The sequence below is a fragment of the Elusimicrobiota bacterium genome (assembly GCA_028718185.1).
Classification (GTDB): Bacteria; Elusimicrobiota; UBA8919; order UBA8919; family UBA8919; genus JAQUMH01.
Genome location: JAQUMH010000001.1, coordinates 922,744 through 970,161 on the forward strand (window position 1 = coordinate 922,744; position 47,418 = coordinate 970,161).

Below are 47,418 nucleotides of genomic sequence, written 5' to 3' on the forward strand. Positions count from 1 at the left end.
ATACCGGCACCCGTAAGAACCGACCAGAGATAGAACCGGCGGGATGATGAGAATTTTGTAATTAATGATAATTCAAGAGATTTGAGAAGTTTAATAAAAAACCAATACATCAAAAGAGTAGAAAATGTTTCGGCAACATGGTGATCGACTCTTCCTAACTTGCTATAAAAAATATGAACCGGTTGTAATGCCATAAATAAAGCAGCTAATATCCCGCAGGTATTATTGAAAAGTATTTTTCCTATCATCCAGACAAGGATAATACTTGCCGCACCAACAAGCGGAGGAAAATAACAGGCTATTCTTTCAGCAAGTTCTTTTGCAGGTTTACCTAAACTCAAAATCCAAACAAAAGCGGCAGTCATCTTATCAAAACCATCTGGCCAGATACTGACATTACCTTCAGGATAATTAAGATAATAATCAAATTTAACCATATTAAAATTGTTTTGAAGCATATTCATTATTCTACGCATGTGATAATAGGAATCGGGATCATAAAATATTACTTTTCCTTTATAAAAAGTAGCACTAATAAATGGAATTACCCGCACAGCAAAAGCAAGTAAAAATATTCCTAATATTATCAAAACCAATTTTTTATTTTTCATTTTTATCAGGTATTTTATTAAAAGTTATAATAATCCGAGCTATACCAAAAACACTCTTATTCTTACAATAACCGATATTATTATATTAAGTTTTTTTCAAAACAAATCTCAGTAGTTAGGATATTTTATAGAAATTAGCAGCTATTTTCTCACTAAAAAATAATATAAAAGGGGTAACATAATTTCATGGTGTCCGATAAAATAAAAACCGGTGCCACCGGTAGGCCTTGAAACAATATTTTCTGCTGCACGATACTGGTAGTTCATATCAAAATTTGCAGCTGTAAAATTTTTTACTTTGCAGCCAAGATTCCTGGAAAGGTTTAATGCTTTAAGAAAAACTTCGGGAAGTATTACAGCAGAACCGAAATTCAAAACAACACCTCCGTCAAGTTTTGAAATAACTTCTGTAAGTTTTATAAAATCGCCATGAGATGTCTTTCCCCAGCTTGCCCCGCTACATTCCGGATGCTGGTAAATTATATCCGTTCCAATAGCTACATGAACCGTTGCCGGAACTTTTAAATTATAAGCATTGGCAAAAATACTTTCTTTGGAATGTTTTAACTTTTTGCCATTAATCATTTTCCCTATTATTTCGCCTAATCCAATATTTTTTTCAGCACCGGTTTCTACTGCTTCGTTAATATATTTTCCTGTCTCGTATGCCATACCGAATCTGCCATTTTTTAATTGTTCCGCAACATCTTCCGATGTTTTCCCGCAATATGCAAGCTCAAAATCGTGGATAACTGAAGCCCCGTTTGTGGCAATTGCTGTGATAATGTTTTTTTTCATTAACTCAACTATCAGACCGGAAAGCCCGCATTTTATTATATGTGCTCCAAACATAAAAATTACAGGTTTTTTATTTTTCCTTGCAATAATAATTTGTTCAACAAGTCTTTTTAAATTCTTTCCGGCTAAAATATCCGGAATTAATCCTAATAAATCTTTTTTGTCTGGATTGGAAAACGAACTTATGCTGACTTTACTTGCTCTTTTACCCAAAGAGTATCTTTTAACTTTTTTAATGTCTATCATTTTATCCTCCACAATTAGTGTGTATCCACCGGCATTTCCCTTAATTCTGCGACAATTGAACCAACAGAAATTTCAGATTTCATCTTAACGGGTATGTGTTTTTCATCATCAGTGAGCCATATTTTTATTTCTCCCTTTTGCCTGAAAATCCCGGCATCCTGAAGGTTCGGCTTCACCACAATTGTTTTATATTTTTTACCGTTAACTTTTACAGTTTTTTTATCACATATCTTTATTACCATTTTATAATTTTTCTTGCGAGAGTTTACATTCGCCGTTAAAATCTCACTTTGTTTTAATTCTTGAAGCCTAACCCAGTAAAACGCACCTAAAACATCTAAAACGTTTTCCGGAATACTAAAACTTTCACCTTTGTTGTTTACTGCTAAATGTTTCTGCTGGTCGTATTCTGTTCTTCTATTGAACTTATGTTTGCCTTCATTTATATTCTGTTCAAAAACAAGTGAGTAAAAATTTTCAACATCAATCCGTGATTCATTTGTATCACGAACTTTACAGAAAGTATCAAAAAATGGTGCAGATTTCGCTTCCGAGTAAATATGGTATGCTTTTCTACCATTATAATCTTCTATACCTTTTATTTCAAGAGTCCCATAACCAACTTTTATGAATTTCCAATAAACATCAAAAACAAGTTTTTCAGCATTTGGAAGCTTTTTTGTTTCTGCAAATGCAAATTGCTGCAAACTTCCCTGATTAACAATAATCCAGGAAAGTAGAAAAAATAATTTAACTTTGTTTAATAATCCATTCCGCCGCATCTGAAACATCCTTTGCTATATAGTCAGCACCCTCAACTTTTTTACAGTCACCTGTTAAAACAAAAATACTTTTAGCGCCTATGTTTTTCGCTAGATTAATATCAGACTGTGCGTCGCCGACAACATAAGAGTATTTTAAATCAATATTAAAATCCTTTTTTGCCTGTATAATCATTCCCTTCTCCGGCTTTCTACAAGCACATTTATCATCAGGTTTATGCGGACAGAAATATATATAATTTACCAAAGCACCTTTTTCCTTAAGAGTTTCTACTATGGTTTTATTCATCTTGCAAACATCGCTTCTTTTTGAATATCCTCTCGCAATACCGGATTGATTAGTAACAACAAAATTTTTAAACCCGGCATCATTAAGCAATTTTATGGCAGGAAATGACTTTTCAAAAACTTTGAGCTTTTTAATATCCGCAGAATAGTGTGTATCTTCAATTATCGTTCCATCCCTATCCAGAAAAACAGCCCGGCTTTTATAAAATGTCAATGCCATTAAAAACCACATCATCATTTGAATTTCGGAGTCACCATATGAATATTCCGTTATGCCCGACAATAAAAACCCAATAATCCCAAATAAACAAACAATAAGAAAACTCTTTTCATCATCATTTGTATATATTGCTTTCTTTATCCCATAATAAAAATAAACTCCAAATATATATAAAAAAGCGATTAAACCAATTATACCTCTTTCAACAAGTATATGTACAAAATTACTATGTAGATGAGAAAGTAAATAATAATCTTTTGATAAACCTAATTTTTCGTAATATTGCGGGTAAATTCTTTTTATATTTTTTAAGCCTACTCCCAATAAAGGATAATCTTTGAAAATCTCAAAAGATGTTTTCCACATATTAGTTCGAACCGGATCATTAAGATAAGTTGCTCTACTGATAATATTCCTGCGTCCTGTTAAATATATTCCGGAAAATATTGATATAATTAAACCAATAACAAAAATATAAACGAGATTTTTTAATTGTTTCTTTCTAATATATAGTAAAATTGCCAAAATAATCACTGATGAAATCCAAACCATCCGCGCAAAACTAAAAATTATTCCTAAAAATATAAATATAATCAAAAGATAGGAAATATACTTTCTCTTACCATGTAATAAAGTATATATAGAAATCGGCAATGCCATAAGAAGACCTTCTGCATATGTTAGCGGCCAAGACCGCGTTCCATGAACACGACCGTCAATCATACCAAAAATATAAGCACCGGAAAAACTTTTTCCTGTAACATATTGTATTACACCTAATAATCCCATAATAGAAGATGAAATTATAAATACAAATACAATTTTCTTAGCATGTTCATAGTTTTTTATATTAGATGAAACAAGAAAAAATATAAAAAACAACATTTCCGAATTTAAACCTGTTAAACTTTTTGTAAAATTAAGTCCAAATATAGATGAAATTACCGTAGAAAAGAAAAATATTAAAATTGGAACTGTCACCGGTGTTGAAATATCTTCGGATTTTTTTAATATTATCTTTATAATCCAGACCAAAAACAATAAAATCCAGACAATATTTACTGCCGCAATAGATATGGGCATTACAAAAGCAAGAACAAAAAGTCCGTAATATAAAGTTAAATCAAGTTTTTTTAGCAAGTGAATCCTCCAAATATTTTTTTATTTCTTTTTTTTCCTGTATTTCAATTTTTACATCAAGAATATAATAAGGAAATTCTTCCGGAAGGCGGGTTGCATCTTTTGAAGTTGTAATAACGACTGCCTGAAATTCTGCCGCATTATCATAAAACTTTTTAATATCTTTACTTTTAAAAAAATAGTGATCGGGATACTTTCTATGATCCAATAGATTCATTCCAATTTCCTTTATTGTACTTTCAAAATCTTCCGGTATCGCTATACCGGAAATTGCAATAACATTTCTTCCTTTTAGTGATGAAACATCAACATCGCTGCCATTTTTATTAAGAATTCTTTTTTTAAAAAAAGCATGGAAAATTGGTGATTTGCTGTTGTACTTTCTGATGGTTTCTTCTATGCGCTGAATATTTTCACCGGGAACCTTATCGCATCTTGTTATAATAAAAGCTGAAGCGCGTGATATATTCTTCAACGGTTCCCTTAAATATCCTGCAGGTAAAAGTCTAAAGTCACCATATGGATTCAGAGCATTCACGCAAACAATGTCAATATCCCTGTAAAGATTTAAGTGCTGGAATCCATCGTCCAAAATTATTATATCACTATTAAATTTATCAACTGCCAGCAACCCCGCCCTGTGCCTGTCTTTATCAACTATTACCGGAACATTTTCAAGTGACCTGGCAATTAGATGAGGTTCATCACCTGCAATTTTAGGACCATAATATATTTTTTTACCGTCAGTAACAATTTTTGATGTTCCCGTTTTAGTTTTTGATTTATACCCTCTTGAAACCACACTAACGTTTCTCTGTAAATTTTTTAAAAGATTTGCCAAAAAAATTACAGTCGGCGTCTTTCCTGTTCCTCCGACAGTAATATTACCGACAGATATCACGTTACAGGGTAATTTTTTTTGCTTTGCTTTTTTTATCTTTTGTGAAATATTAAAAATTAAAAGATATAAAAAAGAAAACGGATAAAGAATTTTTAATGGTTTCATAACTTCAAATTAATGCCGACTCCGCCACTAATACTTTGACGGATCTGCAATTATATCAACATTGTAGTGGCAGAGCTTGCTCTGCCTACATTTTCCAGATTGTTATATAATGACTTATCAAAACAACTAAATAATTTTTCTGCAACTTCATCAACAGATAGACTGTCAAGCTGTCCTTGTATATATTTATGAATATTATCGTTTGGATAGGTCCAGCTAACTGGATTAGTTTTTAATCCATAAATTATAAATGATGGCGTGTTTTGACTCACTGCAATGTGTGCCGGTGCAGATGAAGTTCCAATATGCAACTTACAACTTTTAATAAGCGCTGCTAAATCAAGGATGTTAAAATCATCACAGAGCAAGTGTTTCTTTTTACATAATGACATTGCACTTTGGACATAATCAAGTTCTCCGGGTCCCCATATAAAAATAACTTTTGCATTTAATTTATCTGCAACTAAATCAGCCAGTTGAGCAAATTTCTCCTTTGACCATTGCCTATATGTACGACGATTGGTTATATCAAAAGTAATTAGAAAATCCTGATTAGAAATATTATTTTTATTAAAATAACTTAAAACTTTTTTCTCGTTTTCTGCACCAAAGGATAAATCCAATGCAGTGTTTTCATATTTTATTCCAAATGTTTCCAGTATCTGGAGACGGTCAAAAACAGTATAACCCTTGTTAACATACTTTGGCATAATATTATAACACCAAAAACCCCACGGTCTATAAAAAGCAACCCGTTTATCGGCTCCCGATAAAAGAGTATAATAACCTGTAATCGCTGAATTCATAAAATCAATTACTATATCAAACTTTCGTTCTTTTATATTTTTTAAGGTATTTTTATCCAATAAAATTACACCGGAAATATACGGATTATATTTCAAAATTATTTCAGATGATTTTTGAGTTAAAAAGTATATTTTACTTTCCGGTTTACTTTTCTTTAATGCTCTTATAAGCGGTGTAGTAAGTAATACATCCCCGATTGCTCTTAGAACAATAATCAAAATTTTCTCAGTCATTTTTTTACCCGATATTTTGGGTCATTATACATTTTGAACTGGCGATATATTTTTAATTTTGTCTTTCCGGATTTTACGTTCTCGAATAAATCGGACAACTCAATTTCAAGATCCTTTTTCTGTTTTTGCATAATTTTTATTCTCTGGGCGGCTTCTTTCTTATGCTGATTATCCGCATCAGTGCGTTCTAACTGCCGGTTCATATAAAATATCTTCAGCTGAATTATGCTTAATTTATCTACTAAACTTCCTATGGTTTCTGCCATTATTTAATCTCCTTAAAACTACTTCATCTATTCTTTCAATAAGGTCATTCCGCTTCTGGTTAAATTTATCAATGTTTCTTTTCGCCTTAAATACTGTTTGTACATCGGGCAAACGGGCTTTATCTTCTTCATGCCACAGAAATATATTGACTTCCGAAAGTTCGCTTACTAATTTTCCCAAATTAGCATCTACTGAAAAAATACTTTTTTTACTATTTCTTTTCATTTTGAAGCTCCTTTAACTTTTGAAATTTAACGAAAGTATAAAAAGAAGAAAAAATTGCCCAATCTAAACCTTGTATACCATCAAGAAAACCTAATCGTAAAAAATACATATTAAAAAACCTGAATACCGGCTGGATATAATACCAAAAATGAAATTTTCTGTTTTCACTGAATCTTTTTTTTGAATCCAGTGTTGTGTAACGATTAAACCGCTCAAAATAATCTGAAAGGTTTTTGTAGCTATAATGAATTAAACTATTCTTAAGAAAACCGATTTTACCGTTAACCACAAGTTTTTCATGAACTAAGGCAAGATTAAATTTCGCTTTACTTTTAAGGAAAAGACGTATTTGGTAATTAGGGTAACACCCGCCCCACCGCAAATACTTATCCTGGAATATTAATTTTCTCGGAATTTTGAAAGCCATGTAATCCCCGGGATTTTGAATAATATTTTTTATTTCTTCATACAAAGCAGGTTCTACTGTTTCATCAGCATCTATTGATAATATCCAGTCACTATTTGATTTATCAATAGCAAAGTTTTTTTGGGCACCATATCCTTTCCAGAAATTATGGAATATTTTTACGTTATATTTTTTCGCAATAGTAATTGTATCATCTGTGCTTCCAGAGTCAACCAAAATAATTTCATCAGCCCATTTCACGCTTTCAAGACATTTCCCGATATTTTTTCCCTCGTTATAAGTTATAATCACAACTGATATCATAATAACCCCGTATATATCCTTTCTGTCCCGTCAACCATCTTTTCTTTTGAAAATTCTTTTGACTTTATTTTACTTGCTTCTGAATATTTTTTCCATAAATCTTTTTCTTTTATAATTTTTATTATTTTCTCAGCTAACAATTCCGGATTCCGGGAAGGAACAAGAAAACCATTAACCCCATTATTAACAAGTTCCCCGACCCCACCTACGTCAGTTGCTACTATTGGCAAACCCGATGCCATTCCATCAATTATTGAGGTACATAGACCTTCTTTATACGACGATAAAACAAATATTGTAAAAATTGACAGAATTTGAGGAATATCATTTCTAAAACCTGTAAAAATTATGGAGTCAGACATATTCAATTCTCGTGCGTATTCTTTTAATTCCTGTTCTAATTCCCCTTTCCCAACCACAAAAAATATCGCTTCCGGAATTACCTTTTTTACTATTTCTGCAGACTTGATAAAATTTTTATAGTTTTTATGACCAGCGAGAGCACCAACTGTACCAACTATAACTTGTCCTTTTTTAATCTTAAATTCTTCGTAAAGATAATCTCCTGAAACATTTTCCAATCTTTTTAAATCAACCCCTGAATAAACAACAGATATTTTATGCTCCGGAATTCTATCCTCTAATAGAACCTTTTTTACTCCTTCTGAAATTGCTATTATTTTATTAACGCTTTTATATTTCCATCTGCTTTTTATATTAAAATCCACCCTGCGGGAAGAAACCAATTTTGGCTTATATTTTGAAACTTTTGAAGCTAAAAGTCCGATTGTATGTGCATGTGCCGAATGCAAGTGGATGATATCCGGTTTTATTTTTTCTATAATATTTGCAGTTTTATAAATTGCAAAAGGGTCCAGCTCAAACAACATTTTAACAGTAAAAAAACTAATATTGTTTTCTGACAACTTTTTAAATAACTCACTTTTATGACGACATATTACAAAATTCTTATGGCCTTTTTTTGAAAGACCTTCTACGAGCCAAAAAAGCTGCTGCTGACCACCACGCCATGTTTTTTCTAAATCAATATGTAATATTTTTAATTGTTTCGTCATATATTTCTTCCAAAAAAATCGCTTGCTTTCCTGCATCATAATGAGCTTCTATATGTTTTCTGCCTTCAAATCCCATCTGTTTCCAGATTCCAGGATTTAAAACCATAAATTCCAATTTTTCAGCCAACACATTTACATCCCGTTCGGGAACAAGATAGCCGCTTAAATTGTTAATTACAGCCTCCGGGATATCACAGTGTAAAGTTGAAATAACAGGCATACCGGAAGCCGATGCTTCTATAAGAGAAACAGGTAACCCACCTTCAGTATCACCATCACAAGCAGTAACGCTGGGAGCAAGATAAATATGATTTCTATAAAGTTCTTTAATAAAAAATGCATGCGGTTTTAAACCAAATATTTCCACATTGTTTTGTATATTGTAATTTTTTATTTTCTCAATAATTTTTCTTTTTTCAATCTCTTCGAGGTTGCAACCGCAAGAATCACCTAAAATATTTAATTTAAGTTTTAACTCCGGGTGCTTGTTTTTTACAATTCCAAACGATTCAACAGCATACGAAATCCCTTTCTTCTCTCTGAATCTACCGCAAATCAGTATTCTTATTTCCTTATCGGCACTAATTTCTCTCGGCGTGTATTTTATTCCATCTAAATCAATACCGATATGCCGTATAGTGATTTTATTTTCAGGACAACCAAGCTTAATCAGAGATTTTTTCATATTTGAACCTTCAACGAGAAATCTTTCACTGCCGCTAAAAAGTTTCTTGTACCTTTTTTTCCACTTGGGAAATCTTTTAGGCATTTTGCTCAAATCAAACCCATAAAAAGCAGTGACCATAGGAATATTAAAAAGTTTTTTCAACCGTAAGAAAAAATATCCTGCCGGTCCAAAATGCGAATAAATAATATCAGGTTTATCTTTTATCAGAAAATATATAAATGCAGGATAAAAGTGGAATATATTGTTCCAAATCTTATTAAACACAATTATGGGAACAGACCATATGCCAGAATTATCCAGCGAATGTATTTCTTCAACGGGAAATATATCAATATTTTCCATGCTATGGCAATACACAACCGGTTTATAGTTTTTAAAATATTTTATCTGTGTATATATCCAATTTTCGGTCTCGGATAGATATTTTCCTCTGATATAGTGTATAACCTTTTTCATAATTATTGTAAAATATCTTTCACTGCATTAATTACATCTTCAACATCGTCATCGGTCAACTTGGCTGACAACGGCAGAGACACTGTCCTTTCGGAAATATATTCGGCATTCGGAAAATCACCTTTTTTGTAATTGTAAGCCTGTTGATAATACGGGTGTAAATGTAAAGCAATATAGTGAACCCCTACGCCTATTTTCCTTTTTGTCATTTCATTTAAAAATCGGTCTCTTGTAATTTTCAGTTTATCAATATCAATCAGCAATGTATATAAATGATAGGCATGCCTTGTATTTTGTTCAACATCGGACGGTATTATGACCGGCATATTTTTAAATGCTTCGTTATATCTTCCCCATATTTTCTTCCTGCGATTCCAATACTTATCAATTCTCTTTAACTGATGTATCCCTATCGCTGCCTGGATATCCATCATATTGCATTTGAATCCGGCATATACCACCTGGTAATGCTTGTATCCTTCATCACTGAACCTTTTCCACGCATCTTTTGTCAAGCCATGAAGTCCGAGAATTTTTATCTTGTTGGCATATTCTTCATTATCGGTTATAACCATTCCACCTTCTCCGGTAGTAATATTCTTTGTCACATAAAAACTAAAAACACCCAAATCACCAAATCTTCCCGTTTTTTTGCCTTTATATTCCGACTCAATAGCATGAGCGCAATCCTCAATAATTTTTAAATTATTTTTTTTGGAAATTTTCACAATTTTATCCATGCTGCAGGCACGACCGGCAAAATGAACCGGTATTATACATTTTGTTTTACTCGTAATTTTTTTCTTAATATCTTCAAAGGAGATATTCATCGTATCTTTTTCACAATCGGCGAAAACAGGTCTCCCACCGGCGTGGATTACGGCATTGGCTGTTGCTGCAAACGTCATTGTCGGAACGATAACTTCGTCACCGGTTTTTAGACCGGCGGCAATCATTGAAAGATGCAGGGCAGACGTGCAGGAATTTAACGCTAGAGCATACTTGCTGCCTTTATATTCTTTAAACATTTCTTCAAATCTGCAAACTTTGGGACCTGTCCCCAACCAACCGGATTTCATTGAATCTATAACTTCATCAATCTCCGGCTGTTCTATGATAGGATTTCCAAATATCAAAAAATTCTTTCGTCGAGAAAGCATTAATTCTCCTTTATCAGTTTACAACTTCTTTACAAACTTTTTCCGTTTTCAAGACAAAATCATCAAAATTGAATTTTTCTTCTATAATAGTTCTATTTAATGCAGCATATTTTTCCATTTCATGTCCATCGGCAAGCAATCCGCATATTTTTTCAGCCAATAAATCAGGGTTAGCAACCTGCACAAGATATTTTTGCGGTAAAATTTCCGGGATACAACCAACAGAAGTCGCGACAACAGGTTTCCGGCAAACCATCCATTCAAAAAGCACACGGCTCACCGCTTCACTACCTACAGAAGCAACCACTCCAATCGAACATTTTGACATAAATTCATACACATTATCAATATAACCCTTAAACTCAACTGCACCTTTTATACCAAGTTTACCAACCAGTAACCCAAGTTCTTTATATTTTATATTTTCTTCTTTACCGGCAATTAGAAACCTTGCAGACGGATATTTTTTAAGCACATTAACAGCCGCTTCCAAAAAATATCTATGCCCCTTCACAGGATCCAACCTGCCAACCATCCCCACTGTTGGAATTTCGGACTTCGGACTTCGGACCTCGGACCTTGGACTTATTTTTAATCCCTGATAGATTGTGACAACTTTTGACGGTTCAATCCCGATATCTAAATATCTTTTTCTTATAAATTCTGAAGCAGCAATAATTTTTGCTGTTTTTTTATAAATAAAACTTTTTCTTGGATATAGTGTATCTGACTTTGTCCTTATTATAGTAAATTTCTTATTTAAAAACAGCTGCGTAATATAAGCCAGAAAATGTCCTTTTCCGGTATGAGCATTTACAATTTCAATTTTTTCTTTTTCAATTAATTTTTTAAGACGGAAAACACTATTTAAAATAAATGGATTCCTTCTTGAACATATTTCAATGGTTTCGTAACCGTTTTCTTTTGCAAGTTTTAATGGCAATCCCTCTTTTACACCTGCAAAGTATATTTTATGCCCTTTCCGGGAAAGCCCCTTTGAGATTTCTATAGCATAATTGGTCACTCCGCTATGCCAGGGGATATCAATTATTTGTAATATTTTCATACTGCGTTTTTACCGCTTTAAATACATCATCAACAGAAACTTCATTCATACACTTGAAATCACCTTGAGGGCATTTATTGGGTCCATGTCTGCCGCAAGGACGACACGGAATGTCTTTCTCTATAACAACTGCTTTCTTTGAATATGGGAAAAATCCTAATTCTTTAACTGTCGGACCGAAAACTGCAACAGTCGGAACGTTAAAAGCTGCTGCAATGTGCATCGGACCTGAATCGTTTGTAATAAATATCTTACATTTTTTTATAAGTGCCGCAAGCTGTTTAATCGTTGTTTTTCCTGCAAGATTAATTGCTTTTGTTCCCATATTTTTTACAACTGTATTTACTACTTCAATATCATCAGGACCACCAAAAATTATAATTTTACCGCCAAGCTCATTAACAATCCTATCGGAAAGTTCTGCATAATTTTTTGCCGGCCACCTTTTAGTTGCCCAAACACTTCCCGGATTTATTCCAAAAAAAACCTCACTGCCAGCCAGTAAATTTGCCACATATTCTTCATCTTTTTTGTCAATATAAATTTCGGTTTTTTCTTCCCTTACTTCAATATCGAAATACTTTAACAAATCAAGGTATCTTTCTAGCTGATACTTTTCTTTATCAAAAAAAACGTTACCGGTAAAAAAAATGCGTCCGGCACTATTTGAGAGACCAATCCTTTTTGGAATACCGGAAAGGTAAGCGATAAGTCCTGACTTGAACGACGGATGCGGTATTAAAGATATATCATATTTTTTTTCTCTTAATTTTTTAACAACTTTTAACAAACCCATTAATCCTTTATCTTTACCCTTTTTATCATAAACAATTAATTCACTAATTGACGGGTGACTCTCAAGAATATTTTGTGTTGATGGAATACACAAAACAGACACTTCCGATTTTAAGTATTTTTTTGCTGCTTGAATTAAAGGAATAGTTAAGACGACATCTCCTAAAAACGCTGTCTGTATTATGAGTATCTTCATATAAGAGAATCTGCTTGTAAGGTAATCATATCAATCGCATCTTTAAGTTCTTTTGATTTATTTTCAAGATTATCGTTTTCATTGACATATATCGGCTTGCCATGGCATACAGAAACTTTGTTAAACGGATAAGGTATATGAAATTCGTCCCAGTGCCTGACAACATATTTTCTTTTTGAAGCATATGCAATAGGAATTATAGGTAAACCGCTTTTCTGGGCTACACTAATTACACCCGGCTGGACCATTCTTTGGGGACCGCGAGGTCCATCAGGAGTAAAAGCGACAGAACTGCCGGTTTTAGCTTTGTTAATCAATGCCAGTAATGCCTCAGAACCGCCTTTAGATGTTGAACCTCTAATGCTTTCATAACCCAGCTTTTCTGTAATTTTTGCAATTAACTCGCCGTCTTTTGATTTACTTATTAAAGTGCAGATACCCTCGTATTTATGTACCCAAAATAAAAATATTAACCTGCCATGCCAAAGAGCATAAACCATCGGTCTCTTGTTTTTTTTTAATTCATCATACTCAGAAGAGTTTTTGACAATAATTTTTGATGTCTTTCCTGTAAACCATAAATAAAAAAACCCTAACCAAACCGATATTTTTCCAAAAAAATTCATCTTTTTCTCTTTAAAACCCAGCCAACGGCAAAAAACCTTGTATATTCAGGCGATACCGTTTCTGCTTCATACTTTATATCGACTTTAGAAAATTCAATTGTATTTAATATCTTTTGATTTTCAAAAACTTTTTGTGGTTCCACCTTAATTACTTCGAGAAGTTCACAATGTTCCTGTTCCGCTTCAATCTGGACAAGTTTTAAAACAAAATGCTTAGCAACTTCCAGTCCATCCATCAGCGATGCTTCTACAATGTCACTTTTTTCCAATGCCTCAACTTCTTTGCCTAAAGTAACGGCAAAAAGCGAAAAAGCGACAGATTTACCAAAATCTATTTTTTTCTGAAATATTGCAGGATTAAAAGAATCGTAAACTGTGGCAGGTTTTATACATTTCTGTATTTCTTTTACTTTTTCCGATAATTCTTCTTCACTAACTTCAACTTTCCTTTTTTTCAGTTCCCTGAAAATATAGCCTTGCCTTAATTCAATTTTAAAACTTTTTATCATTTTCATAATCAGTTATTATATAAGAAAGAAGGGTAAATTTCAACTTAAATTTTATGTTTTTGAGTAGGCAGATATACAGAAGTTTAAGAAGTTGATTCTTTAAAATTTTACACTAAAAGATATTCTTTGAGTGTTGCCAAGGTCACCGTAGGGGATAAAGGCATAGTCAGTGGAAGTATTCGTTATTCGTAGTCCAAGTCCACCTCCAAAACCAGCAAAATTAGAGGCATTCATGTGTTCATGTGTTGATTTGTTCATTAGTAAGTAACCAATCCGTAATGCTAAAAGATTTATAGGTGCGTATTCTGTGCCGAAGGATACTTCTGTTTTGTTATCATATATTTTTCTCTTTACGTCTAATGCAAACGTCATTGCTCTTTTTAGAGTATACCCAATTCCTACCGTTGCAGTTAGCGGTAGATTATAACCCTCGGAAATAAAGGTCATTTTAGGTCCTATGTTCTGAATCGATAAACCGTATTGTAGCGGCAAAACGAAGCTTTGCTTCATCAACAATCCAATATCCATTGCAATGCCTGTAGCCTTTTCACCTGCTATGCCCTGCTGAATTATTTTTAAGTTAGTGCCTAAACTCACCTGCTTACCTGCTAACCCGCTCATCTGCTTGCTGTAACTAACAGTTACTGCCGTATCATATGCACTGAATGAACCTGTTTTCTGTCTATTCTCATCTCTGCCTTCTATCCTGCCTTGTGTAAGTGCTACCACGCTTATTCCCATCGTTCCCATACTTGTTGGTCTTACATAAGCCAAAAAATCATGATTGGTATCTGCAATCCACATCGTATGCTGTGCTATTATCTCACTTTTACTCAATTGTGATAACCCCGCTGGGTTGTAACTGATTGCACTTGCATCGTTTGCTACTCCTACATATGCTCCACCCATTGAGACGGCACGAGCAGAAGTGCCGATGTTTAGGAAAGAAGCACCGGTGTTTTGAGAAGCAGTGAGTAGGGAGTAGGAAGTAGGAAGTAAGAAAAAGATAAAAATAATAATTAAGATTTTTTTCATAATTGACCACCTTTAAGAAAGCAGAGCTTTGCTCTGCGGCTACACGACTAACTAGAGCAGGGTAAGACCCTGCTCTACAACTAATTCACTAATTCTCTGATCTCTAATTAACTATCTTACAACTGCTGCTTTCCCTGTTGCCTTTATGTCTGGATATCCGGCTTTCTTTGCTCTTATTACATAAATATACACGCCACTGGCAACATTGGATATGTCCCAATTATACTCGTAACAGTATTTAGAATTTATCGTTAAGGGTTGAGTGCCATTAAGTTCTACTGAATGAACATGCTCTGCGGCTATATTATAAATTTTAATCTCAATCTTATCCGCTATCCCGCACTCTATGTGTATTGTCGGTGTTTTACCATTCTTCGCAGGGTTGGGATAACTGTATATTTCTCCAAGAACAAATGCAGATGATGGTGCTAATTTAACTGCTGCAAATGGCTGTACGGAATTCGCTGTTATTGATATTGTGCCTTTACCGGTTGCATTGAATTGTCTGCAAAATATGTTACCGGAAAATGTGTAATTACCTGCTACCAGTGTTTTTGATTTAGGTGCATATATGATGCCATTGTATTCTGCTTTGCCACCTATCAACACTTGCGGGACTTTTGTTGTTTTGTCTCTTCTGCAATTTATATTGCCTTTTTTGTCTATTCCAAGCTCATCATCAAATGTTATGTCTTTGTCTTCAAATATTTCCGATAGCTCTTCATTGTTAAATGTGTTGTCTATTGTGAAGTTGTTGCACTCTATATCATCAAGTATGTCTTCATACCAGTGTCTCTCCTGTATGTAGGTGCTTACATATATTACAAAGTTTTTGACTTTGTCACCCGCCAACGATCCAGTGGCGGGCACACCATTTGCGTTTACTTTTACGTTCCCTACCAACTTTATATCGCCTATGCATACTATTTTTACTTTTCCTTGCAGTTTTATTTCGCTTTTTCCGGTTAGCTGTATTCCGGTAAAGTAATATGTGCCGGTAGACATTGTTAAACTATCGTTACCGGTTATTACTAATCTGCCTTTTTTGTCTATCGGTTTTTTACCTTTTTGTGTTAGTCCTATGTCAACGTTATTGTTTTGGGTAGCTGCTTTGTTTATTATTTGTGTCAGATTTATCGGATACGGGTCTATTTTGGACGCATTCTCTGTTATAGTGCCGTTTATTGTGCTGCTCCTGGATATTTTTACTTTATCACCATATATGTTGCCGGTTATTACCGGCTTACCTTTTATGGTTATCTCTCCATTACTGCGTATATCCCCCTTTATGTTAACTTTGCCTGTTATGTTTATTTCTTCGCTGCCTATTAGTGTATATTTCTGCAGTATGGTTACTGTTACGTTCATCGTTTTTGTTTGTTCGCTGTTACCAACATTATCATTTGTATAATATTCTATGGTATGCTCACCTGATGGTAATGTAAACGCATTTACATATTCTGCATAATTTGTGCTGGTATCTATTCTGTAGTGTGTTTTGTTTACTCCACTGGCTATGCCACTAGACAGAGGGTCTGTTGCTGTAAAAGAAAGTATTGTATCAGGTGCTATTATTGTTTCTTGTCCTGATTGTTGTTTGTTGTTGAATAATATTTCAGTTACTGGTGCTGTATTGTCTACATAATATGTTTTCTGGTTTATTTGTTCTGTGTTGCCAAGATTGTCGGTTGAGTAGTATCCTATTGCATGGATGCCTTCAGACAAAATAAATGGAGTGGCATAGGTTATTATCTGCCCACTGTCTATTGTATAACTTACCTGTTTTATTCCGCTGGCTACTTCATTGATTATTGGATCTTGTGTAGTAAACACTATGTTTGTCTGTGAAGTTATATATGTTTTATTGTCCGATGATATATATTTTAGTCCATTCTCGGTTATTTGGCTTTGGGGTTTTGTGTTGTCTAATTTTAATGTTAGATCTCTTGTTGGTTCTGTGTTTTCTACGTTGTCTTGTGAGTAATAATTCATTGAATATATTCCATCCATACCGGTTATATTAAATGTGGTAACGTATTGGGTATATGCTGGGATATTATTTGTGCTGGTGTATATGGTGTATTTTGTTTCTTTTATGCCTGATGGTATTGTGCCGGAATCAATCGCTATAAGTGTAAATGCTGATTCCGAGGTTATGTAGTCATTATATTTTGGTTGTGCTATACTTACAAATGTCTCTGAAATGCTATTGTCTATTATTACTTTTACTGACCTTTCCGTTTCCTGATTTAATAAGTTATCATAACTGCGATAATATATTGTGTGTTCGCCTTCAGGTAAAGCAGAAAGATAAAAGGTAGAGATATAAATGGAGTAGAAACTATCATCTATTTTATACTCTGTATATTTTACTTCACAGGGAATTGTGCTTCTGTCAACTGATACTAAACTTACCGCTGTCTCTGAACTTACAAATACTTTGCCATTATCTATAAACTTAGGACTATGAACTATTAACTGACTCTCAGGAGGCGTATTATCCACTATCACTTCAAGAGTTTTTGGCTGTTCGGTGTTACCTATTACATCTACACTATAATAAGTTATCGTATGCGAACTTTCAGTTGGAATCGTAAATGTCCCTGTATATACTATGAACTCCGAACTATCAACTCTGAATTTTGTCTCTTTCACTCCTAACCCTCTACCATCTCCTACCTCTATTATATCATCAATTGCTGATAATGAAATATCCGTTAGTGATGTTATATAAGTTTTACTATCAACTATGAACTTTGGACTATGAACTGCCACTTCAGTCCTCGGTGGCTGTATGTCATGTATCACTTCAAACTTTGCTGTAGTTGTAGATGAATGATTCCCAACCCAATCAGTTGCCTCAACTGTTAATGTCCAAAATCCATCATCAATACTCAGTGGCTCTATCATTCGTCCACTATTTACCTGTATTGTCGTTCCTTCTTCCAAGTCAGTTAAATATGCATAATATGTCGGCACCGGGTCAAGGTTATCGGTAACTGTATAGTTTATTGTTATTGTAGAAACTGTCGCAATAAATCTTTCTCCACCAACTGGTGAACTAATTGTTATTTCAGGTGGGTTTTCATCAATGATATTAAGGGTACCAGTAGAATATCCACTGTTATATCTATCATTACCTTCAAATCTCACTCTTATATCCAACTGATTTTTTGTAGGTTTTTTTGGTAAAGTAAATTCAAACATTGCCTCATAAACCGAAAGAGGACTATTCCCTAATAATATCCAATTTTCTCCATCATAATATTCAAGATGTAATATTGGAATATCTCCATTAGGAATTAACGGTTCTTCATCAGAATCAAACATTGTTGCATATGCGGTTCCAGTAGATGGATAACTAATAATTGCAGAAAGATTAGATAAAACAATATTTTTCTTCTCAATTGTTAATTTTACTGAATCACTTGAAGGCAAATGATAGAAACCGTCACCATAATACTCAATATTCATTGTATATTCACCAGACGGCTGGCTTGCAGTAATGTCAATACTTGCTACACCTTCACTGCTTGTTATAACGGTATAACTGCTGTTGCCAATAGTAAATGTTATGGGATTATAAGATATCTTTTTTCCATTTTCAGTTGTAAGTAGTGCTTGTAGTTTTAAAGAATCTGAATACTTAACATTGTTTTGCCCACTGTAGACAATTTGTGTTTGATGTGGAATTACAGAAACGACAGAATTTGTTCTTGTTTCTTCACATACTGATGGAAAATATACAGTTGCATAATTTGTAATTACCGTCTCTGGTTGTGCATCACTTTTCACTCTTACGCTTAAATCAAACTTGCCACCTTGTTTTGAACCAACTTCCCCATAGTTATCTATAAATACTGTTAACATTCTCGTTTTTGAATCATACCGATATTCAAAATTAGAGGGTGTCTCAGTATTGTTCGTATAATCCTTTCTCTTAAAGTTTGAAACAACTAAACTTGTATCATCCAAACCTTCAGGTAAAACATTTGTTACATATACTCCATATGCAATCCCTTCTCCTATATTCTCAAACTCAACCGTATAATTCAATGTCTGCCCTGCATATACATATCCTTTAGGTCCATACATCACATTAGGGTCTCTGGGTCTAAACATTCCATTTGCTGTTTCACCATTAGGTGATGGTGGCGGTTCTGGTGGTTCATCGTCTTCTATCGTAAATTTAACAGTTTTCAAATTAAAATTCCCCGCCCAATCACTCGCATAAAAATCAACTTCGTATTCTCCAGGATCTGTATATGATTTTCCCTTTCTAAATCTTTCTCCAGTAGCTTTATCACGAGCAAAAGCTCTGGGTTCAGGTTCCCCTGATGTATATATATCATCAATAGCAGTAAAACTTACTGTAACTGGGTTTTTATATGTCTTATCATTTTCTACACTTATATCTTTTATAGTTGGTTCCACATTATCATAAATAAGACGGTGCCAAGTATAACCAATAAGTTCACTAGTAATACTATATGTTGATATTGCTACTCCATGTTTACTACCTGATGCTTCAATCACACTAGCTACTTTATAAGTTTCATACCATCCTATAAAAATTCTTACATGTTTTCCACCATATTTTGGATCATTATATGTTATCAACAAATCTCCTGGATAAATTCCTTGCCACCATGCAACAGGAATTGTAAGTTTTTCTTTTAAATGCCAGGCACTGTAATGTCTCCTTAATCCTGACGCCATGTCAACCAAACCAGAACAGTCAAGAGATTTCCCATCCCATGGTTTGAATATATAACCAAAAGTATCTTCATTTGTTTCGTCTGGTGTACCATAATCATATGTAATTCCACGATTAAGGTAATTTTCTGCACTATTTACCAATGCTTGCCCTGTTATATTTACAGAATATATTTTGGATATAGGTAATATTAGAAAAAGCAATGATAATAATCTTAATTTATTTTTTCCCATTTTATTACTTTGAATCCTTCATTTAACTTATTTTCTAACCATACTATCTGATATACACCACCATTCCAACTTATACAAGGAGCAACAAATATTGAATTAACTGAATTAAATAATTGATATTTAGAAACTAACTTACCTTTAAAATTATATTTTATAACAAGATTTTGATATATTTTATTCTTTTCTGAATCATTATTTGCAGTAGATACAAAAACATAAACATTACCACTACTATCTTCACACAAAGGACTATACCATCTCTGATTGGGAATTTTGATATATATAATCTTTTCAATTTTTTTAACATTTTTTTTATTAGACCAAAATAAAAAAGTATAACGAGTGCTTTCCATAAAACTGGGATATTTGTTTCTTTCGCTCTTTTCCAAGGTTTTAAGATATTCTCTCACTGAATCAATTCCAAAATATTCTGCTTGTTTAAAAACTTTATCATGTTCTGTTCTAGTATTATAATATGAAGGCATAATGCTAAAACTTGGAGCATCAATAGAATCTTCACCAATTTCTAAATATATAAATTCTTTTGGTGAAATTGCTCTCATATCACTGTAGTTTTGAATTGTTAGTTTTCCTAATTTTTTTAATAAATCAAATATTTTATTCTTTCCTAAAACTTTTCCTTTGATTTCCTTATAATATTTTTCATCAACACCTTTAAGTTGTTCATAAACATTTTTATTAACATATCCATCAATTATATATGAAACTATACTGCCATTAAAATTATATTTTTTAATTACATAAGGTTTTAACTCTTCTCCTGGATGAATAAAAATACTATTATCAGATATTTTTATCTCATCTTTACCAGCAACATACTCTTGAGGTTCTTTTGGAATCTTTTCTAAATCAATTGTTGTCTGTAATTTTCCTTCTTTGTCATACTTCTTTACTCGCCAGTTTACTGCATCAAAAATGTATATATTTCCTTCTTTATCCACATCCATTGCCACTGGTCCCCTTACTTCTCCTTTTGTATATATCCCAAACTCATCATCCCCTTTACCCCATTTGCCTTGTATTATTACTTTCGGTTCATATTGCTCTAAATAAGTTGTGGTTGATTTGTTAATTTCATTTTGAGTAGAAACCTCAGCGAATAAGTTGGAAGTCACCAAAATAAACAATACCATACTAATAATCTTCATAACCTTTTTTCTCCTTCGTTTTGTAATTAAATCTGTAAAATTGTTGTTTTTACCCCTATTCTTTTCTCTACTTTTCAGTGAAATCATATGTTGGAAGATATGAATCCATCTGCTCTTTTGTTAAAATATATGCTTTGCATTTAACTACCGTATTTAATGTTAATCCCCACATTATTGTTGACTGGCAATTATATTGTTTTACTGTTTTAGCTGGAATATTAATATCCCATCTTATCATATTCATTGGATAGTATTTTTTATCAATCCAGTTGGGAACATCATACAGAGTATATAAACCAACTGCAGAACCAAAATTACTATATGCTGAAGGATATACTATTAAAGACATATTTTCAGCATCTTTTAGTCCATCATTTCTTACTTCCATGGTATATGTTATCGTCTGTCCTGGGCTTATTGCACTGCCAGGTCCCCAAATCTTTACCTTTAAGTCAGGTTGAGGCGGTTTACCATAATCAAGTCGGGTTATTGACATTGATAATTTTTTAGGTGTTACACTTTCATCAAGATATGCAGAAAGTAATCCATATATCGGACCGGTAATGGCTCCTTTTAAATTTGTTTCATTAATAGTACTTTTCTTAACATAACTATAACTCATACCCGAACCTAAACTTGAGTTGTATGACATTATTGAAAATCCTTCATTGTTACATGGATTACTTATTTCATCTATCCGTAGTAGTGTTATTATTGTTGTTAAATTACCAGTATAATATCCCGCAGCCGTTCCTTCAACTGCTGTCTGTAAATAATGTATTTTAGTGTTTGGATATTCTGTTTCTGTTTGATATATTATGCTACCTGATAAATTTATTCTATCTGCAATAGATTGTGACCCTATCTCTGTTATTGTTAATGTTGCATTGTATATATCATAATTACCACTTCCAACAACAGATTCCTGTATCACTGCTTCTATTATACCACTACCTGCACCTTCAACATAACCATTCATATATATATTTCTTTCTTTTGTATTTAGATATGATATCCCTTTCCAAAAACAAGGATATGAAGCATTCCCTACATTTATTGTAAAACTACTTTTGAATAAACCTTTATCTGCAAATGAACCTGTTTTTATATCTATCTTTTCAAAATTTTGAAAATTCAAACTACCAACAATACTTTCACCGTGAAAAACTGTGTTATTTAATACTATTCTTTGTGATTTTAATGTTTCATAAATTAAGTTATCTTTTGAATATGTTTCTGATAGATTTGATATACTAACAGGAGATTCTATATTGAGACACTTTAATACAATTGTTCCATTACCTAAAGGATTAGTTATAATGCCGCAATTACTGATAATACTACCTGTAAAACTATTAGTATTGTAATATATTGCTATCCTACCTCCGCCTCCACCATTGCCCTTATCACTTCTATCACTTCCATTTCCACCATTAGATGTTATCGTTCCATTACCTAAAATTGTATTTGCTTTGATGTATACACTACCACCACTACCACCACCTGCCGGCCAATTGCCACCCCAACTCCCATCACCACCATTCGTTCCATTCGCTGAAATTATTCCATTAAATGTCAAAGTGTTCGCTGTTATCTTTATTGCTCCTCCACCTGCGCCTCCTGTTCCAAGTGATGGTGCAGATGCTCCTCCGCCACTTCCAAGGTCTGTTGGCGTATACATACTTCCATAAACAGAACTCATTCCACCAAAACCACCGTAACTTCCACCTGCTGATGTATTGCCGGTGGGTGCTCCGGGTCCCTTATACTGCGGATACCCTTTGCCATCTACTGTAATTTTACCACCTGCTTGTATATTTAATGTATCTTCTATTTCAAGTTCAAAATCCGGGTCTTGATTACTATGGGTTAATATCCCGCCACTAAATATTGTCAAATTACTCAATGATAGTTTAGTGTTTAAATAAAATATACCGCCACTGTCTATCTGTAAAGCATCAAAACCTTCTTTTTTCAATATTCCAGCATTATGATAAAATGCTCCGCCATTTTCCAACTTGAAATTGGTTACTGCAATATTGCCTGTATTTGTAACTACTCCTAAATCTTTTATGTTTAAATTAACAGATGTCACAACATCATTATCAGATATTTCTAATGTCGCTTTATTTTTTACTGTTATTTTATCAAAGGTGTGTACTCCATCTATTATTGGTGTGGTTCCTTGACTATTATTATTATCTATCGTCAAATCACCATAATTTTGTGTTGTAGATTTCAGATATATTGTTCCAGCACCACCGTAAGCATTTATTGCACCTGCTCCTCCATATGCTGTTATTATGCCTGTAAAATTGTTTGTCGTGTAATATATCGCTATCCTGCCTCCGCCACCGCCACATCCTCTTTCGCTACGGTTACTATCACTACCACCATTGGCTGTTATCGTTCCAGTACCTGAAATTGTATTTGCTGTAATGTATACACTACCACCGCTACCTCCACCTGCCGGCCAATTACCTCCCCAACTCCCGTCACCACCATTTGTTCCATTTGCTATTATTGCACCATTAACTGTCAACGTGTTTGCTGTTATCTTTACTGCTCCTCCACCTGTGCCTCCTGTTCCAACTGATGGTGCAGATGCTCCTCCGCCACTTCCAAGGTCTGTTGGCATATACATGCTTCCATAAACAAGACCCATTCCACCAAACCCACCATAACTACCGCCTGCTGATGTATTACCGGTAGGTGCGCCAGGTCCCTGATATTGTGGATACCCCTTACCTGTTACATCTATCTTTCCACCTGTATCTATTGTAAGATTCTCATGTACTTCAAGTTCAAAATCACTGTCTTTCTGGGTATGGGTCAATATTCCGCCATTCACTACCGTTAAGTTACCCAAAGACAATTTAGTGTTTAAATAAAATGTACCACTATTACCTATCTGCAAACTGCCTTCTCCAGATACAGGTCCATTGACTATTATATTGCCACTGTTATGGTATAAAGAACTTCCACTCTCTAATGTAAGATTTTCTAACGCCATTTTGCCTTCGTTGGTAACTATACCATTATTTGTCACTGTCAAATTTGTTGTTATTAATTCATTACCACTCTCTACTTTAAGGTTTGCTCTATTGCTCACTAAAATACTATCAAAAGTAAGAATATTAGTACTAACTACAAATGGTGTAATAAAACAGGATTGGTTATTATTTTTTATTATTAAGTCACCATAACTCTGTGTAGTAGATTTCAGATATATTGTCCCAGCACCACCATAAGAATTTAGTGCACCTGGACCACCATATGATGTTATTATGCCTGTTAAATTGTTTGTCATGTAATATATCGCTATCCTGCCTCCGCCACCGCCACATCCTCTTTCGCTACGGTTACTATCACTACCACCGTTGGCTGTTATTGTACCAGTACCTATTACAATATTGGCGTTGATGTATACACTGCCACCGCTACCACCACCTGCCGGCCAATTACCACCATAGCTCCCATCACCGCCATTTGTTCCATTTGCTGTTATTACACCATTAACTGTCAACGTGTTCGCTGTTATCTTTACTGCTCCTCCGCCTGTTCCACCTGTTCCAAGTGATGGTGCAGATGCTCCTCCACCACTTCCAATATCTATTGGTAAGTATATGCTTCCATAAATAGTACCCATTCCACCAAACCCGCCATAACTACCCCCTGCTGATGTGTTGCCGGTGGGTGCTCCAGGTCCTTGATACTGTGGATAACCTTTGCCAGTTGCGTCTATCTTTCCATTAATTATAACGGTGGAAGCTGACAATTCTAACCTACCACTACTACCTGAACCATTATATTGGGTTATAAAGAGTGTTCCATAGATTTGCACTGAATTTGTATAGGTATGAGTACCGCTTAAGGTATATGTTTCGGTGGCGAGAATTATTAAATCACTTGAATTGTCAGTTAATGCAAATACTTGTATAGGGGAAAAAACTAAAATGTAAAAAATTATTATACCTGCAAATAAATGTTTAATAAAAATGTTTTTATTCTTTCTCATATTGAGCTGTATTCGGATAAAATTAATTTTTATTATATACAACTTTTACAAAATAAAAACCAAATTACCTGTTTTAAGGTTCGCTTACGATGTAGCAAACCCATCAACCTTCGGTAACCTGGCTAGCGTAAATAGTCCTTATTATTATTTATTACTTTTTTTTACCTGACTATCTTTAGCCCCATAGCTTTGCGAATCACACTTTTCAGTATGACAGCCCGTTCGGGTTTTAACAAATACTATATAAAATAAAAAGAACTAACAAACAGTAAAAGTATAACCGAATATCAGCATTTTGTCAAGCAGTATTTTTACTTTTAAATTTTTGATTAATTTAGTATATTTTGAAAAAATCCTTACCAACCACTGAACTACACAAATACTACTACCAACTCTTAATCCACGTAACCTTGCATTCCGACGGTGTAAGCATAGTTTTCAACAAGAATTACCCTACAGAACCCTGATATATAGGTGCAAATAATGTGCCAACCAATAAACCTGTTATATTTGTTATTTCACATACAAGTACACAACTTATTGTGCACCTACTGTATCTTTTTTTGTGCAATGTATTTAGATGTGTTTTACCTTCTTCTTTCTCTTGGATGGTATTTTTATGCATCCTTTTAAGGTCTGTTATTGTTACCTTTGAATATATCTGTGTAGATTGTAAAGATTTATAAATGGGTTGCAATTGTATGACAGTATAAGTTGGGATAATTCAGTATAGTGATTAATTACTACTTCTGAGACGGGAAAGAGAGTTTTTCGTCGGTTGGATTTTTTTTAAATTCCTGCCCCAAACCAGTATCGGTCCGGGATAAATGTAATTTTTCGATGAAATCGCTTGTTTTATTTTTTATATGCTCCTGCTTTTCTTATTTCCCACTCATAGACTATGGGAGCGGCAACAAAAACTGAAGAGTATGTACCCACAACAACACCAAAAAGAAGTGCAAATGAAAAATCGTGGATAACTTCTCCGCCAAAAAAGAAAAGTGCAAGAAGAACTAAAACTACAGTAATCGATGTATTAACTGTCCTGGAGAGTGTATCATTGATAGAGCGGTTTATTATATTACCTAAGGGTTCTTTTCTGTAAAGTCGCATATATTCCCTCATTCTGTCAAACACAACAATAGTATCATTTATAGAATAACCGGCAATCGTAAGAAGTGCCGCAATTACATTAATTGACATTTCTCTGTTTACAACAGAAAAAAGCCCTATTGTCACAACAACATCATGTATTAGCGCAATAACACCTGCAGTACCCCACACTCCTGCTCTAAATCTAAATCCAACATAAATAATAATACCGACAAAAGACCAAAAAAGCGCAAAAAATGCTTGATTGATTAAATGCTTCCCAATAGCAGGACCGACATATTCTGCTTTACTGATTTCATATGGATTTTGAGGGATTTCCTTATTAATAATTTCTTTAATTTTGTTTGTAAAACCTTCTTCTGTACCTTTAACCCTTATACTAATTGAATTATTTTGCGGAAAATCCTGAAGTTCACATACAATCCCATTTTTTGACATTATAGCACGAACATCTGATAGCGCGATTGGCTGACTGAAATTCAACTGAACAAGCGTACCCCCGCTAAAATCAATACCATAATTCAACCCTTTGTGCAAAAATATTGAAATGATTGTAATTAAAGTCATAGCTATTGATACACCAAAAAACAAATGCCTTTTCCCAACGAAATCAAAATTTGTCTTCTTGAAAAATTCTATCATATTAAACTCCTTACACTAAACTGACACGCTAAACCGATGCTAAATGTTTCGCGTCAGTTCTGCGTTCTGTTCTGCGTCTGTTTAGCGTTCTTTTATACTGACAATTTATCAACTTGTCTGCCAGCCAACCAACCGTCATAAATTTGATGTGTAACAACAATTGCTGTATACATTGAAGCTATAAGACCCAGGGTAAGAGTAACTGCAAAACCTCTTACAGGACCTGTTCCAAATTGGAAAAGAAACGCAGCAGCAATAAGTGTGGTTACATTTGAATCAAGTATAGCAGAAAATGCCTTTTCATAGCCCAAATCAATTGCTACTCTTACTGTTTTACCATTTCTCAATTCTTCCCGCATTCTTTCAATAATAAGAACATTTGCATCTACAGCCATACCGACTGTTAAAATTACCCCGGCGATACCGGGAAGAGTAAGTGTCGAATGGAAGAGTGACATTAACCCAAGAAGAATGAGTATATTCAAAAGAACTGCAATGTTGGCAATCAACCCGGACATTTTGTAATAAAAAAACATAAAACCCATGACAAGAATAAAACCTATAAAACAGGCAGTAAGCCCTGCTTTTACAGAGTCACGCCCGAGCGAAGGTCCGATAGTCCTGTTTTCAATTACTCTTACAGGGGCAGGTAATGCACCTGCACGAAGAACAATTGCAAGCCCGGACGCTTCGTCAGCAGTAAAACTACCTTCTATTATTGCATGTCCATCAGGAATTCGCGAACGTATAACCGGCGCCGATTGAACTACCCCGTCAAGAACTATCGCAAGCCGCTTCTCAATATTCGCCTCAGTAACTGCTGAAAATATTTTGGCACCATCTTTATTAAAATCAATCCCTACATAAGGCATATTATATTGCCCACCTATCTTTACCTTTGCATCTGTTAAAAATGCACCTGTAATTTGTGCGGATGTAGTGACCAAAAAATATCCTTCTTCTTTGCCGGGAAGAACTTCATAACCCTTGGGAATCAAATCAACAAATTCTTTTTTTGGTTTGTGGTTTTCATCGTAAATCTCTTTTAATTGAAGTCCCATGTCTCTTGCTTTTGTAGATATTTTTTCAATTGCACCTGTATTTTCAACAAGACGGAATTCAAGAAGTGCAGTCTTTCCTATTAAATCAATTGCACTATCCGGATCTTTTATTCCCGGTAGCTGAACGACAATCCATTTTTCGCCCTGCTTCGCTATAAACGGTTCGGATACTCCAAACTGGTCGATACGGTTCCTTATAATTTCTATTGCACGGTCCAGCGCATCAGTAACACTAATATTTTTTTCAAGTTTTGTACTGTCAATTTCAAGAACGAGATGAATACCACCCTGCAAATCAAGCCCTAAATTCAAAATTTTACCAACGATACTTTCTTTTGCTTGCTGCGATTTCAATTTTTCTTCCGGAGACATCCTGTACCACAAGAAAGTAGGCCACAGAAAATAAATCGAACCCAATAATACAACCCAAAAAATCAACCACTTAAATTTTTTAGCATCCATTTCAAATTCAATTAAAAGATTAAAAAGATTAAAAAGATTACAAGATTTAAAATCTTACAATCTTTTAATATTTCCAATTTTTAATCGCCCCTAGAGTAATTTTGTTTCGTTTATATATAAATCAAAATCTGTTTTTAGAAATTCTGCTGCTTTTTTACATATCAGCATCCTGGTTAAAAATATTTCAAAATATTCCATTACCTGTGAAATATTAGTATCAATTGTAAGTTCCAAAGAAATTATTTTATTTTTATCGTCAACCCGTAAAAATGACCGTTCAACTGCATAATTAACCCTATCGTGAATATCCAACCCAATCAATTGCGGGTTTCTTACCCGGCTTCTATGAACATCCGCTTTATCAGCAAGTATTAACGCTGCTGCAACCGGATTCACCGGTTCCCCGGCAGGTTCTTCGTGATTACCTATTGCACTTATTATTATTGCTATTTCCTCAGGCGGCATCTGCAACTCGTTAAGAATATCCATAGCAATCAAAGCGCTGGATGCTATATGGTCACTGCGGTTAACAACATTTCCTATATCATGAAGATAACCGGCAATTGCTGCAAGTTCAGGAAGCGGTTTTTCCAAATTAAGATGAGTTAAAACATTTCTAGCAAGATTGGCAACAATATCAGCATGCCTGAAACCATGCTCGGTATAACCAATAACTCCAAGATATTCATTTGCCGCTTCTAAGAGTGAAACTACTTTTGGGTTCGCTTTGATAACTTCTAATGTAATTTCGCTCATTTGCTTATAATTTCTTTAACTGGTTCAGTTACTACTATGGAAATTGCAGATTTAAGTATTTGGATATTAGTATTTTCTGAAATTTTTAATTTTACAATGTTTTCTTGAATTTCATTGACATTACCATATATCCCGCTGGTAGTAATTACTCTATCACCCTTTTTCAGATTGTTTAACATCTTTTGAAGTTCTTTTTGTTTTTTTCCCTGTGGTCTAATTAATAAAAAATAGAAAACTATAAAAATTAAAAAAATAGGCATCAACGACGTAAATATTGAGACTCCCGGTGCAACTGCTTGTCCTGGCATATAACTATCCTCCTTTTGGAAAAATACAGAATTGTTTAATTATACAAAATAATAAAAAAATAGCAATAAAAAAATGTGTAATGAATGTCTGTTATAGAGTTTTAGCGTTATAGGGTTATAGGGTTATAGGGTTATAGGGTCTACGACTCTATGAACTCTTTTTATTTAACATTAGACATAATCTGCCAAACGGCAAATATTCCTAAGAAATCTCGTTATTCTATTGCAATATGTGTTCCGGTTGTATCGGTGGCATCTATATAATAACCTGTGTAATTTCCAAAAGTTGTACTAAATGTAAGATACACATCTGCAACTTTGGCACCGTTATAGTAAATTGGACCTTCGCATTTGTAGGTTGAACCATCCTTGCTATAGGTGTTGGTTCCTGTATATCCTGAAGAACCGGTTATTGCCATAGTTCCGCTAATCGGAATACCCATCGGGATGCCGGCTACCGTTGTTTTCTCCATCACCATATTAGAAATTACGGCACTAAATGTACCCCCTACCGGGTCAGCCGTTGTTATCGTACCGGATTCCATAGTTTCTGTTGTGGCAGTTAGGGTAGCAACGGTTTCTAAAATATAGAAATCACCGGTAAAAACTCCGAAAGCATATGTTGATGTAATTTTTACATTAATTTTTGCAAGACCTATCATCTCCTGATTGAGGTGAAGCCATCCACCCGCTGTGTTAAGAAATTTGATTTTCATAGTTGTCCCGGTAAAATTAGGATAGGTGAAAAAACCGTCAGCATCCGGGCCAGTTAGCCCCGTAGCAACTCTTTGTTCTGCATTTGCAATTGCCAAATGCGGCGCAAACCCTGTTATACTGCCGGAAGCACCGGCTCTTGCTGCCATGCTTGCACTGTTTGCTGCTATGCTTGCAGTAGTACTTTTAGTAGCAGGCTGTCCACCGCTCCCCGATTGCCCGCTGGTTGCTGTTGCGACACCGGTCAAAAGCGCTGTTTTCTTTTCATTTTTTCCGCATCCGGCCAATACCATCGCTCCAATTAAAGCCGGAATTATAAATAAATTAAATTTTTTCATTTAATCCACCCCCCATTAAATTTCAAATTTATAAGCACCGGAAAGAATTACCTTCCAGTCCCATGAATCATAAAAATTGAAACGCGTATTTCCTGCCCTGTAGTCCTCACTCCCCGCCGCCAGCTCAAACCCGAGTTTAAGTTTCATTGCGTCTTTTATGTACTGAGTACCTACCAAAAAATCAAGAGTTGAACCGTTAGAATCTATCCAGTCTGTTGCTGTTCCACCGTTCGGCGTATACTTTGTTTTCCCGAAACTCTGAAATTGTGCTTCGCCTATGAGGGAGCATTTGTTTATCGGATATTCAATGGCACCTTTTACAATTAACGGGTCACCGGGATCCCATTCTATTTTATTCTTATCTTTATATTTCATTTTAAGAATATAACCTGTATTTACGGAAACTTTTAACGAGTTAAGATTACCGGATATAATTAACATGAGTCCGGCATCTGTTCCTTCGCCTAGCATTTTGTCCACATCACCTGTAGGCGTCTGGACGTCAACCGCCATTGCTAAACTTTCAGAAAATGCAAGTTTTCCACCCACTCCTATCTGTCCCATTCCTGCTTTATATTCGGACAAATATGACGAGTCGGGGTCTACTTTATATTTCCATGACCTGTAAGGAACGTTCAAATTGAATTGCAATTTGTCGCTTACACCATATTTTATCGGAAGACCGACTGAAATTAAACTTACTTTATAGTCGGCGCTGTTTGTTTGTTCCTTAATCGTCCAAGTATCAACCCCATACGAGGCACCAAGCCCGATTTCAAGGTTCCCCTTCCCAAGACATTTTGACTCTTCGGTCAAAATCGGTTCTGCGACAACAATTGAACCCAGAAGCAATACACCAAAACATGCTCCTAAAACTTTTTTCATTAAGTCCACCTCCTGTTAAAATTTCTGGTTAAACTTTATATATTTATATAACAAATTAGCCATTTTGTCAATATTTTAATATACCAAATATTAATAGCTCGTTCTTTCAAACCATTGCCTTGGTTTGTTTATTACTGTTTTAATTTTTTTTCTTCAATATGATGTTTAATAGTTTTGCCTTCAAAAAGATATATAACATCCTCTGCAATGTTGGTTGCGTGGTCGGCAATCCGTTCTATATTCCTTGCTACAAGTATTAAATCTATTGCAGCTTCAATATTTTTTGGGTCCTGCATCATGTATGTCAGGAGTTTTCTGAATAATTCATCATTAAGATCATCTACCTTATAGTCTTTTTTACATACCTCTCTTGCTGCCTTGGAATCACGGTTAACTAAAGAATTCAAACTTTCTTTTACCATATCCTGAGCAAGAACCGCCATTTGAGGAATATTATTTAACGGTTTCAACTGTGGATACTGTAAAATAATCTTAGTCCGGTTTACTATATTTATCGCAAGGTCTCCCATCCTTTCCAAATCACTGTTGATTTTCATTACGGAAGTTATAAATCTGAGATCAATCGCCATCGGCTGTCTTAATGCGAGAAGTTTATGACATTGTTCATCTATATCTATTTCCAGCATGTTGATTGCATCTTCCTCTTCATATGCATTCTTGGTAAGCTCCGGATTCCGTTCTTCAAGGGACTTAATAGATTTTGCTATTATTGCCTCCACTAATGATGCCATCTTCAAAAGCTTTGATTTCAGTTGTTCTAATTCTTCATCAAAATGCCTTTCCATTTTAATCCTCCGTTTTTATCATTTAATTAATTAGTTGCGAAAGAGAAATTTCCCAGAACCTCAATTTACGACTTATTTTTTCCAGGAGTAAATTGTAGAGCGACCTCAAGGAAGCGTTTCAGGAAAATTTGCTCTGAGCAACTCTTAACCAAACCTGCCGGTTAGATAATCTTCTGTCTGTTTTTTTTCCGGTACTGTAAAAATTTTATTAGTATTGTCGTATTCAACCAGTTCACCGAGATACATGAATGCGGTATAATCTGACACTCGTGCCGCTTGCTGCATATTATGAGTAACAATCACAATTGAATAGTTTTTTTTAAGTTCAATCATCAGCTCTTCGATTCTCGCTGTGGAAACCGGGTCCAAAGCCGAACAGGGTTCATCCATCAGTAATATTTCCGGTTTCACCGCAACAAGTCTTGCTATACACAAACGCTGCTGTTGTTCCAAACTAAGGTCAAGAGCATATTTTTTAAGTTTGTCTTTCAGGTCATCCCATAACAAAACCGATTTTAGGCTGTTTTCAACTATTTCATTAAAAGAATCTTCACTGCTGATACCGTGAATTTCCAGACCGAAAGTTATATTTTTATATACCGATAATGGGAACGGATTCGGTCTCTGGAATACCATACCCACTTTTCTTCTTAACCCGACAAGATCAGTTTCCGGACTAAGAATATTCTCATCATCGATTATAATCCTGCCTTCTATTCTTATTTTTTCAATCAAATCGTTCATCCGGTTAAATACTCTTAGCAATGTGGACTTCCCGCATCCGGAAGGACCGATTATAGCAGTAATTTTTTTGTCATTGATTTTCATGCTTACATCTTTCAAAGCATGAAATTTATCATACCACAAGTTAAGATTCTCTACTATTATGTCATTCATTTTTTTACCCAAATCTTCCGGAAACATAATCTTCTGTTCTTTTATCTGTTGGGGCTGTAAAAATTTTTTCAGTAGAATCTATTTCTATTAGTTCTCCGGAGAGAAAAAATGCAGTTCTATCGCTTACTCTGGCGGACTGCTTAACATTGTTTGTTACCAATATAATTGTATATTTTTTTTTAAGTTTGTCCATTGCTTCTTCAACTTTTGCAGTTGAAATAGGGTCCAGCCCCGAACACGGCTCGTCAAATAAAATAACTTCCGGCTCAACTGCCAATGTCCGTGCAATACAAAGCCGCTGTTGTTGCCCGCCGGACAGATTTAACGCAGATTCATTGAGTCTATCCTTTACCTCATCCCAAAGATATGCGGATTTTAAACTATTTTCCACGATTTCATCCAGCCCTTTTTTAATTCCGTGCCTTCTTGGACCATAGGAAACATTATCATAAATAGACATAGGCAATGAAATCGGCAATGCAAAAATTACACCGACTTTTTTTCTCAGTAGATTAACATCTATGTCTTTGTAAATATTAAGATTGTCCAGCAAAATCTCGCCATCTATTTTGAACTTATCTTCTAAATCATTTAACCTGTTGAGCGTTCTCAGAAAAGTTGTCTTTCCACTGTTTGCCGGACCTATTATACCAAGTATCTCATTGGAAAACACTTCCATATTCAGAGATTTTATTGCCTGTTTTCCGTCAAACCACGCATTAAAGTTTTTAACAACAATTTTGATATTGTTTACCATTTTTTTTGCCGCCTTAAACGAGTTCTTATTATTATACCTACCAGATTTAACGACAAAGTAAAAATTATCAGCACGAGCGCCGTCCCGTAAGTTATATTTTTCCCTATTCCGGGAATCTGGGTGGAAATTACGTAAAGATGGTAAGGCAACGCCATAGTTTGGTCAAACACAGAAGAAGGCAGTCGCGGCAGATAGAATGCGGCTACGGTAAAAAGAATCGGCGCCGTCTCTCCGGTTTTTCTTGCATTACTTAAAACTGTGCCGGTTATTATTCCAGGTAATGCATACGGCAGAACAGCATATCTTATAGTCTGCCATTTTGTTGCACCCAAAGACAAACTTACTTCTCTGAACTGTTTTGGAACGCTGTTAAGTGCAGTCTTAGTCGCGGTTATAATCGATGGAAGTTCCATAATCGCTAAGGTCAGACATCCCGACAAAATCGAAACTCCTAATTTCATATAAATAACAAACAATGAAAGACCGAAAAGCCCGTAGACTATTGAAGGTACACCGGCAAGATTGACAATACCAAGATTAAGTATCCTTGTAAATTTATTTTCTTTTGCGTATTCCGAAAGATATATTGCGGCTAGAACACCTAGTGGAAGAGAGAAAATAGTAGCGCCGACCGTTAAATAAAATGTACCGACGATTGCAGGAAAGATTCCACCCGCGCGCATCCCGTTTTTTGGCATTGATGTCAAAAATTCCCAATTTATGGCGCTGAGCCCGTTTTTTATAACAATAATAATAATAATCACAACCGGAATTATAGTTACAAGTGTCGACAAGAGTAATATTGTAAAGGCAATTTTTTGGCTTACTTTAGGATTAAACAATCTTATTTTTGCTTTTATCATTCTGACTCCAATTTCGCCATTAGAAACTTGTGAAAAATCTTCTTTGTTGGTCATTGCGAGCGACCAATGGGAGCGCGGCAATCTCTTTTACAGATAAGATTGCTTCGTCGTCCCGCTTACTGCGGGACTCCTCGCAATGACACCTCAGTAGTCTCTCACTAGACAATACCCAAGATACTTTCCCGCACAATTTATTGACAGGCATGCCCGCCAACGGTTCAGTGGCGGGGTCATTTTTTTATTCTGTGTAAAAAGATATCGGCTATAAAGTTTATGATAAATGTAATTATGAATAAAATTATTCCGACAGCATACAAAGCATAGTAATGATTGCTTCCTCTTATAGCTTCGCCCATTTCTGCTGCAATAGTTGCCGTAAGTGTCCTGACCGGTTCCAGCAAAGTGTGAGGTATTACAGCGGCATTGCCCGTAATCATCATAACCGCCATCGTTTCTCCTATTACTCTGCCTATGCCAAGCATAATTGCCGCAAATATTCCCGGCGCGGCTGCAATTAGAATAACTTTATATATCGCCTGCCAATGAGTGGCACCGAGTGCAAGCGCTGCTTCTTTGTAGCGTTTCGGAACCGCAGTTATGGCATCTTCTGCTATAGATACGATTGTCGGCATAGCCATAAATGCAAGCATTATTGAGCCGGAAAGCGCCGTTAGACCCGTAGGCAAATGAAAAAGATTCTTAACCAAAGGTACCAACGTAACCATACCGACAAAACCTATAACTACGCTTGGTATTGCTGCTAAAAGCTCTATACCTGTTTTAAGAATATCTTTCATTTTCGGATTAACTATTTCCGCTATGTAAAACGCACATGCAACACCAAGAGGAATAGAGATTGCCATAGCTCCCAAAGTAACCATCACTGAACCCATTATTAAAGGAAGTACCCCAAACTGTGAAGGATTGGAAAGCGGATACCAATTTCTCCCTAAAATAAATTCTTTCACGCTCTCATACTTAAAAAATGACAGTCCTTCCCTTGCAAGAAAAATAAAAATCAGGATTACGAATATTATAGAAAGGCTCCCGCATATAACTATGAGCTTTTCAATAAAAAATTCTTTTACTTTTCCAATCTTATTCATTTTTTTACTGTCCCTATCGGGACAAAATCCGTTTTCTTTACTATTTCTTGGCCCGTTTTTGAAAATACAAAATCTACGAATTTCCTTATAGATTCTTTCGCATCAACTTTCGTGTAAAGAAATAATGGTCTTGAAATCGGGTAAATATTTTTTTGAACAGTTTCTATTGAAGGTTCAACATACGCAGACCCTTTATTTTTTGCAACGGCTATAATCTTCTGATTTTTAGAAATATATCCCATACCATAATATCCTATGGCATCAGAATTCTGCGAAACCTCATCTGCCACCGCTTGCGAAGACGGTAAAAGCAGACAACTACTTGCAAACTCCTCCGGACCTTTCGGATTGCCTTTTCTAAGTACATGTTCTTTAAAGAAAACATGTGTACCTGAATTAATCTCTCTGGATAAAAGAACTATATTTGAATCTTTCCCGTCAACATCTTTCCAGTTTTTTATTTTACCTGTGAATATATCCCTGAGTTGCTCAAGTGTAAGTTTTTTCACAGGATTATTTGGATTTACCACAACAACTATGCCGTCGAGCGCCACTGCATATTCTTTGGGTGTTATGCCGTTCTTTACGGCAAGAGCGGTCTCTTCGGCGGTCATTTTTCTGGAAGAGGAAACTATGTCACAGCTGTTATTGACGAATGCAGAAATCCCCGTGCCGGAACCTCCGCCGGTAACCGAAATATTTTCGCCGGGATTTTCTTTATCAAACTCTTCCGCCCACACCTGTACCAGATTGACCATAGTATCAGACCCTTTTACCTGAATACTATTTCCGGAATTTCTTGAGCATCCTGCCATAATTCCAAACAAGCATATCGCGACTAAACATAAACATTTTTTCATACTGCCTCCTTATAAATAACTATCCTGGAACTCAAAACTTCACCTGCAGTTGGGTCACAATTAAATCATTTTTTATTTCGGGTGATTCCATTTTTACTTCATAATCATTTCTTAACAGCAGATTTTTGTCTATTAAATAGTTTATTCCTAATGTCAGCCGTTTGTTTTTTGCTCCAGGCGTATTTATACTGGCATCATAAATATCATATCTGGCAAGCAGCATCACCTCCGGAATTATGCTGTAACCCACCGTAGTATAATATCCTTCTTTTTTAACATTAGCATCTTTTCCCCACAAATATTCGGCTTTGCACATTATTTTCTGGTATTCGTATTTCAATTCCAGCCCTCTCCTGTTTTTAACCACACTGCTTGTGCTTATTCTTCCGTCATAAACTGAACCGCCAAAACTTAAACCTTTCACAGGACTGACTACAATCCTTCCAACTATTGTTTTGTAATCGTTTTCATCTGACTGATTCATTCCGCTGCCATTCAGCACGTCCAGATAACAGTCCGTCTTAACCGCATTCACTATAAAACTTCTATTAAATTCTATTCCAATATCTCGTGTGGGATTTACAAGACTGCTCACCACCAATGATTTGTTTATCATTTCCAAGTCTGTATCTGATGTTACGTTTTCCAATGTCAATCTGTATTTATATTGCCCTACTCTCAATCCAAAATATTTTATGCTTCTTATATCTATATATGCGTCATACAACATCTTGTTGTTGTTTATATCCGTATTCGTTCCTTCTACAGAAAAAGCAAATGAAATCTTTGCCGTCATGTCTCCTTTCGCACCGACTCTTACATTAGTAAGCGAAAAACCGTCTTTGGCTCCGGCTGTCTCATCTGCCGTATACCTTGTGTTTATGTATCCGCTTGGCACAATCTTTGGATATTCTGCTTCACTGTAAACTATTGAACCAGCAAAAAATACCATACTTACCAACGATACGACTTTTAATAATTTCATGTTACCTCCCAAACTATGGTATAATTATAGAAAATCAATATTAAGGTTAAATAAAGAAATTATTAAGATTTTGTTAAGGTGGAAATTTCATTTTGGAAGAACTATTGTGAAGACAGAACCTTTTCCAGGTTGGCTTTCTACAAATACGTTACCTTTATGTAACATTACAAGGTGTTTTACTATTGCAAGTCCTAGACCTGTACCACCCATTTCCCGTGAACGGGCAGTGTCAACGCGGTAAAATCTTTCAAAAATGCGGGGAAGGTGTTCTTTTGATATGCCTATGCCTGTGTCAGATATTTCAATTCTTATATTTTCACCTGCAGATAAACATTTAATTTTAATTTCTCCATTTTCACCGGTAAATTTTACAGCATTATCAATAAGGTTAGAAATTATCTGCCTGAACTTCTCTTCATCAACAGTTATATTTTGTATGTCTGCAGACACTTCTTTTATTATTTTCTGTTTTTTAGATTCCATCTTCGATTTATATACAACTAATATACTATTGATAAGTTCTTTAAGATTTACTTTTCCCAAATTCAACTTAAATTCCCTGGACTCTGCCATTGATATTGTAAGGAGGTCGTTAACGAGGTCTTTTAAACGTGTTGTGTTATCTTGAATTATACTAAGAAATTCCATCGCTTTTTCCCTGTCATTTATCGCACCTTCTTTAAGAGTCTCTACAAATCCGATAATTGCAGTAAGCGGTGTTTTAAGCTCATGTGATGCATTAGCGACAAACTCAGTTCGGACTTTTTCAAGTTTTTTAATCTGTGTCATATCATGAAAAACACACACAATACCAAAGAGTTTTCTATGATCATAAAATATAGACGATGTATGTATTTCGATATGGTGTTCTTCTGGTAAAAGTATTGTTATATCTTTTTTTAAAGATTGTTGTATACCCATAGCAGATTCTATAAAACTGTTTATCTCTTCATTCCCTATCACTTCCCAATAATATTTTCCTGCGACATCTTCGGACCGGAAGTAGAGCATTTTCGACAATGCCGGATTTATAAGAACTATTTTTTTGCTCTCCTCAACAACTAATACACCTTCAGACATGCTTGATAATACTGCTGAAAGCTCATTCTTTTCCTTGATAATCTCACTGATTTTTTTCTGTAGTTCTTCGGACATCACATTAAGACTATTGCCCAACTGAGCAATTTCGCCATACGACTTGAAATCAAGTTTCTGGCTAAAATCTCCCTTACTTATTTTTTCTGCAACGGCTCTCATTATTAATATAGGCTTAACAAAAGATTTACCCACTACAAGACTGAGCAAAAGTGCAGCAAGAATACCGATAAAAACTGCAACGATTATTATCTTATGTATTCTTTTTATTTTCTTATTGACATTATTCAGGGGCATTGACAGACGTATCGCTCCAATAGTCTTTCCGCGAAACCTTAATGGTATAGCCACATACATCATATCTACATTAAGAGTATTACTATACCTTATACTTTTTCCCGTAACACCGGATAATGCCCTTTCTATTTCCGGCCTGTTTTTATGATTTTCCATCGTTTTTGGATTTGACTCGGAGTCGGCAATCACAAAACCGTCCAAACCAACTATTGTAATTCTGTCTTTTATTTTTTCTTCCAATCTTTTTACTAAACTCTGTAATTCGGATGTATTTTTGAAAATAGCTACATTTCCCAAAATATCATCAACCAGCACAGCGGATATTTCGAGTTCGTGTGCGATTTCATCCCTGTAATATTCCTTAAACACATAATCTGCAAATACCGCAATTATAGTTGAAGAAACTACAATGATAAAAACATATGTTACAAAAAGTCTCTTAAAGATTCCTTTCATATAAATATCAACCTTTGAATTTATATCCTATTCCCCTAATGGTCTCAATACTACTCCCGTACTTACCAAGCTTTTGTCTTAACCAGGTAATATGGACATCGACAGCTCTGTCAACTACTGCAATCTCATCACCCCAAACATTATCTAAGAGTTGTTCTCTGGTAAATGGTTTTCCGCTATTTTCCATAAGAAAGGCGAGCAGTTTGAATTCGATAGAAGTAAGTTTTACCGGAATATTTTTTACGGTGGTTTCATATGTAGAGAGATTTACTTTTATATCGCCTTTTTCTAAAACATCTGCATGTCTAGCATCCTGCTTTGCCCTTCTTAAAATCACATTAATACGTTCAATAAGAACTTTTATACTAAACGGTTTCGTGATATAGTCATCGGCACCTAATCTCAGCCCTTCTATAATATCTGATTCTTCACCCTTTGCGGTAAGCATTATAACCGGTATGCTTTGCACTTCCTTATCCTTTTTTATTCTTTTTAGAATTTCAAGACCATTCAATCCCGGCAGCATTATATCAAGTATAATAAGCTTCAACGACGGCTTTATATCTATAATATCCAGTGCTTCGCCACCTGATTTCGCCGACATAACGCTATAGCCGGCTTTTTCAAGATTATATTTTACAAGTTCTAAAATATCTTTTTCGTCATCAACCACTAATATTTTTTCTTTTGACATAGAGATAATTGGTGCTTTTCCAGATTTTGGATGAGGTCGTGTGTCCATGAGATAGGATTAACGGGATTAAAAATTTATTAGACCAATTTACATCTTATTTTCAAGTACGTTTTACTTTGAGAGACCGAATCTGTAACCGACACTTATTCTGTTTGTCGTATTAAGATAAAGTCCGGGTATATATGCGTAACCGAAATCAATATTTTTCCAGTTGATACCTAAACCGAAATGCAGTTTCGCTTCTTCAACATTGAATCTGTAGCCGATATTTAAAGAGACAACCTCATAACCAAACTCAAATCCCAACTCAGGAATTAGTTCTTTATCTTCAATATTATAGGTTGCGCCGACTCCGGGAATAATATAATATTTCCCTGATTTATAAAAATAACCGCTTCCTAAATAACCGGATGAGGGAAGCGGATTTTTTTTCTCAATAAACTTTGTTGATGAACCGAGATTTTGAACCGCTGCCGAAACTGATAAATTTTCTGTCGGAAGATAAAATACACCGAGGTCTCCGACATAAGCAATTGCTGACTCCCGTTCTATGATCTTGCTTGATGCAAATTTCAGCGATGCACCTCCGAACAGACTATCGCTGAATTTATGCCCGTAAGATAACAACCCGAACAAATCCCTCTGTGCAGAAACATTTGCTGTTTTAAGTTCACCGCCTTCAAGCCAGTTTAATTCCATAATTCCTGCATCATAATATGCAACTCCGCCGGCAATCATACCATTTTTCAATGGTTCTCCATAAACTAAACCGCCTAATTTGTCATCGGATAATCCAAGTTCTGAAATAAAAAATATCTCCCGTTGTTGATTAGTCCCCAGAACGGCGGGGTTATAAAACACACCGGATAAATCACCGCGAACCCCGGTAACTGTTGTCATCGCTTTGAACTTTGCCGACTGCACTTTTTTGAAAATCGACCAGCCGGATTTTCCGAAATCTGCATAAACCGTATTTACCTGATTTATAAAAAAAACAAGTCCGATAAATTGGGAAACTACCAACAGTTTAAAAATTTTTCTTTTCATAACCCCTCCATGTACTTCTATATCTATTTTTTTATATTTTAATTTTAACTTTTAACTTGACTCTTCCTACCTTACTATCGCCATTTTTTTATGGATACTGACACCGGGACCTTTGATATGTACAACATATATTCCTGATGCTATATTTTTGGGTATCCATTCAAACCTGCCTTCTGAGAGATTTTCTTTCGTCTCATCGTGGACAAGTTCACCGGTTAATGTAAATATCCTGCATTCAAACTTTCCGACTTCCGTTCCTTTGAAATCAACTTTAACCGACTCACCCTTATCGGGATTTACTGCGCCCCTGCTTTCAGTTCCACCAACAACTTTCACTTCACCGGATTGTGTCACTGTGGAATTTGCTGCTTTTGCGGTATATGTCCCTACAAAATCCCAGTTGCTGACACTTATTGAAAGCGATGTTGTACTTATTGAAACAGGGCTAAAAGTGTAATCTGTTTTAGACGCTGTCACTGTATAACTTCCTTTAGCTAAGCTTAAAAACTCATAATAACCGGAACTATTTGTAGTTGTAACCCCTTGACTTGCTCCTGTCAAGTTAATACTTACACCGTTTATCGCCGTTCCGGCTGAATCCTTCGCATATCCCTTTATGAAATAGGTAACAACATCCGGAACCCACTTCGCATACTTTAAATCAGAGTTTGTAAAATCACGATATGAAATATTCGGATTATCATTTGAGTCGAGAGCTATAGAAGTATACCAACCTACATCACCTACTGCGTCTACTGACTCAGTGGTCCATGCAGTACCTGTCCACTTTGCATATTTTAAACCAAATAATCCGGCACCACCGCTACGATAATAAGAAATGTGCGGATAATTATTACTATCAACCGCTATGGAAGTATAGAAACCCACCTGCCCTACTGTATCAACTAAGTCAGTTGTCCATGAAGCGCCATCCCACTTTGAATACCTTAAACCAGGACTTATGTTATCGCTATGAGAAATATGTGGATAATCATTACTGTCAAGCGATATAGAACTATAGTAACCTCCAACAACAACTGTTGAAGTTGACCATGCAGTACCTGTCCATTTAGCATATTTAAGCTGCCCGTTTGTGCTATGACAATACGAAATATGCGGATAATTCTTTGAATCAACAGCTATAGAAGTATATGTGCCCACATCACCATCTGATTCAATTGTTGAAATTACCCATGAAGTACCTGTCCAGCTGGAATACTTTAAATCATAGTTCATAGCATCATAATAAGAAATATGCGGATTATTACTTGAATCAAGCGCTATGGAAGTATACCAACCCGAAAGAGATGATGAATCAACTGTTGAAGTTGACCAAACAGTACCGGTCCACTTCGCATATTTTAAACCATCTGAGTTAGAACGATAAGAAATATGTGGATTATTATTTGAATCAAGCGCTATGGAAGTATCTTCTCCCAGAAAACCCGTATCTACTGTTGTAGTTGACCATGCAGTACCGTTCCATTTAGCATACTTTAAACTATTGTTTGTATTATCGTGATAAGAAATGTGTGGATAATTGTTTGAATCGAGTGCTATAGAAGTAAAATCGCCGACATCATCTCCTGAATCGACTGTCTGAAGACTCCATCCGGCACAAAAACCTTTAGTAGCAAGTAACAAATAACAAGTAGCGAGTAATAAGAAACGAATAACAGAAATTTGCAACATTCCTATCTTCTGTTTTTTGTTTTCTGACTTTTGGTTTTTCATACAACCCCCCCTAAAAAAATAACTTTTTCCTTTTTGTATTTTTGTAAATTTTACTTTTGGTAATTATAACAAATTAAAAATCTTTGTCAATTGCTTTTATAATCTATTTTCCTACAAGCAGGACTACATAAGATGGTTTGTTAAAAGCAGCTCTTTAATTAGCAAAAATTTGGATTGGTGGACCTTCGGTAATTTTACTACCTCTATTAACTATGACTACTCTATCGCATATTTCTTTTACCATTTCCATATCATGCCCGGCAATAATTTTTGTATGATGAAAATTTTTAATTAGTTCTATAAATTCGCGGCGGGTAGCGGGGGCAACATTTTTCTACCTTTTTAAGAGCGAGGCGAGGGTCTTGTCGAGTGGAATTTCACGGAGTTCCGTTTAAAGCATTCAGTGGAACGAATGGGAACCCATCTGCAAAGGCGAGACGATTCTACGTATCACTGTTTTTGCTAATACTAAATTTGAATCTATTATTGGCACAGAAAACCTTTTAGGATTTACAGCCGAAGAAATATCTGTACATCCTATTATTATTGCTCTCGCTCCTTTTTTAGTTAACCAACTGATAATTTTTCTAAATTCATTCTGCACTTCTTTAGTAATTATACTATTCCTTTTGATTCCCTTTTTTCCATATATGAGATTCATAACTTTTTTTTGTAAAAGTTTATTTGGGACGATAATTTTTATATCAGCATTATTAAGAGGCCCCTGGTAAATTCCACTTCTTATTGTACCATCGGTTGCAAGTAATCCTATTTTTTTAGGTAATTTTTTCAATTCACTGCTTACTGTATCAACTACCTCATCTATCATATTTATGATAGGTACTTTTATCTCATTTTGTAAATCATCATAAAAATAATGAGCAGTGTTGCAGGGAATCGCGATAATATCAACGCCCATCTTTTCTAATTTTTTTGCACTTTTAACTAGATACGGAAGTGGTCTTTTGTTTTTATTCAAAATAGATTCTGTCCTATCCGGAATTCCCGGGTTATTATCAATAATTATTCTTAGATGGTCTTGATCTCTTTTTACCGGCGTTAAATTCACTATTTTTTGAAACAAGTCAATAGTTGCCAAAGGTCCCATACCACCAATTATTCCAACAATTTTTTTCATTGAATTATATGTTTGCAAAACTCATTATTTTAACGACTTCATCAATTGGTATCCCTTTAAATACCTTACCATTTATACCTGTTAAAGTATCTGCTTTTAAGACAGAATTTATAATTGCCTCTTCAGTAGCATCAATTACTCCTTCAAACAACTCAGTAATTATTGGTTCGTGTATCTCAATCGTATTTAAAACGTTTTTTTCTGAAGTATGAGGTATACGATTTGCTGTTGAAAATGCTATAACTATATCTCCGCTAGAATTAGAGGCAGTTGCTCCAGTACGGGACAAACCAAATGTTGCACGTTTTGCGACTCTTGTTAGTTGTCTTGAAGAAAGAGGTGCATCTGTTGCTACTACAATTATAATAGAACCTCCCTTTTCATCGTCAAATGATTTCTGTCCAGTTTCTTTTTTTTGAAGTTTTAAACCGACCGGAACACCGTTAATCTTTAATTCCCCTTCTTTTCCGGTATTCATCAAGACCAAAACACCTATTGTATATTCACCTGAAAGAGTAGAAATTATTCGTGAAGATGTACCTATACCACTTTTAAATCCGAAAGATGACATTCCTACACCGGCACCGACATTCCCTTCTTCAACTTCTCCGCCTTGTGCAGTCTCTATTGCTTTTAATACATGTTCTTTACCTGCATGTCTACCCAAAGCATCATTAAGTAACGCATCATTACATTCAGCAACTATCGGATTAAAAGAAAAAATTCCTGTGTTTTCTTTTGAAAGATAATCTATGAGAGTATCTGCTACTCTCCATACATTTAATGTGCCGGTAAGAAGTATAGGTGATTCTATTACTCCAACTTCCTGAATTTGAAAAAGTCCTACTGATTTTCCAAACCCGTTAATAATGTGGACAGCACCAACAAGTTTTTTCTGAAAAATATTGTCTTCACAAGGAATTATCGCAGTGATTCCTGTTCTGACAGGTCCCTTGCCTTGTATAAGAGGACCTTCACCTTTAATTAAAGTGGTATGCCCAACCCTAACCCCTTTAACATCTGTTATGGCATTAAATTTACCACAAGGTAAAGTTCCAATTTTTATATTCAGATCTTTTACTCTTGGCCGCATATTTTTAGACATAAATTTTTACCGCACACTAAATCAGCCAATGAATTCAACATGAAATATTTGTCACTTATTTTTTATTTGATAGTTTTAAAATAGCTTCAGCAACCATCTTTTTCGCTTGATATATATCAGAAGGATTTGTGGAATAATCTGTCATATTCCGAGCAACAATATTCAAACTTTTTGTAATAACGTCTTCTCCTTCTTTCGTCAGTTGAGTGTTTCCTTCTTTTTTATTTTTTTCAACTAATTGCCCTAACATATATAAATAACAATAATCTTCTCTGCCTTCTCGCAAAACCTCTTCGCGGATTGAACTCAAAAACGGATTATTTTTATCAAGTGTGGAATTGGGATAAATATAACTTCTTATAATTGGATATAGTTCTTCCTGATTTTTCCATATTTTGCTTAGTGGTTCTCTGAAACCAAGGTCATAATCAAAAAAAGAGAAAAAATCAATATTATATTTATAAGCAAGCCAATAGATATTTCTTTGTTCTACTAAAAGATTGTGTTGCATGTAACCAGGAGCAACTAATGTGGCGCCCCAATACCAGCCTATCCTGTCACCTGCTTTCTTTCTTGCTAATAAAAAATCGGTTATCTCGCCTTCCCAAAGACCAAGATGAGCACACCATATTCCGGTATAACCTATCATTTTATCAAGACACCCTAAAGCACGACCGGTAAATGGTGTATCAAAATTAGTAAATCCGGCATCTATTATCTCCTTTTGTGATTGCTGCCATTTTTCAAGAATACCTGCTTTTAGAAAGTCAGGCTCATCCCAAGTAGTTAACCTAAAATTATCTAACCAGCCCCTCTCTTTCAAATGGTTGTATAATCTTTTAAGAATCGCTTGTCGCTCCGGTCCCATACGCTCATCATTGTTCTTAATACGAAGAGGACCATCAGGATAAAAATACCGCATATCTATTAAAAACCAGAATTTATTCATACCAAGTTTTATAAGTTCTTCTGTCTCTTCATCAAATGTATCGTAAGAACCTTCAGATGATGGACCCCATGATATGTATGTGTTACCGCGATGAAGTTTAATCATATGTTTTGCCTTCATTTTTGTACATTCGAGATATGGTATCCCAGTAGCGTCAGCCATAGCGCTAGTATCTCCCCAAGGACGTAGTTCTAAAGGACATTCTTTTATTAAAACAAAATCCCATACTTTTAAGGAAACTTTTACATCTGTTCGTTTACCATTTTTTGGAATAATAGAAACCGTTCCGGTATATGTTCCTGCTACCGTATCTTTGGGTACATAAAAAGTAAGCCAGACTGTATTGTTATTATTAGTATGTGCATCAAATACTTTGTCTAATTTTAATGGGTCAGGACGTAATCCGATAAGTTCATCAATGGATTTAAGATGGCGTGCATTTAGGAATGATTGCTTTTGGCCGTCATTAAGATCTTTAAAATACCAATACCCTGCTTCCATAATTACATATGCTGCATTATGATATTCAAAATTAGCCTTATTTATCTTAAAGACATCGCCTTCATCATTACCCGGCAGCGCATAAGTAAGATCGCTAAATTCTACCTTGATGCCCTTAAGGTCTTCTTTACCTTTTGGTATTATAATTATCTGAGCAGGTTCATACTCATCTTTAGCTGCATATAGTTCTATGGATTTAGTTTTACCGATAAATCCTTTGTCCCGAAATACACTTACCATTGAGTTTTCAACAAAAGCGTCATACACCACTGCTGCTGTAGAAACATTCACCAACAAACCAACAACTGCAGTTACTGATACTACTATACTCAAAAAGCTTTTCCATTTCATAATCCATCCTCCATTAGAGAGACATGTAAAGAGGTGAGACAGATAAAGAGTGAATCAGGTAGAGAGATAAGTCAGTTAAAGAAAAATTATCTTTACCTTTATCTACTGTTCTTCTCTATCTGCTTTTACTCTTTACCTTTATTTTTCCACCCCAATCTTTATTTTCTTTACTCCTGTGCTGTTTTCTATAAATATAATATATACTCCACTCGCTACTCCCTTACCACCGTCATTCTTGCCGTCCCATATCACCTTACCACTATTACCTATTTCCACTAATTCCCTTACCAATTCTCCATCTACCGTATAGAGCTTTACTACTGCTCCTGTTGTTAAGCCTTCTATGTTTAATCCCTGAACATTCTTCACCGGATTATACGGGCTTGGATATACTTTTATAC

41 protein-coding genes and 1 riboswitch (1 of these 42 only partly in view) are annotated in these 47,418 nt (G+C 35.0%); all 41 genes read right to left on the bottom strand.

Going from position 1 to position 47,418, the window contains the following annotated elements:
• Window positions 1-611: the 5' portion of an STT3 domain-containing protein gene (locus tag PHE88_04460; GenBank protein MDD5687067.1), read on the bottom strand. It extends 1,699 nt beyond the left edge of the window; 611 of the gene's 2,310 nt are visible here — the first part of the coding sequence; the start codon lies at window positions 609-611; the stop codon falls past the left edge of the window.
• 141 nt (window positions 612-752) lie between these two features.
• On the bottom strand, window positions 753-1,655 hold the full coding sequence (locus PHE88_04465; GenBank protein ID MDD5687068.1) for a deoxyhypusine synthase family protein: 903 nt from the start codon (window positions 1,653-1,655) through the stop codon (window positions 753-755).
• A 14-nt stretch (window positions 1,656-1,669) separates the two neighbouring features.
• Window positions 1,670-2,437, bottom strand: coding sequence for a DUF3108 domain-containing protein (locus PHE88_04470; protein ID MDD5687069.1), 768 nt, complete (start codon window positions 2,435-2,437; stop codon window positions 1,670-1,672).
• The gene (locus PHE88_04475) at window positions 2,406-4,085 is read right to left on the bottom strand and encodes an HAD-IIIA family hydrolase (GenBank protein ID MDD5687070.1); all 1,680 of its coding nucleotides are present in this window, start codon (window positions 4,083-4,085) and stop codon (window positions 2,406-2,408) included. The genes PHE88_04470 and PHE88_04475 overlap by 32 nt, the downstream gene beginning before the upstream one ends.
• Window positions 4,069-5,091 carry a tetraacyldisaccharide 4'-kinase gene (lpxK, locus tag PHE88_04480; protein ID MDD5687071.1) on the bottom strand — a complete coding sequence of 341 codons (1,023 nt, stop codon included), beginning with the start codon at window positions 5,089-5,091 and terminating at the stop codon, window positions 4,069-4,071. Before lpxK ends, PHE88_04475 begins: the two co-directional genes overlap by 17 nt.
• 50 nt (window positions 5,092-5,141) lie before the next feature.
• The gene (locus tag PHE88_04485; protein ID MDD5687072.1) at window positions 5,142-6,131 is read right to left on the bottom strand and encodes a glycosyltransferase family 9 protein; all 990 of its coding nucleotides are present in this window, start codon (window positions 6,129-6,131) and stop codon (window positions 5,142-5,144) included.
• Window positions 6,128-6,397: a DUF4254 domain-containing protein gene (locus PHE88_04490; protein MDD5687073.1), complete on the bottom strand. Its 270-nt coding sequence runs from the start codon at window positions 6,395-6,397 to the stop codon at window positions 6,128-6,130. The genes PHE88_04485 and PHE88_04490 overlap by 4 nt, the downstream gene beginning before the upstream one ends.
• Window positions 6,366-6,623 carry a DUF4254 domain-containing protein gene (locus PHE88_04495; GenBank protein ID MDD5687074.1) on the bottom strand — a complete coding sequence of 86 codons (258 nt, stop codon included), beginning with the start codon at window positions 6,621-6,623 and terminating at the stop codon, window positions 6,366-6,368. Before PHE88_04495 ends, PHE88_04490 begins: the two co-directional genes overlap by 32 nt.
• Entirely contained in the window at window positions 6,610-7,353 is a 744-nt protein-coding gene (locus PHE88_04500) for a glycosyltransferase family 2 protein (protein MDD5687075.1), read from the bottom strand. The genes PHE88_04495 and PHE88_04500 overlap by 14 nt, the downstream gene beginning before the upstream one ends.
• Entirely contained in the window at window positions 7,350-8,429 is a 1,080-nt protein-coding gene (locus tag PHE88_04505; GenBank protein MDD5687076.1) for a glycosyltransferase, read from the bottom strand. Before PHE88_04505 ends, PHE88_04500 begins: the two co-directional genes overlap by 4 nt.
• Complete coding sequence (locus PHE88_04510) at window positions 8,398-9,573, bottom strand: glycosyltransferase (GenBank protein MDD5687077.1); 1,176 nt, start codon at window positions 9,571-9,573, stop codon at window positions 8,398-8,400. The genes PHE88_04505 and PHE88_04510 overlap by 32 nt, the downstream gene beginning before the upstream one ends.
• A 2-nt stretch (window positions 9,574-9,575) precedes the next feature.
• Window positions 9,576-10,733 (bottom strand): DegT/DnrJ/EryC1/StrS family aminotransferase, encoded by a 1,158-nt coding sequence (locus PHE88_04515; GenBank protein ID MDD5687078.1) that lies wholly within the window; start codon window positions 10,731-10,733, stop codon window positions 9,576-9,578.
• Between the two features lie 13 nt (window positions 10,734-10,746).
• Window positions 10,747-11,799, bottom strand: a complete 1,053-nt coding sequence (locus PHE88_04520) for a glycosyltransferase (GenBank protein MDD5687079.1) — start codon at window positions 11,797-11,799, stop codon at window positions 10,747-10,749.
• Window positions 11,777-12,790, bottom strand: coding sequence for a lipopolysaccharide heptosyltransferase II (gene waaF, locus PHE88_04525; GenBank protein MDD5687080.1), 1,014 nt, complete (start codon window positions 12,788-12,790; stop codon window positions 11,777-11,779). The genes PHE88_04520 and waaF overlap by 23 nt, the downstream gene beginning before the upstream one ends.
• A complete protein-coding gene (locus PHE88_04530; protein ID MDD5687081.1) occupies window positions 12,787-13,416 on the bottom strand; it encodes a lysophospholipid acyltransferase family protein in 630 nt (209 codons plus the stop codon). Before PHE88_04530 ends, waaF begins: the two co-directional genes overlap by 4 nt.
• Window positions 13,413-13,925, bottom strand: a complete 513-nt coding sequence (locus PHE88_04535; protein ID MDD5687082.1) for a hypothetical protein — start codon at window positions 13,923-13,925, stop codon at window positions 13,413-13,415. Before PHE88_04535 ends, PHE88_04530 begins: the two co-directional genes overlap by 4 nt.
• Before the next feature lie 99 nt (window positions 13,926-14,024).
• The gene (locus PHE88_04540) at window positions 14,025-14,960 is read right to left on the bottom strand and encodes a PorV/PorQ family protein (GenBank protein MDD5687083.1); all 936 of its coding nucleotides are present in this window, start codon (window positions 14,958-14,960) and stop codon (window positions 14,025-14,027) included.
• Between the two features lie 111 nt (window positions 14,961-15,071).
• Entirely contained in the window at window positions 15,072-19,910 is a 4,839-nt protein-coding gene (locus tag PHE88_04545; GenBank protein MDD5687084.1) for a hypothetical protein, read from the bottom strand.
• Entirely contained in the window at window positions 19,892-21,079 is a 1,188-nt protein-coding gene (locus PHE88_04550) for a hypothetical protein (GenBank protein ID MDD5687085.1), read from the bottom strand. Before PHE88_04550 ends, PHE88_04545 begins: the two co-directional genes overlap by 19 nt.
• Before the next feature lie 67 nt (window positions 21,080-21,146).
• On the bottom strand, window positions 21,147-25,097 hold the full coding sequence (locus tag PHE88_04555; protein ID MDD5687086.1) for a hypothetical protein: 3,951 nt from the start codon (window positions 25,095-25,097) through the stop codon (window positions 21,147-21,149).
• Between the two features lie 109 nt (window positions 25,098-25,206).
• Window positions 25,207-25,326: riboswitch (cyclic di-GMP riboswitch) on the bottom strand.
• A gap of 626 nt (window positions 25,327-25,952) precedes the next feature.
• The gene (secF, locus tag PHE88_04560) at window positions 25,953-26,852 is read right to left on the bottom strand and encodes a protein translocase subunit SecF (GenBank protein MDD5687087.1); all 900 of its coding nucleotides are present in this window, start codon (window positions 26,850-26,852) and stop codon (window positions 25,953-25,955) included.
• A 92-nt stretch (window positions 26,853-26,944) separates the two neighbouring features.
• A complete protein-coding gene (gene secD, locus PHE88_04565; GenBank protein MDD5687088.1) occupies window positions 26,945-28,375 on the bottom strand; it encodes a protein translocase subunit SecD in 1,431 nt (476 codons plus the stop codon).
• Between the two features lie 90 nt (window positions 28,376-28,465).
• Window positions 28,466-29,131 carry an HD domain-containing protein gene (locus PHE88_04570; protein MDD5687089.1) on the bottom strand — a complete coding sequence of 222 codons (666 nt, stop codon included), beginning with the start codon at window positions 29,129-29,131 and terminating at the stop codon, window positions 28,466-28,468.
• Complete coding sequence (gene yajC / locus PHE88_04575; protein ID MDD5687090.1) at window positions 29,128-29,439, bottom strand: preprotein translocase subunit YajC; 312 nt, start codon at window positions 29,437-29,439, stop codon at window positions 29,128-29,130. The genes PHE88_04570 and yajC overlap by 4 nt, the downstream gene beginning before the upstream one ends.
• A gap of 215 nt (window positions 29,440-29,654) precedes the next feature.
• A complete protein-coding gene (locus PHE88_04580; GenBank protein ID MDD5687091.1) occupies window positions 29,655-30,491 on the bottom strand; it encodes a hypothetical protein in 837 nt (278 codons plus the stop codon).
• 15 nt (window positions 30,492-30,506) lie between these two features.
• A complete protein-coding gene (locus PHE88_04585) occupies window positions 30,507-31,376 on the bottom strand; it encodes a hypothetical protein (GenBank protein ID MDD5687092.1) in 870 nt (289 codons plus the stop codon).
• A gap of 131 nt (window positions 31,377-31,507) precedes the next feature.
• Complete coding sequence (gene phoU / locus PHE88_04590; protein ID MDD5687093.1) at window positions 31,508-32,182, bottom strand: phosphate signaling complex protein PhoU; 675 nt, start codon at window positions 32,180-32,182, stop codon at window positions 31,508-31,510.
• A 144-nt stretch (window positions 32,183-32,326) separates the two neighbouring features.
• Window positions 32,327-33,079 carry a phosphate ABC transporter ATP-binding protein PstB gene (gene pstB, locus PHE88_04595; GenBank protein MDD5687094.1) on the bottom strand — a complete coding sequence of 251 codons (753 nt, stop codon included), beginning with the start codon at window positions 33,077-33,079 and terminating at the stop codon, window positions 32,327-32,329.
• A 4-nt stretch (window positions 33,080-33,083) separates the two neighbouring features.
• Entirely contained in the window at window positions 33,084-33,836 is a 753-nt protein-coding gene (gene pstB / locus PHE88_04600; GenBank protein ID MDD5687095.1) for a phosphate ABC transporter ATP-binding protein PstB, read from the bottom strand.
• A complete protein-coding gene (pstA, locus tag PHE88_04605; protein MDD5687096.1) occupies window positions 33,830-34,699 on the bottom strand; it encodes a phosphate ABC transporter permease PstA in 870 nt (289 codons plus the stop codon). Before pstA ends, pstB (PHE88_04600) begins: the two co-directional genes overlap by 7 nt.
• A gap of 230 nt (window positions 34,700-34,929) precedes the next feature.
• On the bottom strand, window positions 34,930-35,805 hold the full coding sequence (pstC, locus tag PHE88_04610) for a phosphate ABC transporter permease subunit PstC (GenBank protein MDD5687097.1): 876 nt from the start codon (window positions 35,803-35,805) through the stop codon (window positions 34,930-34,932).
• On the bottom strand, window positions 35,802-36,665 hold the full coding sequence (locus PHE88_04615; protein MDD5687098.1) for a PstS family phosphate ABC transporter substrate-binding protein: 864 nt from the start codon (window positions 36,663-36,665) through the stop codon (window positions 35,802-35,804). The genes pstC and PHE88_04615 overlap by 4 nt, the downstream gene beginning before the upstream one ends.
• Before the next feature lie 31 nt (window positions 36,666-36,696).
• On the bottom strand, window positions 36,697-37,650 hold the full coding sequence (locus tag PHE88_04620; GenBank protein ID MDD5687099.1) for a porin: 954 nt from the start codon (window positions 37,648-37,650) through the stop codon (window positions 36,697-36,699).
• 87 nt (window positions 37,651-37,737) lie between these two features.
• On the bottom strand, window positions 37,738-39,498 hold the full coding sequence (locus PHE88_04625) for an ATP-binding protein (GenBank protein MDD5687100.1): 1,761 nt from the start codon (window positions 39,496-39,498) through the stop codon (window positions 37,738-37,740).
• Between the two features lie 7 nt (window positions 39,499-39,505).
• Window positions 39,506-40,192, bottom strand: a complete 687-nt coding sequence (locus tag PHE88_04630) for a response regulator transcription factor (protein ID MDD5687101.1) — start codon at window positions 40,190-40,192, stop codon at window positions 39,506-39,508.
• A 111-nt stretch (window positions 40,193-40,303) separates the two neighbouring features.
• Window positions 40,304-41,239 (bottom strand): hypothetical protein, encoded by a 936-nt coding sequence (locus PHE88_04635; protein MDD5687102.1) that lies wholly within the window; start codon window positions 41,237-41,239, stop codon window positions 40,304-40,306.
• 66 nt (window positions 41,240-41,305) lie between these two features.
• On the bottom strand, window positions 41,306-42,973 hold the full coding sequence (locus tag PHE88_04640; GenBank protein MDD5687103.1) for a carboxypeptidase regulatory-like domain-containing protein: 1,668 nt from the start codon (window positions 42,971-42,973) through the stop codon (window positions 41,306-41,308).
• Between the two features lie 400 nt (window positions 42,974-43,373).
• Window positions 43,374-44,111, bottom strand: a complete 738-nt coding sequence (locus tag PHE88_04645) for an amino acid racemase (protein MDD5687104.1) — start codon at window positions 44,109-44,111, stop codon at window positions 43,374-43,376.
• A gap of 4 nt (window positions 44,112-44,115) precedes the next feature.
• Window positions 44,116-45,216 carry a P1 family peptidase gene (locus tag PHE88_04650; GenBank protein MDD5687105.1) on the bottom strand — a complete coding sequence of 367 codons (1,101 nt, stop codon included), beginning with the start codon at window positions 45,214-45,216 and terminating at the stop codon, window positions 44,116-44,118.
• 55 nt (window positions 45,217-45,271) lie between these two features.
• Window positions 45,272-47,017, bottom strand: a complete 1,746-nt coding sequence (locus PHE88_04655) for a DUF6067 family protein (GenBank protein ID MDD5687106.1) — start codon at window positions 47,015-47,017, stop codon at window positions 45,272-45,274.
• A gap of 138 nt (window positions 47,018-47,155) precedes the next feature.
• Window positions 47,156-47,418: T9SS type A sorting domain-containing protein (locus tag PHE88_04660; GenBank protein MDD5687107.1), on the bottom strand; the 263-nt coding region annotated here is incomplete at its 5' end.

Excerpts from the sequence above, each read along its gene's own strand:
- PHE88_04465 (MDD5687068.1), bottom strand. The coding sequence starts at position 1,655 with ATGATAGACATTAAAAAAGTTAAAAGATACTCTTTGGGTAAAAGAGCA.
- PHE88_04470 (MDD5687069.1), bottom strand. The coding sequence starts at position 2,437 with ATGCGGCGGAATGGATTATTAAACAAAGTTAAATTATTTTTTCTACTT.
- lpxK (MDD5687071.1), bottom strand. The coding sequence starts at position 5,091 with ATGAAACCATTAAAAATTCTTTATCCGTTTTCTTTTTTATATCTTTTA.
- PHE88_04485 (MDD5687072.1), bottom strand. The coding sequence starts at position 6,131 with ATGACTGAGAAAATTTTGATTATTGTTCTAAGAGCAATCGGGGATGTA.
- PHE88_04490 (MDD5687073.1), bottom strand. The coding sequence starts at position 6,397 with ATGGCAGAAACCATAGGAAGTTTAGTAGATAAATTAAGCATAATTCAG.
- PHE88_04495 (MDD5687074.1), bottom strand. The coding sequence starts at position 6,623 with ATGAAAAGAAATAGTAAAAAAAGTATTTTTTCAGTAGATGCTAATTTG.
- PHE88_04500 (MDD5687075.1), bottom strand. The coding sequence starts at position 7,353 with ATGATATCAGTTGTGATTATAACTTATAACGAGGGAAAAAATATCGGG.
- PHE88_04505 (MDD5687076.1), bottom strand. The coding sequence starts at position 8,429 with ATGACGAAACAATTAAAAATATTACATATTGATTTAGAAAAAACATGG.
- PHE88_04510 (MDD5687077.1), bottom strand. The coding sequence starts at position 9,573 with ATGAAAAAGGTTATACACTATATCAGAGGAAAATATCTATCCGAGACC.
- PHE88_04515 (MDD5687078.1), bottom strand. The coding sequence starts at position 10,733 with ATGCTTTCTCGACGAAAGAATTTTTTGATATTTGGAAATCCTATCATA.
- PHE88_04520 (MDD5687079.1), bottom strand. The coding sequence starts at position 11,799 with ATGAAAATATTACAAATAATTGATATCCCCTGGCATAGCGGAGTGACC.
- waaF (MDD5687080.1), bottom strand. The coding sequence starts at position 12,790 with ATGAAGATACTCATAATACAGACAGCGTTTTTAGGAGATGTCGTCTTA.
- PHE88_04530 (MDD5687081.1), bottom strand. The coding sequence starts at position 13,416 with ATGAATTTTTTTGGAAAAATATCGGTTTGGTTAGGGTTTTTTTATTTA.
- PHE88_04535 (MDD5687082.1), bottom strand. The coding sequence starts at position 13,925 with ATGATAAAAAGTTTTAAAATTGAATTAAGGCAAGGCTATATTTTCAGG.
- PHE88_04540 (MDD5687083.1), bottom strand. The coding sequence starts at position 14,960 with ATGAAAAAAATCTTAATTATTATTTTTATCTTTTTCTTACTTCCTACT.
- PHE88_04545 (MDD5687084.1), bottom strand. The coding sequence starts at position 19,910 with ATGGGAAAAAATAAATTAAGATTATTATCATTGCTTTTTCTAATATTA.
- PHE88_04550 (MDD5687085.1), bottom strand. The coding sequence starts at position 21,079 with ATGAAGATTATTAGTATGGTATTGTTTATTTTGGTGACTTCCAACTTA.
- PHE88_04555 (MDD5687086.1), bottom strand. The coding sequence starts at position 25,097 with ATGAGAAAGAATAAAAACATTTTTATTAAACATTTATTTGCAGGTATA.
- secF (MDD5687087.1), bottom strand. The coding sequence starts at position 26,852 with ATGATAGAATTTTTCAAGAAGACAAATTTTGATTTCGTTGGGAAAAGG.
- secD (MDD5687088.1), bottom strand. The coding sequence starts at position 28,375 with ATGGATGCTAAAAAATTTAAGTGGTTGATTTTTTGGGTTGTATTATTG.
- PHE88_04570 (MDD5687089.1), bottom strand. The coding sequence starts at position 29,131 with ATGAGCGAAATTACATTAGAAGTTATCAAAGCGAACCCAAAAGTAGTT.
- yajC (MDD5687090.1), bottom strand. The coding sequence starts at position 29,439 with ATGCCAGGACAAGCAGTTGCACCGGGAGTCTCAATATTTACGTCGTTG.
- PHE88_04580 (MDD5687091.1), bottom strand. The coding sequence starts at position 30,491 with ATGAAAAAATTTAATTTATTTATAATTCCGGCTTTAATTGGAGCGATG.
- PHE88_04585 (MDD5687092.1), bottom strand. The coding sequence starts at position 31,376 with ATGAAAAAAGTTTTAGGAGCATGTTTTGGTGTATTGCTTCTGGGTTCA.
- phoU (MDD5687093.1), bottom strand. The coding sequence starts at position 32,182 with ATGGAAAGGCATTTTGATGAAGAATTAGAACAACTGAAATCAAAGCTT.
- pstB (MDD5687094.1), bottom strand. The coding sequence starts at position 33,079 with ATGAATGACATAATAGTAGAGAATCTTAACTTGTGGTATGATAAATTT.
- pstB (MDD5687095.1), bottom strand. The coding sequence starts at position 33,836 with ATGGTAAACAATATCAAAATTGTTGTTAAAAACTTTAATGCGTGGTTT.
- pstA (MDD5687096.1), bottom strand. The coding sequence starts at position 34,699 with ATGATAAAAGCAAAAATAAGATTGTTTAATCCTAAAGTAAGCCAAAAA.
- pstC (MDD5687097.1), bottom strand. The coding sequence starts at position 35,805 with ATGAATAAGATTGGAAAAGTAAAAGAATTTTTTATTGAAAAGCTCATA.
- PHE88_04615 (MDD5687098.1), bottom strand. The coding sequence starts at position 36,665 with ATGAAAAAATGTTTATGTTTAGTCGCGATATGCTTGTTTGGAATTATG.
- PHE88_04620 (MDD5687099.1), bottom strand. The coding sequence starts at position 37,650 with ATGAAATTATTAAAAGTCGTATCGTTGGTAAGTATGGTATTTTTTGCT.
- PHE88_04625 (MDD5687100.1), bottom strand. The coding sequence starts at position 39,498 with ATGAAAGGAATCTTTAAGAGACTTTTTGTAACATATGTTTTTATCATT.
- PHE88_04630 (MDD5687101.1), bottom strand. The coding sequence starts at position 40,192 with ATGTCAAAAGAAAAAATATTAGTGGTTGATGACGAAAAAGATATTTTA.
- PHE88_04635 (MDD5687102.1), bottom strand. The coding sequence starts at position 41,239 with ATGAAAAGAAAAATTTTTAAACTGTTGGTAGTTTCCCAATTTATCGGA.
- PHE88_04640 (MDD5687103.1), bottom strand. The coding sequence starts at position 42,973 with ATGAAAAACCAAAAGTCAGAAAACAAAAAACAGAAGATAGGAATGTTG.
- PHE88_04645 (MDD5687104.1), bottom strand. The coding sequence starts at position 44,111 with ATGAAAAAAATTGTTGGAATAATTGGTGGTATGGGACCTTTGGCAACT.
- PHE88_04650 (MDD5687105.1), bottom strand. The coding sequence starts at position 45,216 with ATGTCTAAAAATATGCGGCCAAGAGTAAAAGATCTGAATATAAAAATT.
- PHE88_04655 (MDD5687106.1), bottom strand. The coding sequence starts at position 47,017 with ATGAAATGGAAAAGCTTTTTGAGTATAGTAGTATCAGTAACTGCAGTT.